This is a genomic window from Seonamhaeicola aphaedonensis (genome assembly GCF_003386195.1).
Taxonomy (GTDB): Bacteria; Bacteroidota; Bacteroidia; order Flavobacteriales; family Flavobacteriaceae; genus Seonamhaeicola; species Seonamhaeicola aphaedonensis.
Genome location: NZ_QRDX01000006.1, coordinates 173,015 through 230,685 on the forward strand (window position 1 = coordinate 173,015; position 57,671 = coordinate 230,685).

General features: G+C 35.9%; 34 protein-coding genes and 1 tRNA gene (2 of these 35 running past the window's edge). 17 read left to right on the plus strand and 18 right to left on the minus strand.

Going from position 1 to position 57,671, the window contains the following annotated elements; translation table 11 throughout:
- From DFQ02_RS10960 to DFQ02_RS11010, 11 genes are all read left to right on the plus strand, one after another.
- Positions 1 to 860, plus strand: partial view of a glycoside hydrolase family 125 protein gene (locus DFQ02_RS10960; protein ID WP_116524481.1) — the 3' portion only. 568 nt of this gene lie to the left of the window's left edge; only the last 860 of its 1,428 coding nucleotides appear in the window; its start codon lies beyond the left edge, outside the window; it ends in the stop codon at positions 858 to 860.
- Between the two features lie 20 nt (positions 861 to 880).
- Positions 881 to 3,175: a hypothetical protein gene (locus DFQ02_RS10965; RefSeq protein WP_116524482.1), complete on the plus strand. Its 2,295-nt coding sequence runs from the start codon at positions 881 to 883 to the stop codon at positions 3,173 to 3,175.
- 128 nt (positions 3,176 to 3,303) lie between these two features.
- On the plus strand, positions 3,304 to 4,320 hold the full coding sequence (locus DFQ02_RS10970; protein ID WP_116524483.1) for a LacI family DNA-binding transcriptional regulator: 1,017 nt from the start codon (positions 3,304 to 3,306) through the stop codon (positions 4,318 to 4,320).
- Between the two features lie 53 nt (positions 4,321 to 4,373).
- Entirely contained in the window at positions 4,374 to 7,781 is a 3,408-nt protein-coding gene (locus DFQ02_RS10975; protein WP_116524484.1) for a glycoside hydrolase family 38 N-terminal domain-containing protein, read from the plus strand.
- Between the two features lie 2 nt (positions 7,782 to 7,783).
- The gene (locus tag DFQ02_RS10980) at positions 7,784 to 10,501 is read left to right on the plus strand and encodes a GH92 family glycosyl hydrolase (protein WP_116524485.1); all 2,718 of its coding nucleotides are present in this window, start codon (positions 7,784 to 7,786) and stop codon (positions 10,499 to 10,501) included.
- Between the two features lie 12 nt (positions 10,502 to 10,513).
- Entirely contained in the window at positions 10,514 to 12,907 is a 2,394-nt protein-coding gene (locus DFQ02_RS10985; RefSeq protein WP_116524486.1) for a GH92 family glycosyl hydrolase, read from the plus strand.
- 20 nt (positions 12,908 to 12,927) lie between these two features.
- Positions 12,928 to 13,863, plus strand: a complete 936-nt coding sequence (locus DFQ02_RS10990) for an ROK family protein (protein WP_116524487.1) — start codon at positions 12,928 to 12,930, stop codon at positions 13,861 to 13,863.
- 46 nt (positions 13,864 to 13,909) lie between these two features.
- Entirely contained in the window at positions 13,910 to 15,202 is a 1,293-nt protein-coding gene (locus DFQ02_RS10995) for a glucosidase family protein (RefSeq protein WP_116524488.1), read from the plus strand.
- On the plus strand, positions 15,180 to 16,979 hold the full coding sequence (locus DFQ02_RS11000) for a class I mannose-6-phosphate isomerase (protein WP_245940253.1): 1,800 nt from the start codon (positions 15,180 to 15,182) through the stop codon (positions 16,977 to 16,979). The genes DFQ02_RS10995 and DFQ02_RS11000 overlap by 23 nt, the downstream gene beginning before the upstream one ends.
- 71 nt (positions 16,980 to 17,050) lie before the next feature.
- Positions 17,051 to 17,950, plus strand: coding sequence for a RidA family protein (locus DFQ02_RS11005; protein WP_116524489.1), 900 nt, complete (start codon positions 17,051 to 17,053; stop codon positions 17,948 to 17,950).
- 15 nt (positions 17,951 to 17,965) lie between these two features.
- Positions 17,966 to 18,448, plus strand: coding sequence for a RidA family protein (locus DFQ02_RS11010; RefSeq protein WP_116524490.1), 483 nt, complete (start codon positions 17,966 to 17,968; stop codon positions 18,446 to 18,448).
- 131 nt (positions 18,449 to 18,579) lie between these two features.
- Here the strand turns inward: DFQ02_RS11010 and DFQ02_RS11015 are convergent, their stop codons facing one another.
- From DFQ02_RS11015 to DFQ02_RS11090, 16 genes are all read right to left on the minus strand, one after another.
- Entirely contained in the window at positions 18,580 to 19,665 is a 1,086-nt protein-coding gene (locus DFQ02_RS11015; protein WP_116524491.1) for a peptide-N-glycosidase F-related protein, read from the minus strand.
- A gap of 16 nt (positions 19,666 to 19,681) precedes the next feature.
- Entirely contained in the window at positions 19,682 to 20,995 is a 1,314-nt protein-coding gene (fucP, locus tag DFQ02_RS11020; RefSeq protein ID WP_116524492.1) for an L-fucose:H+ symporter permease, read from the minus strand.
- An 84-nt stretch (positions 20,996 to 21,079) separates the two neighbouring features.
- Positions 21,080 to 22,930, minus strand: a complete 1,851-nt coding sequence (locus DFQ02_RS11025; protein WP_116524493.1) for a LamG domain-containing protein — start codon at positions 22,928 to 22,930, stop codon at positions 21,080 to 21,082.
- Between the two features lie 7 nt (positions 22,931 to 22,937).
- Positions 22,938 to 24,491 carry a SusD/RagB family nutrient-binding outer membrane lipoprotein gene (locus tag DFQ02_RS11030; RefSeq protein WP_116524494.1) on the minus strand — a complete coding sequence of 518 codons (1,554 nt, stop codon included), beginning with the start codon at positions 24,489 to 24,491 and terminating at the stop codon, positions 22,938 to 22,940.
- 11 nt (positions 24,492 to 24,502) lie between these two features.
- Positions 24,503 to 27,583, minus strand: a complete 3,081-nt coding sequence (locus DFQ02_RS11035; RefSeq protein ID WP_116524495.1) for a SusC/RagA family TonB-linked outer membrane protein — start codon at positions 27,581 to 27,583, stop codon at positions 24,503 to 24,505.
- Between the two features lie 291 nt (positions 27,584 to 27,874).
- On the minus strand, positions 27,875 to 32,692 hold the full coding sequence (locus DFQ02_RS11040; RefSeq protein ID WP_181896407.1) for a T9SS type B sorting domain-containing protein: 4,818 nt from the start codon (positions 32,690 to 32,692) through the stop codon (positions 27,875 to 27,877).
- A gap of 125 nt (positions 32,693 to 32,817) precedes the next feature.
- Positions 32,818 to 35,073 carry a GH92 family glycosyl hydrolase gene (locus tag DFQ02_RS11045; protein WP_116524497.1) on the minus strand — a complete coding sequence of 752 codons (2,256 nt, stop codon included), beginning with the start codon at positions 35,071 to 35,073 and terminating at the stop codon, positions 32,818 to 32,820.
- A gap of 6 nt (positions 35,074 to 35,079) precedes the next feature.
- On the minus strand, positions 35,080 to 37,413 hold the full coding sequence (locus tag DFQ02_RS11050) for a GH92 family glycosyl hydrolase (RefSeq protein ID WP_116524498.1): 2,334 nt from the start codon (positions 37,411 to 37,413) through the stop codon (positions 35,080 to 35,082).
- 16 nt (positions 37,414 to 37,429) lie between these two features.
- On the minus strand, positions 37,430 to 38,533 hold the full coding sequence (locus DFQ02_RS11055; protein ID WP_116524499.1) for a glycoside hydrolase family 99 protein: 1,104 nt from the start codon (positions 38,531 to 38,533) through the stop codon (positions 37,430 to 37,432).
- Between the two features lie 6 nt (positions 38,534 to 38,539).
- On the minus strand, positions 38,540 to 39,514 hold the full coding sequence (locus DFQ02_RS11060) for a type I phosphomannose isomerase catalytic subunit (RefSeq protein WP_116524500.1): 975 nt from the start codon (positions 39,512 to 39,514) through the stop codon (positions 38,540 to 38,542).
- Positions 39,515 to 39,597: 83 nt separating this feature from the next.
- Complete coding sequence (locus tag DFQ02_RS11065; protein ID WP_116524501.1) at positions 39,598 to 41,877, minus strand: GH92 family glycosyl hydrolase; 2,280 nt, start codon at positions 41,875 to 41,877, stop codon at positions 39,598 to 39,600.
- A gap of 9 nt (positions 41,878 to 41,886) precedes the next feature.
- Positions 41,887 to 42,972, minus strand: coding sequence for a family 10 glycosylhydrolase (locus DFQ02_RS11070; protein WP_116524502.1), 1,086 nt, complete (start codon positions 42,970 to 42,972; stop codon positions 41,887 to 41,889).
- A gap of 7 nt (positions 42,973 to 42,979) precedes the next feature.
- On the minus strand, positions 42,980 to 43,963 hold the full coding sequence (locus DFQ02_RS11075; RefSeq protein ID WP_245940254.1) for a carbohydrate-binding family 9-like protein: 984 nt from the start codon (positions 43,961 to 43,963) through the stop codon (positions 42,980 to 42,982).
- An 87-nt stretch (positions 43,964 to 44,050) separates the two neighbouring features.
- Positions 44,051 to 45,019, minus strand: a complete 969-nt coding sequence (locus DFQ02_RS11080; RefSeq protein ID WP_116524606.1) for a glycoside hydrolase family 130 protein — start codon at positions 45,017 to 45,019, stop codon at positions 44,051 to 44,053.
- Positions 45,020 to 45,028: 9 nt separating this feature from the next.
- A complete protein-coding gene (locus DFQ02_RS11085; protein ID WP_116524503.1) occupies positions 45,029 to 46,906 on the minus strand; it encodes a sodium:solute symporter family protein in 1,878 nt (625 codons plus the stop codon).
- Positions 46,907 to 46,909: 3 nt separating this feature from the next.
- Positions 46,910 to 49,159, minus strand: coding sequence for a GH92 family glycosyl hydrolase (locus DFQ02_RS11090; RefSeq protein WP_116524504.1), 2,250 nt, complete (start codon positions 49,157 to 49,159; stop codon positions 46,910 to 46,912).
- A 104-nt stretch (positions 49,160 to 49,263) separates the two neighbouring features.
- On the opposite strand from DFQ02_RS11090, the gene DFQ02_RS11095 reads away from it, so the two are divergent.
- Together DFQ02_RS11095 and DFQ02_RS11100 are read left to right on the plus strand one after the other, a co-directional pair.
- A complete protein-coding gene (locus DFQ02_RS11095) occupies positions 49,264 to 50,340 on the plus strand; it encodes a sensor histidine kinase (RefSeq protein WP_116524505.1) in 1,077 nt (358 codons plus the stop codon).
- On the plus strand, positions 50,337 to 51,047 hold the full coding sequence (locus tag DFQ02_RS11100; RefSeq protein WP_116524506.1) for a LytR/AlgR family response regulator transcription factor: 711 nt from the start codon (positions 50,337 to 50,339) through the stop codon (positions 51,045 to 51,047). Before DFQ02_RS11095 ends, DFQ02_RS11100 begins: the two co-directional genes overlap by 4 nt.
- 3 nt (positions 51,048 to 51,050) lie before the next feature.
- On the opposite strand, the gene nagB is transcribed toward DFQ02_RS11100, so the two are convergent.
- Together nagB and DFQ02_RS11110 are read right to left on the minus strand one after the other, a co-directional pair.
- The gene (gene nagB, locus DFQ02_RS11105; protein WP_116524507.1) at positions 51,051 to 52,964 is read right to left on the minus strand and encodes a glucosamine-6-phosphate deaminase; all 1,914 of its coding nucleotides are present in this window, start codon (positions 52,962 to 52,964) and stop codon (positions 51,051 to 51,053) included.
- Positions 52,965 to 53,524: 560 nt separating this feature from the next.
- Positions 53,525 to 53,599: transfer RNA gene (locus tag DFQ02_RS11110), tRNA-Pro, on the minus strand.
- Between the two features lie 122 nt (positions 53,600 to 53,721).
- Between DFQ02_RS11110 and DFQ02_RS11115 the strand changes: the two genes are divergently transcribed.
- The 4 genes from DFQ02_RS11115 to udk all read left to right on the plus strand — a co-directional run.
- Complete coding sequence (locus DFQ02_RS11115; RefSeq protein WP_245940255.1) at positions 53,722 to 56,025, plus strand: TonB-dependent receptor domain-containing protein; 2,304 nt, start codon at positions 53,722 to 53,724, stop codon at positions 56,023 to 56,025.
- Entirely contained in the window at positions 56,022 to 57,149 is a 1,128-nt protein-coding gene (locus DFQ02_RS11120) for a PQQ-dependent sugar dehydrogenase (RefSeq protein WP_116524508.1), read from the plus strand. Before DFQ02_RS11115 ends, DFQ02_RS11120 begins: the two co-directional genes overlap by 4 nt.
- Positions 57,150 to 57,157: 8 nt before the next feature.
- Positions 57,158 to 57,556, plus strand: a complete 399-nt coding sequence (locus DFQ02_RS11125) for a c-type cytochrome (protein ID WP_116524509.1) — start codon at positions 57,158 to 57,160, stop codon at positions 57,554 to 57,556.
- Between the two features lie 66 nt (positions 57,557 to 57,622).
- A protein-coding gene (gene udk, locus DFQ02_RS11130) for a uridine kinase (protein WP_116524510.1) crosses the window boundary here: on the plus strand, positions 57,623 to 57,671 show its 5' end (the start). 557 nt of this gene lie beyond the right edge of the window; the window shows 49 of its 606 coding nt (coding positions 1–49); its start codon is at positions 57,623 to 57,625; its stop codon lies beyond the right edge, outside the window.

Here is a 57,671-nt window from a genome sequence, read left to right on the forward strand (position 1 = left end):
ACTGGAAGGTAACTGGCGATACCCAAGTATTTGATGATAACTGGGAAAAAGCCATGGTACTTATTTACGATACGTTGAAAGAACAGCAACGATTTGAAAGTCCCGGACCCTATTCTTTTATGCGTATATCACAGTCGGCAAACGAAGTAGTTGCAAATAATGGATATGGCCGACCTACCCGTAAAATTGGAATGATCCACGCCACACATCGTCAGGATGATGCCTGTGTGTTTCCGCTTTATGTGCCTGATAATCTAATGGCCGTAGTAGAGCTCAAACATCTTGCGGAAATGTTTGAAAACATAAGAAATAATAAAAAGCATGCCCGTTTATGTCTTGAAATGGCCGATCAAGTAGATGAGGCCATAAAAGATTATGCCATCATCAATCATCGTGTCTTTGGAGATATGTATGCTTTTGAAGTAGATGGTTACGGGAGCCATATATTGCTCGAAGAATCAACAGTGCCGAATCTGATGTCTCTGCCTTATGTAGGGGCATGTTCGGTGGAAGACTTTGTATATCAAAATACAAGAAAGTGGTTGTTAAGCGACTGGAATCCAAAATTTGTAAGAGGTAAGCGCGATGAAGGGATTGGGAGTACACATTATGCTGAACCTCCTAAAATGATTTGGCCGTTAAGCACAATTTCAAGAGCATTAACCGCCAATAATGAAGATGAAATACTATTTTGTATAGAGCAACTAAAGCGCAGTAATGCTGGCACTGGGTTTATTCACGAATCGTATTTACCAGATAATCCTGATAAATTCACACGCCCTTGGTTTTCATGGGTAAACACTTATTTTGGGGAAATGATATTGATTTTACTTAAAAAGCATCCAGAATTACTAAGTTAGTAATAATAAAAGTACGCCTAATGAGACCACTTCATGTAGCCCTTATAATAACTTTTTTATTTGGTACTTTAGGCTGCAAAAATATATCATCTCGTAAAACGCAAGAGATAAAAAACCATGTACCTTCAATAGATGAAGTTTCAGGAATATGGATGGCCTCAGATACCATGGCCATAGAACCCTCCATTCGTAACTTTAGAGGTCAAGCATTGCTTAATCGCGACTTAACTTCGGTAAGTTGGTTTGTATCTGCACCCTATTCAGGAGGGCACCACACAGGAACTCTAAAGATTAATGGTAAAGTACCAGAAGCATCACACTTTCGTTGGCAACCTTATCAAGCACTACGAAAAGGAACACTAGACGGACTCGAAATACAAAGTTCTACAAGAATGCTCGTTGAAAACAATGCCATCATGTGGGAAATTGAAATAACAAATAATGATAACACAGAAAAGGGTGTAAAAATAGATTTAGATATGATTGGATACATAGACCAATACAAAGATGGTAATTGGAATTGGTGGTACCCCTACCCAGATTGGTCAGGCAAACGTTCTGAACATCGTAATGATGCTTTGGAAGCTATGCGAAAGCATATAACATCAAATGATAAAGATATTGATAAAAACTGGCCCAGCGACAACGAAATTCTAAACACGCCACACTTTAGTGCTCAAAAAGAAGCTCAAAATATTTATATTCAAGGTAAAAATACGCCAGCAATTTCTTCATATACTGTTGTAACAACTGCAGATAGTCTATCGATACATAATAGTGGTGGTGTAGCGCATTGGCAATTAAAATTGGCATCGGGAACCTCTAAAAAAATAAAATACTTTTTATCCTACGGAGACAACATTGACACCATTAAAACCCAAACGAAACATTGGTCTAAAAATTTTGATAAAGAATTTGCATCCGTAAAAACAAAATGGGAAGATAAATGGGAAAATTTATTTAAACCCAATAATGATCTGGTCTCAGGATGTTTTCCTGTATTAGAAACTAATGACGAAAAAGCTAAAAAGGTATACTACACAGGGCCTTTAACCCTACTCTATTTGATGAATACCAACTTACCAGAACACAAGCGTGTGTATTTAACAGGAGGCCCTAGATGGGGTGCCAGCACAACGTTTTACTGGGATATTGCCATATGGTCTGAACTCTGGGCGGTTGTAGACCCGGAAATGATGAAAGAACACATCATGGCATGGACAGACATCAACCCCAATTTACACTACGGTAAAGATAATTTAAGCGGGCATGGTGTAGGCAATGGCTACTCAGCAAACTACTGGTGCCTATTTAGAATAATACGAGCCTATATTACAACCACAGGCGATTACGAGTTTTTAGATAAAAAAATTGCCGGCAAAACTGTAATGGAGCATTTAGAATCTTATGCTTTAAATTGGCAAAACCTTTCGAGTTATGGCAAACAAGGGTATGAAAACGAGCTGTACCAGCTTGCCGATTTTGGTCCAAATCCTTGGAATTTGTTAGAATGTGTACCAACATATGTACACATAGTACCTTCATTCAATATTGGCTATGTATGGATGATGCGAGAAACCTCGGCACTATATAAACAAAAAGGCAATTTAGCTAAAGCGACAGATTTAGCAGAAAGAGCCAATGAAATGACAAAAAAAATCCTGAAACTCTATGCTGGCAAGGGTGTTTGGAATAGCTTATATCCCAACAATAAAACTGTGGAAGTACGCCATGTACTAGATTTTATTTACTTCGGAAAATATTTGGCTAACGATGTAAGTGTAGATATACGAAATGAAATGATGGACTTTCTTAATACCGAATTAAGAACAGATTTATGGATGCGAGCACAGTCTTTAAAAGATATTGCCTCCAAAGATTCCGATAGACCAGACCATGGACCATTAGGAAGTTTTGATGGCTGGGTTCCAGAAGTGATGGATGCCATGACCAATATGGAGTATGCCAATGATGCCCTATCTTTCTATCACGACATAGAACCAGTGACTTTCGAGGGCTGTTGGGCACAAGCAAGAGAACTGTGGGGCGATAATAAATTTACAAAATCTGCCAGGGTTCGCATAGCAGAACGTGGTTGGAATAATCGTGAAAGCTCTTCTGGTATAGGTATATCCCAGGTTATGTTGAAAAATTTCTTTGGGTTTAATCCGCAAATAGATGGTAAAGTGATTCAAAGTTATAATATCTGGCCTTTTAGTAAAAGTGGAACATTACACCACGTTTACTACAAAAACGATTATTATCGCATTGAGTTTAGCAATGATAAACCTGTTATGATTAAAGAAGACCCCTGATGTTAATGTGCTTTCGGTTTAAATTTTAGTAAATAAATTATTTTTAAAAGTTGAAGATTTCTTTTCGAAATTCAAATTTTATGGAAAACTTTTATATATTTGCTTAACCGGTTAAACTAATTGTTCTTTTGAAAAGTATTTCCCTTAAAGATATTGCTATTGCATTAAATCTGTCTAAGACAACGGTGTCTTATGTCATGAACGACAGAGGCGATGAAAAAAGAGTTAGTAAGGAAACACAAGATAGGATAAAACAGTATGCCCAAACGCACAGCTACAAACCCAATCAATTAGCCAGAAGCTTAAGTTTAGGAAAAAGTAACATGATAGGCTTAATCGTGCCTAACATCTCAGATAGCTTTTTTGCCCAAATAGCCAGACGCATTGAAAAAAAAGCAGAAAAACTGGGTTATAATGTGGTGTTTAGTAGTACAGGCGAGTCTCCAGAAAGAGAATCAAAAATCATACAGTCTATGCTAGATAGGCAGGTAGATGGTCTTATAATCGTGTCGAGTGAAAAAAACCACGACGATATTTTAAAATTAAAAGAAGGAAACTTTCCCTTTGTAATTGTGGGTAGAAAATACGCAGATATAGAGACTAATGTTGTAGCCTTAGAAGATAAGGATGGTGTGACTTCAGCCGTAGAACTACTTATAGATAACGGAAGAAAACACATTGGTTTTATAACCATTTCCTTAGAGCTAGATTCTATAAAAGACCGCCTAAAAGGTTATAAACAAGCACTTAAAAGTAAAGACATTACCTATAACACCAATGTTGTTAAACACGTAACTTACAATGATGTAGAAGCCAGTCTCAAAGAAGCGATGCTCGAATTGGTACATCAAGAAAAAGTTGATGGTATTGTATTTGCCACGCACTATTTAGCTGAAGAAGGGTTGCGCCTACTAAAACATAACAACATAAATGTCCCCGAAGAAGTAGCCATAGTAAGTTTTGGAAAAGATAGAGGTTTCGATTTGTTCGACCCTCCCCTAACATCGGTTGATTTCCCCATAATAGAAATGGGAGACACCGCTGTAGACTTATTATTAGATGCTATTGAAAACCAAGTGGTAACAACAAAAAATATAATAATGAAAACCAAACTGGACATTAAACAATCTTGTGGAAGCATTTAATTTTTATTTAAAAAATTGCTTAACCGGTTAACTAAACAATAAATAAAAACATCATGAAACTACTAAATTTTTTATGCGTTTTCACATTCCTGATAAGTGCGAGTTTAAATATTTCGGGGCAATCAAAATATTTAAATGGTTATGGTAAAGCAATTTCAGGGGTAAACTTTGCATACCCCTCCCCTCACTCCTATAACGACCCGTGCTATTTAACAAGAGCTACCAAAGATGTAGGTCCCATGGAATGGGAAAGCGTTGCCGTTCCACAATTATACAAAGGCAAAACAGTATCCTTTATTTGGGTCTATGGGATGGATGTTACACACAATCCTGAGGCATTTGATTTATCTATAAACGATAAAAAAGTTTTAACCTTTAAAAACCCCGTTACTACAGAGGAAAAGTCTAGAACCATTCATGGCGACAATGGTGTATCGCTCAACTTTATTCAATCCATGGTAGATTCCAATAGAGACGAAATGGGCTATGCAGTACTTACAATGCCTACATCAATGGTTACCCCAGGTGCTCCTGTAAAATTAAAAATTGGAGGTGTACCCAACAATAGTAACGCTTGGTATATGACGTTTAAAATATCTCCAAAAAATGACTTTAATGCGCACCAGTTAAAGGTTATTAAAAAGGAAGATGATAAGCTGTTTAGCGTCATTCGTTTTAGTTTGGTACATTTAGGAAAACCTATTAATGCTAAAGTATCGGTTGAAGGCAAATCAAAAAAAGTAAAACTAAACACGGGACTTAACGAAATAGATATTTTAGTACCAAAAATTGAAAGTCCTAAAACTGTAGAGGCTCAAATACAATATGGTAAGTTAACCGAACAAATTTCTGTAGCGTTACAAGCAATTAAAGAATGGACGGTTTACTTGGTACAGCATAGCCATACCGACATTGGCTACACCCGCCAACAATCCGAAATTTTAGCTGAACATCTGAGGTACATTGATGATGCTTTGGACTATTGCGATCAAACCGACCATTACCCAAAAGACGCACAATTTCGTTGGACCTGCGAAGTGGCATGGACGGTTAGAGAGTATATAAACAGCAGGCCCAAAGAACAAGTAGAACGTTTAATAAAACGTGTTAAAGAAGGCAGAATTGAGGTGACAGGCATGTTTTTAAACTACTCTGAAACCATTGATGAAACAGCCTTAGCCATTCAACTGCAGTCACTTAAAAAATTTAAGGCGCAAGGCATAGATGTTACAACAGCCATGCAAAACGACGTTAATGGTATTGGTTGGTGTATGCCCGATATGTATGAAAACACAGGAGTAAAATACCTTACAATGGGTGTTCACGCGCATCGTGCCAGATTACCATTTAGTAAGCCAACATCCTTTTGGTGGGAATCCCCATCTGGCAAAAGACTCTTAGCTTATAGAAGTGAGCATTACATGCACGGTAATGCTCTGGCCTTAGTATCTGGAGAAATGGATGTTTTTGGCAGTAATCTCTCCAAATATTTGGATGGACTCGAAAATAAAGACTACCCTTTTGATCGGGTAGCATTTCAATTTTCAGGGTATACTACCGATAATTCACCACCCTCTACCAAAGCCTGTGATATCATAAAAGAATGGAACGAAACCTACGAATGGCCAAAATTGAAATCGGCATTGGCCAGCGAATTCATGGTACACATTGAAGAAAATCATCCTGATGAAATAGAAACAAAGAAAGTAGCTTGGCCAGATTGGTGGACTGATGGGTTTGGCTCTGCTATGAAAGAAACCAAAGTGCTACGTAACAGCTATTCACAAATGTTGGCCACCATGGGCTTATTATCTATGGTACAAGCATCTGGAGGAGAAATTCCGGCACAACTGCACGACGAGATAAGAACCTGTTACGACAACCTGTTGCTTTATAGTGAACATACCTTTGGTGCTGCTGAAAGTATTGGAAATCCTTACGGTAAAAATACCATGGATCAATGGAGTCAGAAATCCTCTTATGTATGGTCGGCGAATCAACAAGCCAATCTATTAAGAGAGAAAGCTATAGGATTGGTACAACCTCACGTAAAAGTGCCTAAAGAACCATCAGTAACCGTGTTCAACACGCTGAATTGGTCAAGAACGGGTATTGCCGAAGTATTCATTGACTATGACATTTTGCCCCTAAACAAGAAAACGAGCATCGTTGATAGTAACGGGAATAAAATAGACGCTCAAATTCTTAGTCAGCGAGCCGAAGGAACCTATTGGGCGCTTTGGGTAAAAGATGTACCACCCATGGGATATGCTACCTATACGATCAAGGTTTCCGATGAAAATGCAAGTTACAGAGAAGAGAAATTACCTATTATCAATACCGTTGAAAACAAATTTTATAAAATCGAGATTGATGAGGCAGCGAAAGGTATCACCAGTATTTATGACAAATCTTTGAATAAAGAATTAATAGACACCAATAGTGCTCACAAATTGGGAAGTATGGTGTACGAAAGAATTCGTAACAGAAGAGATTTAGAGCGATTAACAGGTACGATAAGGGATACGGTTTTCAAACCTTTAAACGAAAAGCACTACACACTTTCAAGTTTCAAAATTGAAAAAATCACAGAGGGTGCTATCTGGAAATCTATTATATGTAAAGCCCAATTACCTGAATGTGCCGAAGAATCTGGGATAATCATTGAAATTCGATTACATCATCACAAAAAAGAAATTGAGTTTTTATACAACATGAAGAAACTGGATATCATAGAACCGGAGGGGCTATATGTGGCGTTTCCTTTTTCAAGTGAAAATGCACAATTGGTTTTTGAAGCACAAGGTGGTGCAGTACGCCCGGGTATAGACCAGTTGGCAGGCTCTGCCTCAGATTGGAATACCATTCAAAATTATGCTTCTGTAAAACTAGACGATTCACAAGTGGTTTTCTGTAGTGAAGACACGCCCTTGGTACAGTTTGGAGGCATCAATACGGGGCGTTATTATTATAAAAATCCTGTTATAAATAAAGGCCATATATACTCTTGGGTTCTTAATAATTATTGGGTAACCAATTTTAAAGCTAGTCAGTTTGGAGAATTGAACTGGAAATACCAAATAACCTCTTCTGCAGACACATCAAATACGTTTGCCACCAAATTTGGTTGGAATAATCGCGTGCCGTTCGTTACAAAAGCCAACAGCGGGAAAGAAAAATCGAAGAACAATCAGGCTTCAGAATCTCTGATTGACCTCAATTTGGTTGACAATTTACTATTAGTACATTCCCGCCCAACAGAAACTAACGATGGGGTTATTCTTCATTTAAGAGAAACAGAAGGTGATCATGCCATATTGGATATCAATAAAATCCTTCAAAATCCTGGTGTAAGTGAAGTGTATTTGGTAAACAGTTTAGGTGAAAAAATTGAAAAGTTAACCGCTCCGTTCTTAATCGAGCATTTTGAAACAAGATTTATTCTATTAAAAACAAAGTAAAAATGAGCCACAAGATTTTATTGATAGTCATTTTTTGCATAGTGCAATTCAGCTATGCTGGGCCATTAAACATCGCCAATAAAGCAAAAGTGTCTGCATCGGCTTCAATGAACAAATCATCCCATGATAATATAAATGACAATTTAATAGGGATTTATGGTATTGGTAACTGGTTGACCGATAAAAAAGACGCTTGGGTAAAACTTACTTGGGAAACTTCGCAATGGATAAACAAAGTTGTTATTTACAATTATCCTTCATTAGAAGAAAGCGTATTAAAAGGCACATTAAAGTTTAGCGATGGCACCACAATTACTGTCGAATTGCCCGAAGATGGCTCTGCAAAAGCAATTACATTTCCAGATAAAAACACCAAGTTTGTTCAATTTAAAATTGATGAGGCTTCTGGAGAAAAAGTTGGTCTTTCCGAAATCGAGGTATTCTCATCGCCAAAACAATACAAAGAACCCGTAGAGTGGGTTGACCCTTTTATTGAAACCAACAGAGGGCGCTTTTTCTTGTTCATAACCGGCCAACGCCCATACGGTATGGTTAGTGCTGCACCTATGACCAAAAATTGGAACAACGGCGGTGGTGGTTATGCCTACTTTTCAGATGAGATTTTAGGCTTTCCTCAAATTCATGCATGGACCCTTTCTGGTTTAAACCTCATGCCCACATTGGCTAGTGTTAATCCCACTCAAGGCGAAAAAGCTTGGAAATCGAAATTTAAACATGACGATGAAATAGCTCAACCAGGGTACCATAGAGTATACCTGCAAGACAGCAAAGTGTGGGTAGAACAAACGGCTACTGATAGGGTTAGTTTTTATAGATTTAAATGGACGGAAGATACCGAGGCTCAAATTTTGCTTTCACTAAGCGGATTATTAGGGAACAGCCGAATGACCAATGCTGATGTAAAGAAAATCAATACGCAAGAATATGAAGGCTCTATTAGTTCTGTAGACAGAGCATATAATGTTGGGCCCAAAGACGTAAAAATTTATTTTGTTGTTCAATTAGACAAACCTTGGAAAACATTAGAGGGTTGGGATGGCAAAGAGAGGTTTCAAGACATTAAAACCCTAAAAGGTAACCAGGCTGGTGTGTCTTCCATACATCATGTGAAAGCTGGAGAAGAAATACAAATGAAGATTGCTATCTCCTACACCAGCATAGAAAATGCAAGGAATAATTTGAATTCAGAATGTACCACTTGGGACTTCAACAAAGTAGCTGAAGACAGTAGAAATATATGGAACGAATGGCTACATAAAATTGATGTTGAAGGCGGTACAGTAGCACAGCGCATAAAATTCTACACCGATTTATGGCATGTATTATTAGGAAGGCATCGCATAAACGATGTTAATGGCGACTACCCTGATAGAACTACAGGCGAAAAAACCAATACAGGAAATTTAACAGATGGCTTTGTAACCGACGCTAATTTTCTTGTTAAAAATCCAGGGTTAGATTCAGAAGGTAAGGTTAAGCACAATATGTATAACTCAGATGCTTTTTGGTTAACACAATGGAATTTAAATGTGCTTTGGGGTTTAGCATGGCCAGAGATTCAAGATGATATGGCTTCATCAATGGTAGCCTACTCCAACAACGGTGGTTTGCTTCCTAGAGGGCCTTCAGGAGGAGGATATTCTTTTATTATGACGGGATGCCCAGCAACAAACCTTATAGTAAGTGCTTTTATGAAAGATATTTTAACAAAAACAGACCATGAAAATGCATTTCAACAAATAAAAAACAATCATTTCCCCGGGGGTATGATGGGAGGTGGAACATTCTTTGCAAACGACCTCGATTTTTATGACAAAAACGGCTGGTGGCCCAATAATGCGGGTATTACTATAGAAGCATCGTTTCAAGATTGGGGAGCATCCCAAATGGCCAAAAAGTTAGGAAAAACAGAAGACTACAATTACTTTTTTAAGCGTTCGCAATCCTGGAAAAAATGTTACAATCCAGAACAGAAATTATTATTCCCAATAGACTCTAAAGGAAAGTTTGTACATGAAGACCCGTTAAAAGGATGGGGCTACGTAGAAGCCAATGCGTGGCAAGCCACATGGGGCGTTTCGCATGATATACCCGCTTTATCAGCGCTTATGGGAGGCGATAACGAACTTACAAAAAAGCTAAACTACGCCTTTGAGCAGGAAGAAGAAAACAGTTTTGTACACAGCTATGGCTCAGGACATATAAGCTATGCCAACCAACCAGGATGTTCGAATGCACACGTGTTTAGCTATGCCAATGCACCTTGGTTAACCCAATACTGGGTGCGTAAGGTCAATGAAAAAGCCTACGGGGGTATCACACCCGATTTAGGTTGGGGCGGACACGATGAAGACCAAGGACAAATGGGTGGCGTTAGCGCTTTGATGTCTATTGGTCTATTCAATATCGTTGGTACGGAATCGCAGAAACCCTACTACGAAATTACAGCTCCAGTTTTCGATGAAGTTAAAATAACACTAGATAATAATTACTACAAGGGTAAAGAGTTCATTATAAAAACATATAATAATTCTAGCGAAAATTTCTATATCCAAAAGGCTAAATTAAATGGTAAAAAGCTAGATAACTACTGGTTTTATCACGAAGACTTTGCCAAAGGAGGCACTTTAGAAATATGGTTAAGTGATAAACCAAACAAAAAGTGGGGACTTAAAACACCACCTCCTGTAAATAATTAAAAACTAAACAATATGCTTAAAGGGAACTCATTAATCAAAAAATCAAAACTTTATACTGCTTTACTGTGTCTCATTTTCTTAGGATTAGAATCGTGTACCAAAAATAACAATGAACAAGTATTTAATGCCATTCAATATGTCAATCCAAATATAGGAACCGCCCACAGCCGATGGTTCTTTTACACACCAGCTTCCCTACCCTTTGGTATGGCAAAATTAGCACCTACAACCGATGGGCATTATGGTAACGTGCATGGTTTTGAAGCGGTGGGATATGATGAAAGACACACATCTATAGAAGGGTTTGCTAACCTACACGAATTTCAAATTGGAGGCATTAAGTTAATGCCAACAACAGGAAAACTAATTACTGTACCAGGAAAACTGGAAGAAGTTGAGAAGGGCTACCGCTCCAACTTTGACCGGGAAGATGAAGTAGCGAAGCCAGGATACTATAAGGTAAAACTTAAAGATTACGATGTTACTGCCGAATTAACCGCAACACAACGTGTGGGCTTTCATCGGTACATTTTTCCAGAATCTTCACAATCAAATATACTCTTCGACATAGGAAATGAATTGGGCGAGAGCGGTAATATAAAAGATGCCTTTGTAGAGTTTGACGGGTTTCAATATGTAAAAGGCTACGTTATTACGACACCTAAGTACGTAAATAAATATCAAAAAGGTGCCGAAGTACCATTGTATTTTATCGCTCAAATCAATAAAAGCCCTGAAACTTTCGGAGTTTTTAATGGGGATAAAATTCAAAATAACAAAACCAAAACCACAGGCCTTGGAGCAGGTTTATATTTAACGTTTAATACAGAACAAAACGAAGCTATTGATGTAAAAGTTGGTTTATCGTATACTTCTATCGAAAATGCAAAGTTAAATTTAGAAGCAGAAGCTAAGGATTTAGAATTTGAAGATGCTTTAGCTTCGGCTGAAACAATATGGAACAATGAGTTAAGTAAAATAAAGGTAGAAGGCGATAATGAAACCAATAAAATAAAATTTTACACAGCTTTATACCACGTACTACTCGGAAGAGGTATAGCCAATGATGTGAATGGTGCCTATCCTAAAAACGATGGTACCATTGGCCAGATACCCTTAGATAAAGATGGAAATCCGGAGTTTAGTTTCTACAATACCGATGCTATATGGGGAGGCTACTGGAACTTAACCCAATTATGGACCTTGGTTTGGCCTGAATACCTAAATGATTTTATACAAACACATTTGCAAGTATATAAAGATGCAGGATGGCTAGGAGATGGCCTTGCTAACAGCCGTTATGTATCAGGTGTTGGAACCAACTTTGTTGGTTTGGTCATTGCTGGTGCATATAATTCGGGGATTAAAGACTATGATATAGAATTAGCATATGAAGCTGTTTTAAAGGATAATCTTGAATATAATAACAGGGCACGAGGTGCAGGAAAAATTGATATAAAACCATTCATAACCAAAGGTTATATTCCTTTAGAGATGGGTAGAGAAGATTCCATTGCTTCAGAGTATTCGGTATCTCGATCTTTAGAGTACTGCCTTAGCTCATACGCTGCCGCGCAAATGGCAAAATCTTTGAGCAAAAATGAGGACTATGAAAAGCTTATGGCTTTGTCAGAAAATTGGAGAAATCTTTTTGATGAGGAGTTGGGCGTTGTTCGCCCAAAGGATTTAGAAGGAAAGTTTGTTGATAATTTTGATCCAACTCAGCCATGGAGAGGTTTTCAAGAGGGAAATGCCAATTCCTACACCTTTTATGTTCCGCATAATCCTGAAGGGTTAATTGAAAAGCTAGGAAGAGACGAGTTTAACGAACGTTTAAATCAGGTTTTTGAAGCGGCTCAAAAAAATGCCTTCTGTGGAGGATCCGAAAATATTGATGCCTTTTCAGGTTTGAGCTTTGCCTACAATCATGGTAATCAACCTTGTTTACATATGCCTTGGTTATTCAACTACTCAGAAAAACCCTGGTTAACACAAAAATGGACAAGAACCATTTGTGATGAATTTTATGGAACAGATGGTATTCATGGTTATGGCTATGGTCAGGATGAAGACCAAGGGCAGCTAAGTGGATGGTATGTAATGGCGGCATTAGGCTTATTCGATGTACAGGGACTTTCTGAACAGGATGCCGCTTTTCAGTTAGGTAGTCCAGTATTTAATCATATAGAAATCGAATTAGGTAATGGAAATAAACTATCAATTGAAGCACCCAATAATTCAGGTAAAAACATTTACGTTCAAAATGCAACGTTCAATAATGAGAATGTAACCAACAGTTGGATATATCGAGATACTATTATAAAAGGTGGACATTTAAAACTTGATATGGACTCTATTCCCAATAAAGATTGGGGAGTTAGTAAAAAAAATCCTTCAATAAATTAATCAATTAACAAAACCTTACAATGAAAAACATAGCCATTGGAGTAGATATTGGAGGAAGCCATATAAGCTGTATGGGATTCAATCTAGAAACTAAGAAGTTATTGCCAGAAAGTTTTGTTGAAAACTCCATAGACAACCATGCTATGCCAGATGCGATAATAAGTACATGGGGCCATGTTATTAAACAATCTATTAATAAAATTGGTATTAATCGTGTTAGCGGTATTGGTTTTGCCATGCCTGGCCCTTTTGATTATGCCAACGGAATTTCACTCTTCAGTGGGCAAAACGGCAAGTACGAGCATACTTATGGTATAGATGTAAAAAACATGTTAACTGATTTTTTAAATTTAAAAGAACCACTAAAAATAAGATTTATTAATGATGCTAGCGCTTTTGCGCTTGGCGAAGCCAAATTTGGAAGTGCTAAAACCAATAATTCTATTTTATCCATAACATTGGGCACTGGATTTGGTTCTGCTTTTATAAAAAATGGAGTGCCCGTTGTTAATGGCAATGAAGTACCAAAAGGTGGATGCCTATGGCATTTACCTTTTGAAAATGCCACAGCAGACGATTACTTTTCTACACGCGGTTTAATTGAGAGATTCGAACAAAAAACAGGACATAAATGTAAGGGCGTAAAAGACATCGTAGACCTATGTGGAACTAATAGTGATGCAAAACAGCTACTTGAGGACTTTGGCGAAAAAATGGCCAGCTTTCTTCATCCATGGGTAAGAAAATCGAAGGTAGAAACTGTCGTATTTGGAGGTAATATTTCCAGAGCTTATCAATTTTTTGGAAAATCACTTAAAAGCTATTTAAATAGTGTAGATCTCCCGGTAAACATTATCGTATCTCAGCTAAAAGAAAAATCGGCATTTATGGGAAGCGCTGTCTTAATTGATGATAAACTTTATGAAAGCATTTTTCCTGTTTTACAGAAAATGTAATTATTAAATATGGCATTAACCCCTAGTAATATAAATTCAATAACATATGAGATATTTAAAATTAATTGCATTATGCCTTTTGGTTGGATGTAAATCGGGTAAAGAAAACACCATTTTAAAGGAACACATAATATCTAACGAGTACTTTACTTTTACTAAACAAAAAGCTCTAGAAGTCGTGAAAACTGGTTTTAATGCTGGAGATGGTTATGGCGAGGTATGGATACGTGATTATAATACATTTATTGAACTTTCTGCTGAAGTATATCCAAAGGAAACTTTAAAGGAAAACCTACGCGTGTTTTTCCGATTGCAAGGAGATGATGGAAATATTTTAGATGGCTTTATACCAAAAGAAAAAGCAGTACATACCGAGGGTGGTTATACTTATTATGAAACCGATTTAGAGCCCACATATACAGGTCATAAAAATACAGTAGAAACAGACCATGAGTCGTCACTGGTACAGTCGGTTTATAAATATGTTACTAAAACAGGAGATAGCGGTTTTCTAAACGAAAAAGTAGGAGACAAAACCATTGCTGAACGTATGGAATGGTCTATGGAGTTTCTTTTAAATCATCGTTGGAGTAAAGAGCACGGATTAATTTGGGGAGCTACTACAGCAGATTGGGGTGATGTGCAACACTGCCACAATTGGGGAGTGTATCTTACGGAATGCACCAAATATTCTGTGGATATTTATGACAATGCGATGATGTTAATTGCCCTAGACAACATGATAGAACTTGTACCAGAAACCAAATTAAAATGGAAACCCATTCGTAACGATATCGCGAAAAACACCATGAAATACCTCTGGGATGAAGAAAATAAAAAGTTTATTCCACATGTTTATCTCAATGGATCACCATTTCCTGATGATTTTAACGAAAATGAAATTTTCTACCATGGAGGCACTGCCGTTGCCATAGAAGCTGGGTTATTATCCAAAAGACAGATTAAGGTTTCATTAGAGAAGATGATTGAAAACGTTAAAGCATCTGGAGCAGGATCTATTGGTTTAACCATGTATCCTCCATATCCTAAAGGTATGTTTGAAAGTCCAGGTATGGTACCTTACGGTTATCAAAATGGTGGCGACTGGACTTGGTTTGGTGGACGTATGATACAGCAGTTAATTAAACACGGATTTATTGAAGAAGCCTACGAACACATACAACCCATGGTAAAACGTGTTAAAGACAACAACGGTTTTTACGAGTGGTATACCGTAGAGAATAAGCCCACAGGTTCTGGAACTTTTCGTGGTTCGGCTGGTGTTCTATACAAAGCCATACAGCTATTAGAAAATTATGCAAACACTAAAAATGAATAAAAGCGCTATGAGCCATTCAACACTAAGAAAATCAGACCAATACTTACTACCTCAGAAAAAGGAAGAATCGCCTGTTGGGATGTACGACTTATATCCTTCAATAAGCTTAGAGTCGGGGAAAATTGCATCAGGTATAAACACTTTGGTAGATGAGCTGGACAACCAAAAAACAATTATCATTGATGGTTATATTGGTGTGTTTTACGATAAGATTAAAACGCAAATAACTGAAGCATTTAAAAGCAAAGGAAAAGATGTGGCTTGGTTTAATACCGATACTGCCCTAAAGTCCGAAACCGAAATTGATAGCTTAATAAAACCTTTTCTTGGAGGAGACGACCCAATTTTTGGTAAACGTACAACACTACAGCTAGAAGACTTTTTTATTAAGGAAAAACTAGCCCAATTTAAACCCAATACCAATGCCGATGTAAACATCATTATAGGTGTAGGAGCCCGTTTAGCGGGATGGGAAGGTACCTTGGTATATATAGATTTACCAAAAAACGAGCTTCAATTTAGAGCGCGGGCTAAAAGTATATTAAACCTTGGAGCTTCTAAACCAGATGCGATTAAACCCATGTATAAGCGCTACTATTTTGTAGATTGGATAGTACTAAACCAACACAAAAAAGAGCTATTACCCCAAATAGATTATTTTGTAGATGAACAACGTATAGACCACATTACTTGGATGAAAGGAAGCGATGTTAGGGATGGATTAAAAACGATGTCTCAAAACATGTTTAGAGTGCGTCCTTGGTTTGAACCAGGAGCATGGGGAGGGCAATGGATTATCGACAAAATTGATGGCTTAAACAAAGAGGTTATTAATTACGCTTGGTCTTTTGAATTAATAGTTCCTGAAAACGGGTTGTTGTTTGAAAGCGATGGCCATTTGCTCGAACTATCGTTCGACTGCTTGATGTTTCAAGAACGCGATGCCGTCATGGGGAAACACGCCGAGCAGTATGGTTATGAATTTCCTATTCGCTTCGATTTTCTCGATACCTTTGATGGTGGCAACTTGTCCATTCAATGTCATCCGCATTTAGATTATATGAAGACGCATTTTGGAGAACCCATTACCCAAGAAGAGACCTATTATATTCTAGATGCTGGGAAAGACGCAAAATGCTATCTTGGTTTTCAGGATGATATAAACCCTGAAGCTTTTGAAGCTGATTTAAAGTATAGCTTTGAAAACAAAAAGGAGATAGATATCACCAAACATGTTCAAGTTCATGATTCTAAAAAGCATGATTTATTTTTAATTCCACCGGGTACGATTCACGGTTCTGGCATTGATAACCTTGTGCTGGAAATTAGTGCAACCCCTTATATATTTACATTTAAAATGTACGATTGGTTGCGTGTAGATTTAGATGGAAAACCACGACCTATTAATATAGAACGCGGTATGGAAAACTTATCCTTTGAACGTAAAGGAGATTACGTAAAAGAGAAATTAATTTCGCATCCGTATGTATTAGAACAAGGAGACGATTGGATATTGTACCACTTACCAACCCACGAACAACATTCGTACGATGTGCATCGTTTTCATTTAAAAACAAATATAGAGGTTAAAACTAATAACCTTTGCCATGTATTATCTTTAGTAGAAGGCAAAAGCATTATAGTTGAAACTGAAAATGGTATGCGCCAACGTTTTAATTACGCTGAAACCTTTGTAATTCCGGCAAATGCAGGTTCGTACAAGATTATTAATGAATTAGATACTGAAATTATGGTTGTAAAAGCTTTTATGAAATAATAAACGAATTATCTTTAAAAAAAATTAACAATCATCCTTAACTAAGGATACGTTTAAAATTTTTCATTAGAATGACTAAAAAAGTATTAAGAACTAAATTAACTCTACTAGTTTTAGCACTACAAACTGCAACAAGCCTTGTGTACGGACAAGAAATTGAAAGACAACATATGGCTAAATTATCTTTCTTAATTGGAAATTGGACTGGAAACTCATATTCGTTTGCAAAAAATGACACCACAAAAGTTAAAGTAAGTGAAAGTGCAAATTATATTTTAGACGGCAATGCTATTACTTTGGATGTTAATTCTTCAAGTGTGCAACTTCATACGGTAATAACCTATAGCGTGAATGATAGTTGTTATTATTACCAGCCTACAAGTAAAACTGAAAGTTATAAAAAATCAAAAGGATATTTTATAGATGGTAAATTTCTAGTTTACTTTAATCCTAAAAATCGACTTAATTTTGAAAAGACTAAATCTGGTGAATTCCACGAATATGGAGAGACATTAAAAAATGGAATTTGGGAAAAATACTTTGAAGATATTTTAGAACCGGCACCCTCAAACTATTCATTTGCTCCAAAAAAAGAAAAAATTACTAAAGAGTACATAGATCCCATTAAAGCATTGACCAATGTTGTATCTGTAGAACATGAAAACTTCAAAAACATATATATAGCAGGTCAAGTAGGTACAGGAAAGACGAAAGAAGAACAACTTGAAACAGCCTATAAAGCTATTGAAAAAAGGTTATCACAGGCTGGAGCCTCCTTTTCAGACTTAGTGGAAATGAAAATTTATATAGTCGATTATGACCCAGAGAAAGACCTAGATATGTTTTTTAGGGTTAGAGAAAAACTCTATGGTGAAAGAAAGATGCCTCCAAATGTGTTTATTGGGATTTCATCACTTTATAGTAAAGAAAAATTAATTGAGTTATCAGGAACAGCGGTACTTATTAAATAATATTAACTTATTTCTATGACACTAAAACTGAAAAATAAAAAAATAGGGATTAAGGAGTTTATTCATTTAATTGTTAGCATTCTATCTCTGAACCTTGCTTTTGGTCAAAATCCCGAAGAAAGTAAATTTAAAAAACAGAACATAGGCGGTGGCGCAGAATGGAATTATTCGGAAGCGGTTAAGATATCAGACTTCTCTGAATTATTATTTATTAGCGGTCAAGTTCCTATAACCAATCAGGGAAAAGTTCCAAGTAATATTAAAGATCAATGCACCGTTGCATGGTCTAACGTTGAAGCCCAATTAAAAGAGGCTGACATGACCTTGGATAATCTCGTTAAAGTCACTTTTTTTGTTTCTGACAGGAAATATTTGCGCGAAGTTGGTCAACTTAGAGAACAGAACCTTTTAAATATAAAACCAGCGTTAACCATTGTGATTACAGGTATATACAATGAAAACTGGCTACTAGAAATTGAAGCTATAGCTGCTAAATAAATAGTAAAATCATTTACTATCCTAACATAAAAACCCATAATGCTAATTCATTATGGGTTTTTTGAATGATTTTAAAAATATTATGAAATGCTCTAGTCTTTAGTAAATTAAAAAGTACTAATTGTCAACTTTTAGTTTGTAATTATCGGGGGATCTATAGGTGTTTTACTTTTTACCACCACATAAGTAGAGATAGCATAAAAAGCACCTGTCTGACCTGAAAGTGTTCCTCCATCAGAAGTCCAGTCCTCAAAATCATATTCAAAATTGAATGTTACGTTAGAATTTGACCTATCAAACTTATCAATTCTAACGGGAACTGCCATTCCTGGGCACCACCCTGCCCTATCTGGGGCCCAATTACCACGTTGCGGATTTATTTTATTACTACCACAACCTATCGGCTTCAATTCGTGGGTAAATTTGGGGTCATTATCAATTTTAATTTGATGGGTTCTAAAGCACCATTCTGCACACCCCCTACCATCATTATCGGCCGGCGTTGCATGGCCCCAACCACTAATTAAAGTTCGTAAATGCGTACTAAAGGCATTACTGGGTATGGCTATGGTTTTCGTTAAATCAAAACCAGCGGTACTACTTCCATAAGGCACTCCAGCCAATGACAAACCATTGTAGGCTATAACCTCTGAGACCGCATAATATGGGTAATCTGGCACACCTTCTTCAAAATCGAAATCAACAGACAAATTCCAACCGTCATCACCCCATGTTTCGATGAAGGCACGTAATTCTATTTGACCTTGCAACATCGTCTTAAAATCGGTAACATCTATTTCAATTCCACGTGTTAGTTGAGATGTATCAACACCATAGGGTGTAATGTATCTACCCAACTCAAACCATTTTTTTGTTTTTTTGTCCTTAACGCTAATATTAGCATACACATCCCAAATATTACATCCAACACTGGGGCAATCCAACTGTATAAACATTTTTACAGACTTAACGTTGGTATTATCCTCATTTAACGTAAAGGTTGCAATTTTACTTTGGCTAAGGCCTGCACCAAATGCTATTCTAGTTTGACTAAAGGTTTTGTAGTTTAATGTTTTAAAATTCTGAGGTGGATTATTCTCTTCGGAATCATTACTCTCATTTCCTGAATCAGTACCACTACTGCAATAACTAAAGCCCAAAAAAAACATAAGGCAAAATGATAACCTTATTACTGTTATTGAAAATATCTTCTTCATAATTTATTTTTATAATCTATTTATACTCATTGTCATAACTCGAAAACACCTTTCTACCGTACCAAGCAATATAAGTAAAGCACAACAACGGTAATATAAAGGAGATATTTACTTCTGGCACCGATAGAATGCTTACATCAGCAACACCATTTCCTCCTATATCAATAATTTCACCCTGTAACTTTGGCATTAAAGCACCGCCTACAATAGCCATGACCAAACCTGCAGACCCCACTTTGGATTGTTCTTCGGTTAAATCACGTAAGGCTATACCATAAATTGTTGGAAACATTAAAGACATACAAAATGATACTCCTACCAAACTATATAAACCAAACACACCTTTAATAAAAATAGTTCCAATTACAAATAACATAGCCAATAGTGCGAAGTACATTAACAATTTACCTGAACTCACAAACTTTAAAAGGTAAGTACCAACAGCTCTACCTATTGTAAAAATTATAAATGCCCCCATTTGGTAATAGCCAGCCGTTACGCTATCCATATGGATAGCTTCGGCATATTGATAAATGTAAGTCCAGCACATAATTTGCGCACCAACATATAGCACTTGAGCCAAAACACCGAGTGTATATTTTCTATTTTTAAAAAGTACCGCAAAGGTTTCGGAGATATTTGGCATCCCGCCTTCTTCTTTTGATTGTGGCATTTTGTTTACCAAAAACAAGACAAAAACACCCAGAATTACCAAACCAAGAATAACATAAGGGTCTCTTATAACTAATAAATCAGAGGTTTTTATTAAGGTTTTAGAAACTTCATCTAAGGCGCTAAAATCTGAGACATCATCAGATTGTAAATTTTTTAAAACAAACTGTTGAGCCACAAATAAACCAGCAATAAGTCCAACAGGGTTAAACGCCTGCGCTAAATTTAAACGTTGTGTCGCTGTTTCTTTTGAACCCATCGCCAAGGCATAGGGGTTTGCTGCTGTTTCTAAAAAGGCCAAACCAAAGGTTAAAATGTAAAGTCCCAAGCAGAAAAACCAAAACTGCTCTGTTACTGCTGCAGGGTAGAATAAAAGTGCCCCCGCTGCATAAAGCCCTAGTCCAATCAAAATACCTATTTTATAGGAGTACTTTCTCATAAACATAGCAGCAGGTAAAGCCATACAAAAATAACCTCCATAGAATGCCATCTGTACCCAAGCTGCTTGTGAGTTTGATAATTCCAACACCTTTTTAAAGGCCTGAACCATGGGATCTGTTACGGCATTGGCGAACCCCCATAGAGCAAACAAGGAGGTTACCAAAATAAAAGGAATCAACATTTCCTTTGAAACTATTACATTTTGTTTCTTTTGCATATCTATAATTAATTACTAATTTAAAAAAAGAAGAACCCTTAAGGGTTCTTCTCTCTCTAAAACTAAACTAACTCAAAATAATTATTAATTATTCCAAACTATACCGCGCATTTCACCACTGTAGTCTCCGGTTTCATCACTGAATTGAAGTCCTTTAACTCTATCTAATGGGAAATATATTTGTAGATTTGGTTCCGAACCAGTAATATCAGCATTCAATTGCCCAACAGATCGTGCCTCGTCCCAAATTCTAAAATCTTTAATGGAGCCATTCATTTTTGCTCCCCAAGAATTACCTAGCCAGGTTTCACCCCATCCAGAAACATCTGGAACACCTATATCTGTTGATTGACCAACCATTTCTCCATCTACATATATTGAAGTTGTTCTGGCAGTATCATCATGAACAATAGCTACGTGTTGCCATACTTGTGATCTTACTGATAATGCAGGAGCCTCTGGACCGATCCAACCACTTATGTGCGTAAAATTCCACAATCCACCTGATGCGAGTATTTCTTCCTCTGTAGGGTTTGTGTAACCAAATACTCTCAATCCGTAACTTCCGTTACCAAAAATCTCACCAGAACCACCCATTTGTAATGTTTTTAGTTTCAAATCAAACTCTACAGTATAATCACCTTGAGGTGTGTAATTTGGAGTTATTCTAAATCCTATAGAGCTAGGATTATCTCTATCAACATATACTCCATCTGCAGGCCCTACTAAGTTTGCATTTATTAAATCTATAGCATCTCCTATCGCATCGGCAGTATCATCTAAGGCAGTTTGTCTTGTTTCATTTTGTAAAACATCATTCGCATTGGCAAGCAAACTATCAATATAATCTAGGGTACCAACAGGATAATCACCATCCATATCGCCTTCAGTTACTGTAGCTCTAAAATCTGTTAATTCTTGAACAGCTACATTTAAATTTGTATAGTCTAAAACGATAATTGGAGGTTCTGCAACCCATTCAAACGTGCCTTTTAAAGTTGCTGTAGAATTCCCAACCACATCAGAAAAACTATTCCCTAAATTTGAACTTAATGGGAAATAAACTACTAATCCAGACTCAGTTCCATCTATTGTTGCTCCAATATTAGATTGAATGGTACTCTGATCGAACACCGAATTCCAAACCTTAAACTCTCTAAACAATACGTTACAAGAACGGTCTGTGAAGGTTGGGCTATTACCTAACAACCAAGGTACGTCGGTCATTTCTGGAACACCTGCTAAAGTAGCCACTAACTGGCCATTAATATATAACTTTTGTTCAGAACCAGAATTGGTAAAAGCGACGTTCATCCACTCGCCTGACTTTAGAGTTCCTGCAGGAGATCTTGGAGACGTTGGCCAACCATCAGTGGTACCAGCTACTAACTCAATTTCTCCTGTACCAAAATAACGCGCCGCCATACCTCTTGAAGGCTCATCTTCTGTACTTAACAAGTTATTTGAAAAACCTGCCTGATTTAAATCAACGATGTAAATCTCCATTTCTAAAGTTGAAGGTTGATATATGGCCTGTTTGACATTTTCTGAAAGTTCTATTGAAGAACCATTACCATGTTGAATCCAAGGGAATGCCTCTGATACCACACTAACTAAAAACTTATCAATGGCCGCATTTAATTTAATAACGGCATCATCGATGTCTGCTTGAGATTTTGAACTTTCAATACGTTTATAAATCCAGTTTACAACATCTTGAAGTGCATCTTTGGATCCAGGTTGATAATCACCTGCATTTATACCTTCAACACCCGTAGCTATTAAGTTCTCAGCCTCCGTTATCCTAGACTGCAACTGGGCTATATCAAAAGACTGTGTAGGCGCATCGTCATCGCCACATGATATGGTAAAAAACACCATAACCAAGGGAATTAAAACCCCTATTTTCTTTAAATTATTAATTATCTTCATCATACTTTTTTTAGAAATTACTATTCATTAAACCATTAGACTTTGTCTTAGTATCGGCTGTATCCCACCATACTCTTATATCCATTCTATCTGAATCTATAGTATTTTGACCTGCTGGCATGAATTCCTGCTCTAGTTCATGGGCATTGTTAGAATATCTAATGCGTTTTACCCAAGTTCCTGGAGCCACAGAAGCTGCACTACTTACACCATCTATTGGTAACGTGATATCAGGATAATCTGTTCTTCTAAAATCTGCCCAAGCCTCTTTTCCATTAGGGAAATTAGCAATGTATTTCTGTGTTATCAGGTGCTTTAGCTTTTCTTCATTGGAGCCTGACAATGCCGGAAGTTCATTAATGTAAGCAGTAGCATCTGCTGGGTCTACACCCACAAACTCCATAGAGGCTCTTACACCTTCTAACATGAGTGCATCGGCATCACCAGAAGCCCACCCTCTCAAAGCAGCTTCTGCCTGTAAGAATAGCACCTCAGTATACATCATTACAGGTTGAAAGTGATTAAAAGTTACTCCATCTCCCGCAAAGCCAATATAATTTGTATCGGCATTCATAGTAGCAAAATCATTAGAACCTACGGGTAAAATATTATAACCATTGGCAACACCTTCTAAACGCTCATTATCAACTAATGGAGAACTGCTCTTATAAGCAAACCAAATTCTGGCTCGGGGATCTTCCATAGACGTTTCTGAGTACATAAAATCTAAAAATGTTTTAGAACATCTAATGTTATCCCAAGAAATAGCCATATTCCTTAAATAATCATAAAATGCTCTATCATCATCCCATGCGGGAATATGTGCTACATCGTCATTACTTTGCATAACCCCTGCATTGATAGCTGCTGCTGCTTCTGCTTGCGCTTTTCCAGGATCTACATTAGAAATACGCATCGCCATACGTAACTTGAGGGAATTCCCAAAACGCTTCCATTTTTCTAAGTCCCAACCATAAATTATATCTGGGCTTATTATTTGACCAGGTTCTTGCTCTAGGGTGAATTGACTAGTGTCATTCACATCTATAGTATTCACCGCCGCTGTGATCCTATCAAACAAATCATAATAAATTTCTTGTTGAGAGTTATAAGGTACGCTTTCACCTAAACCTGCTCCAAAATAAGGAATATCACCGTAGTAATCTGTCATTCTCAGCCACTCAGAAGCTTCCCATATCTCTAAAACCTGCATCAAATTACTATAAACAGGATCTTCACCATATAGTCTTTGTAAGGTTCTAATATCTGCTAACCCTACCGTATACCATTCACGCCATTTATTACCAACCCAACCATCAACATACTCGTAACGTCCTGATTCAAAACCAGAAATGGTATTGGCCCAGTACTGAGAATACAGATCGGCGTACAGATTCACGTTCCTTTGATAATTGTAAATAGGGCCTTGTGCGATAACCATAAATAACTCTCCTGGTTTTGGAGTTGTGATAGCATCTTTGCGTGTATTTAGTTCCTCAAAATCCTCGGTACAACTAACTATAGCTAGGAGTACACCTAATATTAATAAAATTGATTTTTTCATATTATTCTTTTTTACAATTTAACGTTTAGGGCAAAACCATAAGTTCTTTCAACGGGTACTGGTGAAAAGTCAATACCTTGTGAACCAATGTCAGAATTATAAACCGTATCTGGAACGGTTCCAGGTGTATTTCTATAAAGATAGAATAAATTTCTACCCACCGCAGAGATTTTAACCTCACTCAAAAATCCATTTCCTATGGAATTTAGTAAAGACTTAGGTAATGAATATCCAAGTGAAATCTCTCCTAGTTTCATAAAAGACGCATCGTAAATAAATTCTTCAGTAATATTTGTAACAGATTGCCAATACGCTTGAGGCGTTACAATGGTGGTATTGGTACTACCATCTGCTAACACACCATTAGGCACAAAGAAAGGCTCTCTTCCTAAACTTAACGTTTTAGGTGTGTTACCACTGCCTGTAGCTGATGATTCTGTTAACGAATAAATATCACCGCCTTGCTGCATAATTAAAAGTGCATTAAAGGAAAGTCCTTTGTAATTAGCATTTATACCTATAGAACCAGTAAAATCAGCTTGAATATTTCCAAGTTTTACATCTTGTTGGCTTGTAACTGGTAAACCATCGGCTCCTACGATGATGTTACCATTATCATCTTTCTGGTAAGCCGTTCCAAAAATATCTCCATATTTCTCACCTGGTCTACCAAGTACGGTATTGCCAAAGAAACGATGAAAGGCCTCTGGCTGATCTGCTATATATTCTTCTATAGTACCTGTATTGGTAGCAAAATTTAGAGTTAATCCTAGATTAAAATCTTCTGTTCTCACAGGAACCACATTAGCAAACACTTCTAATCCTTTATTTCTAATTAAACCTAAATTGTCTATTCTAGAAGTGAATCCACCAGATTGACCAACTACCACAGGAATAATTTGGTTTCTAGTATCTTCTTGATAGTAGGTTATATCAAATCCTAATCTGTTGTCGAACAATTTAAATTCAAGTCCTACTTCTGTGGTGGTAGAAATTTCTGGCTGTAAACCTAAACTAACCGTTGAATCTGGTGTAGACGTTGCTAAAAGCAAAAAGTTATTTGGCGCTAAGGTAAATACTGGATTGGTTTGGTAAGGCTCCGTATCTTTACCAACCTCAGCCCAAGACCCTCTCACTTTTAGGTAATTTAACCAATCTGGCATTTCCCAGATTTCAGATAATAATGCACTTAAACCAACTGACGAATAAAAATACGAGTTACTGTCTATGGGTAAAGCTGAAGACCAGTCATTTCTGGCTGTAGCGTTTAAGAATAAAAAATCTTTATAGGACGCATCTGCAAAAGCATATAAGGAGTGTATCTCTCTATCATTGAAGGTTTCTCTAACACTAAAATTAGTAGCCGCGTTTAAAAACAAGTTATTTTCGGATGATAATTTACCTGAGGATGCATTTAAGCCTTCAATACCTCTACGCATAAGATTACCTCCCGCACTTAAACCCAATGAAAAATCTTCATTGATTTCTTTATTATAGGACAACAAAAACTCTGAGTTTTCCTCTTTAAAGAAAGATTCTGATGTATTAAGCGAAGGTGTATTACCAAAGACATTATCTTCATAACGCGCACCACTTAATGACTCGTATCTATAAAGGTCAAGTCCATATTTTAGTTTTAGACTCAATTCATCAGTAAACTTGAAGGTAGTTGCCAAATACCCAAACATTCTATTACGCTCATCGCTATTGAAGCCTGATGCTCTCAAGAAATATGGATTTCTATTGTCGGCATTTGGGTTTTCTGTTAAAATGGTACTAGGCCCAAACAAATACTCCCTGGTTTGATTGTCTTCAAAAACAAAACCGGGGGCTAAATCGCGAGTTCTGATGTTTGCAGGCATACCATTCCAATAAGACACACTACTGTAAACACCAATAGTTGGCCTACCTTCTCCCTTAGTATTAATATAAGATACTTTGGCATCAACATTCATCCATGGATTAATATCGTAACTGGCTCTTAAATCAAAGTTTAATCTATCTACATTAAAGCCATCATAAATGCCTTCGGTTTTGTCTTTACCTATAGAAACCTTAAAACTTCCATCTTCTCCTCCTTTTGTAAATATTAAATTATTTCTAGTACTAACACCTGTTCTTGTGAAATCTTCTAATAAATTGTCTTCTGCTTGATATGGCAGAGATTCACCAGTCCATGCAATACGCTCGACACCATCAAAACGTGGCCCCCAAGATACTCTAGATTGAGGATCATAAACACCGTTAGTTCCTTGACCATATTCTCTTTGCAAATCAAGAAAGTAAGCTGCTCTAGAAAATGTTGTTGAACCTGTATAGGAAATCCCTAAACCTTTAGATTTAGCACCACTCTTAGTTGTGATTAAAACCACACCATTGGCACCACGAGATCCATATAATGCTGCAGCAGGACCTCCTTTAAGTACAGACATAGACTCTATATCATCAGGGTTGATATCCAGATACCCACCTCCATTAGAGGTACCTCCAAATAAGCCTTGTGCATCTGTGGCGGTATCTTCTGTTGAAAAAGGAACCCCATCAATCACCCAAAGTAATTTATCATTACCCGTTAATGAACTAGCCCCTCGAATGTCAATTCTAGGCTTACCACCAATACCTCCTGAATTAGTTACAACAACACCTGCAGATTTACCTTGTAAGGCTGATGTAACGTTGGGGTTAGCTGCAGCAGTTAAACTTTCAGAATCCACCTCTTGAACTGCATAAGACAGTGCTTTCTTTTCCTTTTTAATCCCTAAAGCTGTAACCACAACTTCATCCAATTGAGAGACGTCTTCAATAAGGCTTACGTCTAACACAGTTTGCCCGTTTACTGGCACCTCTTTGGTTGTATAACCAATATAGGAAAACACCAATACTGCATCTGCACCTGAAATTTCAATAGAATACTTTCCATCAAAATCTGAAGTAACACCTTGATTTGTGCCTTTCACTATGATGTTTACTCCCGGCAAACTTAAGTTACTATTTGCGTCTACAACTGTTCCGCTTACTGTAGTCTGTGCATGCATACTGTAGCTAAGCAGTACACAAAAAACAAACAGTAATTTTAGTAAATTTTTTGTCATAATTTGATTAGTTTAAATTTTTGTTAAAAATTATTTAATTTTTTGTCAAAGCTAAAGGAATAAAAAAAACACATAAGCACAATAGTTTTTCGACAAACAACAATTTTGAAAAGGAGTTCGGCTCTAATACAATTCTTATTCATTTTCTTAATAAGAAAATATTCTTTTGTATGAATAATGAAGTTTAGTTTATTAGCATCATTGACTTTAAAGAGATAGCCGTTAAAGAGTATATAAATACTCTATTTATAAACTATATTTATATTAACTTGCATTGCATATTAAGTATACTCAACGCTTTAAAGTGAAATGACCGGAATAAACTCTACCATCTTCTAAGAATACCTTAAACCAGTAATCATCGGTGGGCATCATATTGCCATTAAATGTGCCATCCCAACCATCTTGTAACGATGAAATCTGTTTTAGTAGTTTCCCATAGCGATCAAACACTAAAATTCTACTATTGGCTTGAAACGAAGCACTAACACCAATAATTTGCCAAAAGTCATTAAATCCGTCATTGTTTGGTGTAAAAAACTTCATATAGCCTAGTACTGAAATATTTAAAGTAACAACACCACATCCATCTTTGTCATTTACATAAATAGTGTAAAATCCAGGTCTTACATTAGTAAATTCTGGTTCATCTTGGTAAACTATAAAGTTAGAGTTTTCTTCAACTAAAGCATACTCATAGTTGCCCTGACCAAGGTTTGTTGTGTTTATGGTAACTGTATTGTCATTTTCTGTAAAATCAACCACCGTAATATCATCTTGATTAATTGTGGCTATTTCTGAGGCGTTTACAAAAATATCACGTGTTCTAGAGCAACTCGTACCATCTGTTTTAGTGAGAGTAACATGATAAGTACCCGGTATCGAAACTGAGATGGTTGGTGTTGTATCGGGTAATAACTGATTTACAGCACTTCCATCTAAACTAGTCCATCGCCATTCGTACGTAAAAGTTTCAATAACACTTGCCTCTACAGGGTCTAGTTCAACGGTAAAAGTTGGGTCTGAAGTACATACGATATGTTCTGAATCAATTTCAAATTCTGGTAATGGATTTACAATTAAATCTATGGTAGTATTAGCAAAACAACTTGTGTTTATTGGGTTAACAACCACTACATTTATCGTTTGATTAGCGGAATTAAGTGGGTTTGGTAAGGTAGGACTATCAGTAATAAGGTTGCCATTTTCATCTACGTAGTCAAAATAAATTTCCATGTTGGTTTGTGAACCAAGTATAGTTGCTAAAAAGCCAGAGGTATCAAATAAGAAATAACCATCATCATCTATATCTCCGCTGTCTCCATCACAAACTTCTTGGGGTGGCACCACATTGGCAATAATAGGTTGCTCATCTATAATGAACTCCACGTTAGTCTCGTCATAACATGCGCCATCTGGGTCATTTGTTGAATTATTAGTAACCCTAACCGTGATGGTTTGATTTTCTGTTAGAAATGTTGGTTGAATGGGACTTATTACTGGGGTTCCATCTGCATATAACAATAGATTCCCAGTATCATCAAAATAAGTTATGGTAACACTCATAGGATCTTGACCATTCAAAATATCGGCTTCCAGATTTGAAGCATCAAAAGGATAGCTCAAAACAGTATCGTTCGTGTCATAATCGCATTGGCTGCTAAATGTAACTGGATTAGCAATAGGTAAAGCTTCAACAATTAAAAGGTCTGTTAATTCTTGAAGTCCTAAGCAATTATTTCCTAAATCACTTTTTACACGTACCCAAATACTTTGACTATTGGGTGAATTAAAATTTTGATGGTTAGAAATATCAGGTATTTCATTGGTTTCTAACTCGGCATCCACTTGACTTTCGTAAAAATGCACCGATACATTTATTGTTGAAAATACGTTTAAAGAAATATCATCTCTAATTGAAGACAAATTAAAAGTTGCTACACCATCCCTTTCATCCAATCCGTTATCGCAGTGGTACAATGGGGTTGGATTGTAAACACTCAGAGCAGCACTAGATGGGTTTACCACTAACATTAATGGTACTATCATAAAACAACCATTAACGTTTTCAGTTCTTACCCAAACGGTTTCGGGGGTAAATCCTGGGGCGCCTTGATAGTTATTGGGTGTGGTAATGGCATTGGTTGCATTTTGAGCATCGGCCTGGGTGAGATAATATGAAAACGTTAAACCTTCAGCTAAATAGTTAGGATTTATTTCTTCTTTAATTTGATCCAGTGTTAGATTAAAAAATGCTTGTCCATCATTAGAAGCATCATCGCATTGCATGTATGTAGTAGGATTGTTAGCAATAGGAAGTATATTTACAGTTAAGTTGATCTCGTTTGAATACAAACCACAAGCATTTCCGTTTCTATCTAATTTAACCCTGTACCTGATATTGTTTAACAATTGAGTTACATTACTTAATACCAAATTCGGACTTGATGTGCCAGAGTATGTAAGATCATCTGAAAGTACAGACCAATTAACACCATCTATACTTAATTCCCATTGATAGTTTTCAGTATCTGACGAAACTATGCTTATGGTGGTGTTTGAAAACTCACAAACACTGGTATCACTAGGCTGATTTATAATAGTTATGGGAGCAAATATAAGGTAATCACTATTAGGAACTGTGTAACCATCAGCAGCATTTGTTACCAATCCGTTTGCATTTGTTGTTACAGGGTTATCACCTATTAAATCATCAGCATTACCATCAGAGAACCCAGCTTCTATAACATCGCTACAGCCATCACCATCACTATCTAAATCTAAGTAAGAGAAAATAGTATCAGTGTCTAAATCGTTTGGTGTATAGCCAATTAAATTGCTGTCTGGAAAGGTTTCTGCATTGTTTGTCCATCCATTGGTTCCGTAAGGCCCATCTTCTCTACCATCCAAATTAGCATCAAAAAATAAGATTCCTAATTGACCTGTTTCTTCAATATCGAAAATACCATCATTGTCACTATCTAAATCTAAATAGTCTGGAATTGAATCACCATCCGTATCAATAGGCATAGTGTTGTTTTCGTATGCATCATCTAAACCATTTTGATTAATATCGCTATTGGATGGCAAAACTAATGTTCCTGTATTCTCTACAACGTCTGGAATCCCATCATTATCGCTGTCTAAATCAACACTATCAAGGATACCGTCATTATCAGAATCTGTAGTACAAGAGAAAAACTCAACATCATCTAATAAAACATCATTGCCATTGGCTCCAGAAGACCTAGTTCTAATCTCAAGTATGGCTGAGGTGTTTGTTCCCGAAAACCATTCTCCCGCAATTTGTGTCCAATTTGCTGTTTCAGGTATTGTTATTGGTCCGCCCACTAAAAGTCCGTTTATATATAATTCTATTATCGGGTCTGTTGCATCAAATTCCTCTCTTACAGGATTGAGTACCCAAACTGAAAATTCATACAACCTATTTTGTACAATACCCTGTGTGATAGTCTGACTGTAAAAAAACGGTAAACTAGCTGCAGAACTACCATTTATAACCATCATATTTCCAGTACCAGAGGTATGGTCACCAATATTCTTAAAATTTTGATGGCAATTAAATGGATTTCTTTGAATTAAATATTCTCCGGCATCTGGCGTAAAACCTCCAAAATTGCAGATTCCTAAAGTATAAGAGGTATTAAAACCTATATTCCCCATTTCAAAATCTCCATTTTCAATCAAATTTCCTGTTTCGCTGGCACACTCAATACTGTCTAAAATGCCATCATTGTCATCATCAATATCACAAATATCACTAATCCCATCTCCGTCTGAGTCTAAATTGCCAGAAAGCATAGGGTCACAAGGATGTTGTGAATTTACATTTAGTGCTGTAGTATAGGTCTCAGAAAAACATAAGTAATCTGTGTGATTGACAACCAGATAGTAAATATTACCATCAAAAGTCTGAGGAACATTGATTAGGTTTAGCGTATTTGAAGTAACACCACTATAGTTTGGCGAAAGTTCGGATAACGGCATACCTCCTAAATTGGGGTCTCCCAAAAACCACTGATATACAAATCCTGAGGTAGAAGGTGTACTTGAACTATAATCGGGCACGCCTGTATTGAATATGCCCGTATCTATTTTATTAAATAAAGTGCTAATAGATGTATTATCTCCTTCTATAATAGAAATGGCATTAGGCGGTGTATTTATAACTGAGATAGTTGTTGCTGTGGTTTCATCGCCACTGTAGCTATTATAGCCTCCAGTACCCGCAACAACTTGTCCGTTTAAATCAATTCCGGATCCATCTAGTATGCCATCAATATTAGTATCTATACCTCCAGATTCAATTACATCATTGCAACCATCATTATCACTATCTAGATCAAATTGATTTGGTATACCATCTTTATCTGTATCACAAAATTGAGCAAGTGGACTAAAACGTAAATCATCAATCATATAATCATTACCCCCAATAGTAGCTCCCCGTCTTACCCTTAACTCTATATTAAATGTTGTATTAGCTGCTGAATTAATTATAACATTAGCTTCTTCCCAAACACCAAATAGTAACCCAGGAGTACCTTCCCATGTTGTATTCAAGACACCATTTACATAAAGTTGAATAGCACCTCGAAAGTCTGGATTTGGGTCATCACTTCTAGCCCATATCATGTGGGCAAACTCAAGAAGATAATCACTATTGGGCTCTACAGTTCTATTAATATTAATAACAGGTAAAAAATCTGACCCTATCCCCGCTTGTATACCAATAATGGTTCCTCCTGTGGTTAAACCTGTGGTATGGTCTGTAACAACTCCCATAGCACCCATTGGGTCAAAACAGGGATGGTTGGGAGGTGCTATAGTGTAAACGGGATTAGACTGAAACCAAATACTTTGTCCACTACAATTTGTAACATTTGTAAACGGAGAAGGGATAGAAAAAGATGTTAAATCAAACTCAAATGTCCCACACTCATTTACGTCTAAAATACCATCATTATCATCATCTAAGTCGCAGCCATCTGGATACCCATCACCATCATTATCGGCCATATCATCAAAGCCAGGGCATACATCTAAAACATCTAAAACACCATCGCCATCTGAATCCTGACTATACATATCTAGCATGCCCGTGCCAAAAAAGACAATTGTGAATAATATTAGTATGTGTAAATTTTTCTTATTCAAATTGGTTCTTACTTATAATCGCTTTTCCAACTAAAGCGAAAGCCAATGAGCAAAATTTATTTTGAACTTGTAATAGCGTGATGAGTTATAAAATGGTTTTTATAAATCTCCTTATTAACTTTAATTTTTTTACCCTCTGATGTCGATTCTTTAGATAATATTAATCTATTGTTCTTGTAGTAGATATTGTTTAAATGAATGGTAACCTTATCAAATTTTGATGGAAAAATAGCATAGCTAGGTTCAGCAGGGGAAATTGGGTAAATACCCATCATAGAAAATACCGCCCATGCGCTCATGGTGCCAGTATCGTCGTTTCCTGGCAAGCCATCTGGGGTGTTTTTAAAATAGGTGTTTAAAAGTTGTTGTACCAATGCATCTGTTTTGTGTTCTTTGCCTTTTATGTATTTAAACAAAAACGGATACCCTATATCGGGTTCGTTAGCCATATCAAATTGATTTTTTTTAAACACATTTTCCAATTGATTGGTAAACGTATCATCTCCTCCCATAAGCTCAATCAAACCCTCAGTATCATGAGAAACCATAAAGGTGTATTGCCACGCATTACCTTCTATAAAGCCAACGTTTTCAACAAAATTTGCTCCGTATTCTGGATTGTATGGTGTTAACCAACTGCCATCTTCATTCTTGGGTCTTAATAATTTGAATTCATCACTGTAAAGATTCCTGTAGGATATGGCTCTTTTAGAAAACAGTTCATAATCTTCTTGTTTACCTAAAGCTTTAGCCAATTGGGCTATAGCAAAATCTGAAATATTATATTCTTGGGTTGTAGAAACAGAACCACTATGTACGGTGCTTGTTGTAAGATACCCTTTTTCAATGTAGTCTTTCAATCCTGGCCTTAAAGGATTATTCTCAATTTGTGTGGCGCTCTTTTTCATAGCCTCATAGGCCTTTTCTACATCAAAGTCCCTAATCCCCTTTAAGTATGTATCTGCAATAATAATTCCTGCAGGGTCGCCTACCATGGTAGTGGTTTCTGTAGCGTTAAGTTCCCATTTGGGTAACCATCCAGATTCATCGTAAATCTGCAACATACTTTTCACCATATTGGATTGTTGCTCTGGATATACCAAACTCATTAACTGGTGTAAATTTCTGTAAGTATCCCAAAAAGAAAAGGTGGTGTAACGTGTGCCATCGGTTTTTAAGGTTTCACGAGTTTTCATTTTTGGGTATTCGCCATTGCTATCGTTTAAGGTATTTGGGTGGATTAACGTGTGGTATAAAGCCGTATAAAAAATAGTTTTGTCATCCTCTGTACCACCTTCAACTTCTATTCTAGATAAATGTTGGTTCCAATCTGCTTTTGTATCAACTAAAATGTCGTTAAATGTTTTGTTTGATGTTTCCTTTTCTAAGTTTTCTCTGGCATTTTCGATACTTACATAAGATACGCCAATTTTCATTTCAACCACTGTAGGTGTTTTGAAGTCATAACGCATATAGGCTCCAATACTATCGCCAACGACTTCTTTAGTATAATTTTCTTTGATGCGATACTTTCCGTTATAGCCCATCCATTTACCTTCTACACCATCATAAGTTCTTGGGGTTTTCCAAACACCAAATGTATCTGCAGGTCTAGAAAAACGTGCTACAAAATACACAGGATAAGCCTCTTCGGGTTTGTAATAGCAAAATGAACCCACAGAGCGCATGCCTTCAATTTCATTGGGTGATACCACATTTACCATAGCACCTTCTTCGTTCGTTAAACCCAAACCTAAATTTAAAAGTATATTAGCTTTTCCTTCTGGGAAATGGTATTTGCTCACGCCAACTCGTGTAGTGGCTGTGGCTTCAACTTTAATATTGTATTTATCGAGTGTGTTGGTGTAATACCCAACAGTGGCTGATTCTTTTGTATAGGTTGAACCATAATTTAAGTGATTGGTCTCCACATCTCCTGTGGTTGGCATTGCTAAAATAACTCCTAAATCAGGACATCCAACACCACTAAGATTGACATGGCTAAAACCTGTTAAAAACGTGTTTTCGTGAATATATGGCGTGGATAACCATCGGCTGTCTTTTTCTAAAGGCAAATTTTTGGGGCCAGCGACATTAAAGGGCGATACGTTTGCCATTCCTCTTACTGCAATGGGACCAGGATTGGTGGTTCCAAAATTTGAAGTACCAATAAATGGATTGACAAATTGCGTAAAATCTTTTGATATTGTTGTAGTCTCCTGCTCTATATCTTCTTTTGGCACATCTTTACAACCTACTAGTAAAACCAATAGAAATATTAACAGATTATAAGGTAATTTAGTATGTGCCATAGTGTTCTACTTTTTTGTTAGACTCAGAGAATAAGGTACCGCCTCATTAGTACTAGCCCAAGTTTTATTTGGGGTTGCACTCATATCAAAGGTTAATGTCCCTCCTTCTTTTAGTGTTTCAAAATTCAAAAACGTTTTATTGTGAGCTTCTCCGTTTAGGGATGCTCCGTTTATGTAAACATTATCTTTTGAATTTTCTGGCGCAGAAATTACCAAGGTGTTTCCGTTTTCAAAATTAATCGTTGCCTTTTTAAAGAGCGGACTTCCAATAACATACTGGTTTACAGCTGGTGTTACGGGGTAAAACCCTAAAGCGCTAAACACGTACCATGCTGATGTTTGTCCGTTATCCTCATCCCCGCAATAACCATCTGGTGTAGCAGAATACAATTTGGTTAATACTTCACGCACTTTTTCTTGTGCCTTGTATGATGTATTCGCATAATTATACAAATAAATCATATGTTGAATGGGTTGATTGCCATGGGCATAGTTACCCATATTCATGATTTGCATTTCCCTGATTTCGTGAATGGTAAACCCGTAGTAAGAGTCGTCAAAATCTGGAGGCATATTAAATACCTCATCCAATTTATTCTCAAAGGCTTTTTTCCCTCCCATAAGTTCCATGAGCCCGTTGATATCATGAAAAACAGACCATGTGTAGTGCAAACTATTGCCTTCTGTAAAAGCATCGCCCCATTTTAGCGGATTAAACGGACTTTGAAATGTACCGTCTTCATTTTTACCTCGCATCCATTTGGTTTCTGGGTCGAATAAATTTTTGTAATTCAGCGAGCGCTTGTAAAACGTTTCTGCTATATCTTTTTTGCCTAATTTATCTGCCATTTGGGCTATGGTAAAATCGGCATAGGCATATTCTAAAGTTCGGGCCGCATTTTCTTTAATACCAACATCATAAGGCACATAGCCCAATTTATTGTAATATTCAATGCCCTCACGTCCCACAGATTTAAGGGTATTACCTCCATTTGAAGCTGGCCTACCTTCTGAAGTCGTAGCGTTTTTCAGCATCGCTTCTAGCAATACACCGGCATCCGTCATATCAACACCTTTTAAGAAGGCATCTGCAATATTTGGTGCCGAATTAGAGCCCACCATACAATCCCTGTGTCCTGGACTTGCCCATTCTGGTAACCAGCCAGATTCTTTATAGGTATTGGCCAATCCTTCCATAATTTGCGCATTCAGTTCTGGATACATCAAATTGAAAAAGGGAAACACTGCCCTAAACGTATCCCAAAAGCCATTATCTGTAAACATATAACCAGGCAACACTTCACCATTATATGGGCTGTAATGAACAGTTTGATTTTGTGCATCAAATTCATGTAATTTTCTTGGAAACAGTAACACTCTATAGAGACAAGAATAAAAAGTGCGGATGTTATCAATATTATCATCTTCAATTTTAATTCTACCCAGTTGCTTTTCCCAAGCGTTTTTGGCCTTTGCTTTTGTAGTTTCAAAACTATCAGCACCAATTTCCCTATCTAGGTTGAGTTTGGCCTGCTCTAAACTTATAAATGACGACGCTACCTTTACATGCACAGTTTCCCCACGTTTTGTTTTAAAACCGACTATGGCGCCAACATGGTCGCCCTCACTTTCTTTACTATTTTCTGAAAGTGTCCAGTTGTCGCCCCAGGTGTGGGTAAGTTGAAAATCCTTATCGAATTCCGCTACAAAATAATTATGAAAATTATCTGGCACACCACCGCTATTATTTCGGCAGTAACCAATAATTTTACGTTCTTCAGGTATGATTTTTACCATGGATCCTTTAAAGAATCCATCTAATAAAATATAAGATTGGTTTTCTGGAAAGGTAAACTGAAAATGTGCAGCACGGTCTGTTGGTGTTACTTCGGCAGTAACATCATAATCTGCTAAATACACACTATAATGATGCGGTTTTACAGTCTCTGCTTTATGAGAAAACCATGATTGACGCTCGTCTTCTTGAAATTTCAAGTCGCCAGTTACAGCCATTAATGAAAATGCGGCGTAGTCGTTTATCCACGGACTAGGTTGGTGGGTTTGTTTAATCCCTCGAATCTTGTTTTCATCGTACTTGTATGTCCAACCATCTCCCATTTTAGAAGTCATGGGTGTCCAAAAATTCATGCCCCAAGGGGTGGCAATGGCTGGATAAGTATTTCCATTAGACAATTCAAAAGAAGAATCTGTACCCATTAACGGATTTACAAAATCAACAAGATTATTATCTGATAATACCAAACTGTATACCTCCTCTTTTTTCTCTTTAGTACTACAGGATATTAAAATAAAGATTGCTATATATAATACTTTTCTCATTCTTATTTAATTGTTTCTATTTGGTTTTATTTTGATATTCTGAAATTAAATTCTTGGTAAGGTTGATGTAATAATCTGGGGTTTCATCATAATCCTCATAGGTAAAATCTAAAATACGCTTGGGTATCGCAGGCTCAATTTGAGTACCTTCATGCCATTCGTTAAAAGAAGTTATAGATATAAACTCAGTATTTTGGGCTATGGCCTTCCTAAACATGTCTTTGTAGTAGCTTCCATTATTGCGATGCTTTGTGTTTTCATCGTTCCACGGACGAATTCTTGTATCTAGATAACCAGGTCCTACAGATGGAATAAACAACAATCTATTTGTCTTGGCAAATTTTGAAAGATAAGACCAATTTGCGGTGGTACTTCCATATACAAAACCATCACTAGCAAAGTAGGTGTAAAACCCATCAAAACCAGAATCTGTAAAGAAATCTTCTTCGTTTTCATGAACCCATAACCCTATAAAAACACCATCATTTTTTGTATTTCTTATACTTATCTTACCATTTGTTTCGAGTAGACTACTCCATGCACTCTTATCTAATTTATAGCTATCATAAACATAAAATAAAGGCTTTCCTTGAATTCTAAAAATAGAGCTATGTTTTCCATAACTCATATTCAAATAATTTATTGCGTCTTTAAATGCTTCTATGGTTTTGTAAAATGGTTCTATATGAAATGCTATTTTAATGTTGTACTTTTCTGCTAGTTCAAGATATATTAACATTGATTTATCCTCAAAACTATCTTTACCCCACCAGGACATCACGCAAACCCCCACACCTGCTTCTTTAATAAGCTTAAAATGTTCTGAAATAACATCTTTATCATTAGAGCTATAGCATCCCAGTTGTGGATAGAAATTGGCTCCAATATCATCTCCACCCAAAAACCCTTTTATATTATTCCATGTAGAGTCTGACCAATGTGGCATTACCTCGTGTGCCCAATGCCTATATTCACCATCTTTTTTTTGGGAACCATACCAGTTGTAATAAAAGATATGTGCATTATTAAAAACCTCACTTTCCTGAACGTCCTCTTTATTTTGCTTACATGAAGTTGCAAGAAAAATAAAGAAGACGAATAAGGGTAATGGCAATTTCATATCTAATTATTGGTAATATACTTCTAGTATTTTAGAGCCTTCAGATTGTAGTTTAAGAGTCTTTAAATTTGCTGGCACTAAAATGGTTTCTCCTGTTTTTAGGCTGTATTCAGTGCCATCACGATGAATACTCAAACTACCTTCCACGCAGATGTAAATTACAAACGAATCTATATTGCTGTAATCCATAGTCATTTCGCCATCTGTAGCTATTATGTTGGTTTTAAAATATGGTGAATGCAGCAAGGTGTTTGAGGCATTCTTTTTTAATTTATAGTCTGATTTATAAGAATCATACACCGCATAATCAATTACATCAATTGCTAAATCATTATGAAGCTCTCGTTTAGCTCCTGTTTTGGCATCCACTCGGTCATAATCGTAAATTCTATAAGTAATATCAGACGTTTGTTGAATTTCTGCCAACATCACGCCTGCACCTATGGCATGAACTCTTCCTGTTGGGATATAAAACGTATCGCCGGGTTTTACGTTTTCATGATGCATGACTTCTAAAATAGTGCTACTGTCTAAATGCGCTTTATATTCTTCTTGTGTGATTTCTTTATCAAAACCAACAATTAATTCTGCGTCATCATCAGCTTCCATAACATACCACATTTCGTTTTTTCCAAAGGAATTGTGCCGTTCTTTGGCTATGTCGTTACTTGGATGTACTTGAATGGATAGTGGCGTTTTGGCATCAATAAATTTGATAAGTAATGGAAAGGTATCTCCAAATTTTTGGTATACAGTATTCCCAACAATATCACCTTTAAACGCGCTAATAAGTTGCTGAAGAGTTTTGCCTTTTAAGCCACCATCAGCCACCAAGGTTTCATCGTTTTCAACGCCTGAAATCTCCCAGGACTCCCCAATATTGGTTTCATTATAATCTTTGTTTAGTACTGTTTTAAGTTTTTCGCCACCCCATATTCTATACTTAAAAAGTGGCGTGAATTTTAGTGGATATAAATCCATAAATATAAATGTATTAGTTAAACGTTTTGCTTAGTAAAAATAATTATAATGTACTAGACTACACATGGATCTTTAATGCATTATTATGGAAAACTACCATAAACCTTAGTCGAATTTAACTTTTCAACTACTTTGTTTAAGTTAGGAGTATTACTCATTTCAAATTTAAGAGTACCGCCTACCATAATCTCTTTGTGGGTGATGTAATTCCTATTAAGGATTTCTCCATCAAGCCAAACCGATTTCACATAAATATTATCTTTTGAATTATTTTCTGCTACAATCTTGAACTGGTTATTATCGGGTAGCTCAATGGTTGCCGAATCAAAAAGTGGCGACCCCAAGGCATAAGCATTTTGACCTGGATTAACAGGATAAAATCCTAAAGCGTTGAAGATATACCAAGCCGACATTTGTCCGCAATCTTCATTACCACAATGTCCATTTGGTTCATTTTTGTATTGCGTTTCTAAAATTTGACGAATATATTTTTGCGCTTTGGATGGTTTATCTATAAAACTATACAAATGGGCCACATGATGACTGGGTTCATTACCATGTGCATATTGACCTATCATTCCAGTACTAAATAAAGGTAATTTATCGGTAGGTTCGGGATGGTAAGTGAACATAGAATCTAGCTTTAGCTCAAAGCGTTCTGTACCGCCTGTTTTTTTGATTAAAGATTCAACATCATGAGGCACAAACCAATAATAATGCCATGCGTTGCTTTCGCAGAAATAGGGGCTATATGCCTTGGGAATAAACGGCGTTATAAAATTGCCTTTACCGTCTTTGGGTTGCATCCAAGAATTGGCTTCGTTATGTAAGTTTTGCCAGCTTTTAGAACGCTTAATAAAGTAGTTAAAATCTTCGATTTTACCCAATGACTTTGCAAACATGGCAATACACCAATCATCGTAAGCGTATTCCATGGTTTTTGAAACGGACCAATTTTCGTGATGCTCATCAACTGGAATATAGCCTTTTTCGCTGTAAATATCAATCTGTCTATCCCTAACCATGGCGCTTTCTTTACAGGCTTGGTAAGCCAGTTGTGCATCAAAATCAAACTCTTTAAAATACGCATCCACAATTACAGGAACCGCATGGTAACCAATCATCATATCGGTTTCACTACCTTGCATAGACCACACGGGTAATTCCCCTGTTTCATTATAATGTGCCAGTAACGATTTAATGAAATAAGGAACGAGGTTAGGTTGTAATATAGTATGTAAGGGATGGGCTGCCCTAAATGTATCCCACAAAGAAAAAGTATCGTATCTATTAAAACCTTCAGCTCTAGAAATTGGATTTTTTCCCTGTTTCAATTGGCCGTTTTCATCATTAGCTGTTTTATAAGTGCCTCCATAATCGCTAAACAAATTAGGCGTAAGCATGTTTTGGTACATCATGGTATAAAAGATGCTTTTTTTATTCTCATCGGGGGTTTCAATTTTTATCTTTTGAAGTTGATTTTCCCATACCAATGTGGTTTTCTCCTGTTGATAGTCAAAATCAAAACCAACCGTTTCCATTTTTATGGCATGGGCTGCGGCCTCACAACTTGTGGATGACAATCCTGTTTTAATAATGATTTGCTCGTCATCAAGGGTTTGGTATTTTATCACTATTTTGGTATTACCCTTCATTGGATAGATTTTCAGGGTATCATTTTTATAGTAATTATGCGTGTCAAAAGGTTTTGAAAACTGCATTTGAAAATACACCTTTTGATTTCGTGCCCAACCTGTAGACATACGATACCCTTGAATAATGGTATCGTTCACTTTTTCAATGTATGTTTCGGTTGGTTTATCCCAATTAATAGCATACCCCAAATCGATGTGTATTTGGCTATCGCCATCTTTTGGAAAGGTGTATCGATGTATACCTACTCGTTTTGTGGCTGTTAGTTCTGCTTTTATGCCATAATCCAACAAATCGACCGAGTAATAGCCCGGAAATGCCTTTTCCTTTTGATGGCTGAAGGTTGAATAGGGCTTGAAATTATTAGCCTCTATGCGCTTGTTAAATCTGCTATTAGTTGGCATGACCAAGATATCATACAAATCACCTGCACCAGTGCCCGATAAATGTGTGTGCGAAAACCCAGTAATAATGGAATCTTGGTAAAAGTAGCCCGCAATTCTATCCCAACCCGGAATACCAATATCCGGACTTAACTGCACCATGCCAAAGGGTTCGCTCGCACCTGGGTACGTATTTCCGGGACCATCGGTTCCTATAAACGGATTCACATAGTCCACCAGAGGTTTGGTGTTTTCTTTTTCGTCGGCTTTAGATTGACAAGAAAACGTGATAATCAATAGTAATATGTAAATACAAATCTTATTCATAAATAAGTATTATTGAGATGCTTTGATAACTTCAAAATGGGAGTCTTGAATAGCAAAAAAAGCCACTCCTGAGGCTCCTGATTGTTTGACAATATTAATGGCCCTTACCAATTCATCATCCGTCATTTCAGGTAAATACAAGCCCGTGTGCAATTGTGTTTGTTTTGCTTTTAAATCAGAAAGTCCCTGCTTAGAGGCGAATTCAATCCAATCTAAACCTTCATTATAAAAATTATTGTAAATCATAGGCAGCACTGCATCAATATTCCATTTGTCCCAACGCTGGCGTACCATGTGGTCTGCCATTTCAGGATAGGGAAATACCGCGGCGGTTAGGTCTTTACCGTATTTGTGGGCTATATCGTAGGCGCCATCTACAACCGCTTTAATTTCGTTGAGTCTGAATTGTTTCCACTCGATATCTATGGCAGGCACTTCGGCCTTCGTGATATCTTTACCGAATAATTTCTGAAACTTTTCAACAGAAGCTTTGGAATAGTCAAAATCAAAATCTGGTAATTCTTCATTCTGTACTAAATTATATTTTGGCAATAAGCCCACGGGAAGGAACACATCAGGATACCTAATATAATCTAGATGAACACTTTTAATCCCTTCAACCTTCGCCAAACCTTCGACCAAACTCCAAATGTGTGCTCGCGCTTCGGGATGACTTGGAGACAGCCATTGATAGTAATCTACATAAGGCCGATCGTCAAAACACGATTTTCCGCTTCGGCTAACCATATACCAATCGGGATGTTTTAAAGCGGTTGTATCTCCGGGTCTGTTCATAGTAAACATCCAAGCATGTACTTCCAAACCTTCCTTAATGGCTAGTGGTGCAATTTTAGATAAATAATCGGCATCTGCCCTAGTATCAATAAGTACGGCATCAATACCGGAACTAGCATATTTTTTAAATTGATTGCTGTGAATACTATCTGCAACATTGGAACCCGCACCATACCAAGCCCAATATTTAAAAAGCGAGCTAGGATTTTCCTCTATGGCAGTTTTGATTTCTTTTTTTTCTTGTGAACAAGATATGGTTACTAGAAAAACAATAATAAGTAATTGATTGAACTGTTTCATATTTAAACTATTTTACCATGATTTTACCATGCTGGTTGATAATGATTGTTTTTTTTGTAAAAGGACTTTCAACCCAAATGTTATAACCTGTCTTATGGCTATCAAATTGCGGAGTTATTGTTTTATTCAAAATTTCCTTTTGCCTACCAACCTTTTCGATATCGATAATTTTGTTTTTTAAAGCATTGTGCAATTCAAATAGATACCACTTTATATGCTCATCTTCGGGAATGGAAAAACTTTGGTCTTCCATTTCCTCTGTAAAATACACATAGCCCCAAGTTTCTGGTTGGTGCATGGCTACAACACCCTGTGGTGACCAAACCCAATTATATTCTGGCAAATGTTCTCCTTTTTCATTCGTTCTTCTTTGGTAAGTTCCATTGTCCAGTTGAAAATCCCAATTAACCCTAGAAAAATTGATTCTCCAAAAGGTATCTGATAAATTGATGTTTTCAAAATAGGAGGTTTTAAAAGCACTTAGAGGCATTGCTATTTCAATACTCCAACCTTTGTCGACATCGCTAGGATCATTTAAAGTGCCGCTAACATGAACCGCCGATTTTATATTAGTGGCATTATAATCATTAATGGTGATGGCACCGTCTCGGTAAGGTCTGGTTATGAATAAATCCCATAATGTATTTAATGTATTGAACTCAAATTCGTAATAATTATGGGCATCGCCATCGGGGTCGATAAAAATTTCAAAATCGTTATTATGAAAAATGATGGTATCCCTTTTTTTTAATGTTCCCCATACATGAGGTTCTTCCAATTGAGCAAAAATGTAGATATAATCTTTGTCCCAAAGCATTTTCATTTGCGTTTTAAACTTTGGTTGTTTTAAACCTTCAATGTCTATGAAGTAATCTGAAAAAGCTACACTTTCCCACGATGCCTCATTGGCTATACCATCTATGGTTGGAACTACATCGGTATATTTAGCTATGTAAGTTCTAGGTGCTTTATATGAAAATTGAGCTGACATATTATAAGGGTGTGTGAGAAGAAAAAGGCTCATATAACATAAGCCTTTCATCTTAAACGTATCCAATAACACATAAAATAACTTCATTTAAATGATACTATTATTTTTAGTAAAGTTGAGTATTTCGCTAATGTACCCAAAGGCTATTGCTACAACAGTATCGGCAGCGCCATAAAAAATAGTAACCTTATCGTTTTCTAAATCTTGCAACGAAGCACAGGGAAATATTACATTAGACACATCTCCAACTTGCTCATAAATTTCAGAAGGAGTTAGTAAATAAGGTTGTGTTCTGTACTTTACGATATGTGGTTGGTCTGTATCTAAAATTGTGGAGCCCATGGCGTACCTAAAGCCATTACAGGTATTTATCACCCCATGATAAAACATCAGCCAGCCTTCATCTGTTAAAAAAGGAACGGAGCCTGCGCCTATTTTTGTACACTGCCACGCACTATCTTTAAAAGATGTAGGCGACATCATGTGCCTGTGTTCTCCCCAGTATTTCATGTCGGGGCTGTAACTCATGTAGATATCTCCAAAAGGCGTGTGGCCATTATCGCTTGGGCGACTCATCATGGCATATTTCCCATCTATTTTTTGAGGTAACAATACCCCATTTCTATTGAAAGGTAAAAAGGCACTTTCGCATTGAAAGAATTCCTTAAAATCGAAGGTGTAGCCAATACCGATAGTGGGACCATTATGACCTTCGCACCAAGTAATCCAGTAGCGGTCTTCTAAAAAAACTACTCTTGGGTCGTATTTATAATCTCCAAGTACTTGACCTTTATCGTGTGCTTTAAAATTTATGGGATTATCATTAATTTTCCAGTTGATACCATCATCACTAAAACCTGCAAAAATATTCATTTGCACAGCCTTATTGTCGCACCTAAAAACTCCTGCGAAACCATCTTTAAATGGTACTACAGCACTATTAAAAACGCTGTTAGATGTTGGAATGGCGTCACGATTAATAATAGGGTTTTGGCTATAACGCCATACTACATCTTTTGACCCTTTAGGTCTTTCTTCCCAAGGAATTCGATCCATCTTTTTCAATTAATTTTTATACTTCCTTACTTTATCTAACCAAGTAAACTTCAAAATCACAGAAGTTACTACAAACAGTGCCAAAACGCAAAACATATTTGTATAATCTCTAACCATAAAATAAATAGGCAACAATATCATACTGGATTGCCAAGCAATACCAATGATACAGTTAAACATATCTATTGGAAAATCTTTATTTTTCTTAAAAACTGGATTGGTTTTCTCAATTGTTTTAAAAACTGGGTTCCACCAACCCCAAGGTCTAACATTTGTATAGAAACTTTTTAGGGTGTTCATATCTGTTGGTGCTGTTAAAAAAGTACCTAAAAACGCTCCTAATAGTGATATCAAAAGTATAATAGGAAAAGCATAAATAGCTGGTAATGTTGCTGCATCATGCATAACAGACCCAACTTGGAAGTTATTCTGATTTTGCTCTAAAACAAATTGAAGGGTTGCAACCAAAAGTCCGGCAGCCATTCCCCAAAAATAGCCCCATCCATTGAAACGCCACCAAATCCACTTTAATAGATTAGCCGCCACGTATCCACCATATAACGCACTGGTTATCCATAGTGTAATGGAATTTATTGAATCTGCAAAAAAGCCCATAATGACACCTAAAATAACAATACCAAAAGACGCTAGGTGGCTTGCTCTAATATAATGTTTTGGTGAGGCCTCTGGCTTGAAATATTTTTTATAAATATCATTTACAATATAAGCAGGCCCTGAATTTACAAAAGCGGAAAATGTTGACATAAAAGCTGCCAAAAGACCAGCTAAGAGTACACCTTTAATACCAACTGGCACATGATAGTTGATAACCTTAGGAAGAATTATTTCTAAATCATTTGTAGATAAAGAATTTGATATAGACATTTCTGGCGCAATAAAAACCAGACCTAAAATAACAATCCCTGCAATAAGTAAATATCTAGGAATGAACAATACTAAATTAGTAAATCCACTCATATAGGCCGCTTCTTTTACAGACCTTGTGGAAAGTATACGTTGCATATCATAACTTGGGGTTGGACCTGCGATACTTGCAAAAAAACCTTTAAACAAAGACATACCAATAAAAGCACCAAACATTTTATAGCCCTGAGTATCTATAAGGTTATTGAATGCCTCATACTTTCCATCCCAAAAACCATCAAGTTCCCAACCAAAAAACACATTACCCCATTCTTTCGAAATTATAGTTTCAAGTTGGACATCTGATATTGAAACAAAGGTGTAAGTAGCTATTAAAATACCAGCTAAAACCATAATACCATATTGTAATACCTCTGTAGCTACAACAGAGAACATTCCACCTTTTACAGTGTAAATTGTTGTTAATAAAATGATTATTAGTGCATAGCTTTGGTCTGATGATAAGAGGATTGAATTATTAAGTTCTACCGCCAAGTCCCATGGTAAAATAATGGTTAAGAATTTACCAACACCTTCAAAAAAATAGGCAATAAAACCTACCGATGCTACAATAGCAAATATGGCAACAATAAGGTGAGATGCTCTACCTGCTTTATCATCTCCAAAACGTGTTAGAATCCATTCAGAGCCTGTCATAATATTAGAGCGTCTTATCCATGCGGCCAGAAACACCATGACAAAAATCTGATTAAAAATAGGCCACATCCACATAAACATAAAGCTTTTTACCCCATATAGAAATAGTATTCCAACCATCCATGCGGTACCAGAAACATCAAACATTCCAGAGCCGTTGCTTAGCCCCAAATAATACCATTTTATACTATTTCCCCCCAAGAAGTAAGAATCTAAACCTTTAGATGCTCTTTTAGATATCCAAATCCCTACACCAAGAGTTAGCGCTATGTATATTCCAATTATTGTTACATCAACTGCATTCATAAATCATTTTTTTAAACCCCAACTTTTATTCGGCTTTGGCCCCATAATAAATTTTAGTGTTCCTCCATTCATAATTTGTTCATGAGAGATGATTGTTCTATTAAAATTTTTGTTATTTAAGGTAGCTGATTGTATATAGATATTTTCTTTTGAAACATTTATAGCCTCAATAACAAATGTTTTATTATTTTCTAATCGAATTGTTGTTTTTTCAAAAATAGGGCTACCAATTTCATAGGTAGCAGATGCGGGATTCATGGGGTATAACCCCATAGCGCTAAAAACATACCAAGCACTCATTTGTCCGCAGTCTTCATTACCACTTAAACCATTTGGGGTAGTGTTATACTGAGTGTTCAAAATATGGTTCACCCAAAACTGTGTGCGCCATGGTTTATTGGCCTTATTAAACATATAAGCAATATGGTGACTAGGCTCATTACCGTGTGCATACTGGCCGATAAGCCCCGAGATATCAACAGAAACATTATCTCCCGTAATATTGGAGCTTTCTGTAAAAAGTTGTTCTAATCTGGAAGTAAAAATTTCATTGCCGCCATGCATAGCAATAAAATCTTCAACGGCATGTGGCACAAACCAACTGTGCTGCCATGCATTACCTTCTGTATAATCGGTATGTTCTCTATGATTTGAATATTTAGGATCGAAAGGTTCATTCCATGATTTACCATCTTGTGACTTCCCCCGCATAAACCCTGAGTCATTGTCAAATAAATATTGATATGCTTTTGAACGTTTTATAAAGAAATTATAGTCGTTATCTTTTCCTAGTACCTTAGCCATTTGCGCTACACACCAATCATTGTAAGCATATTCTAAAGTAATTGTGACCGATTCATCCAACAATTCATAAGGAATGTAACCAAACCTCTTATAATGCTCTAAGCCTCTTTCATCTTGCATCATGGTTGTTTTCATTGCCTCGAAAGCGCTTTCAGCATCAAAACCACGAATGCCTTTCAAATAGGCTTCTACAATAACAGGTATGGAATGATATCCAGTCATAGTGTTGGTTTCATTACCATACAATGTCCATACAGGCAAAATGTTACGAGTTTCATAATAAGCCAACATGGAATTGATAAAATCAGCTACCTTATCTCTACCTATTAAAGTAAGGAGTGGGTGCTCTGCTCTAAACGTATCCCAAAGTGATAATGTAGAATAAGCAGTATAATTTTGGGCAATGGCTACACTATCATTCTCTATTCTAAATGCTCCATTGGCATCACTAAAAGTAACTGGTGCTAACTGACTATGATACAATGCTGTGTAGAATATGGTTTTTAATGAATCTATAGGTGTTTCAACTTGTATTTTTTGTAGTGACGTTTCCCAAGTATGTTCTGCACTTTGCTTGGTTGCTTTGAAATCAAAATCACCTGATTCTAAATTATTTTTAGCATTTTCTATGCTTACTGAAGATAGTGCTACTTTAACAAAAAGCTCATTAGTGTTTTGATTATTAAAAACCAACTGCGTTGCTGTTTTTTGTCCTTCAGCTAAATTATTTTCTATTAAACTTCCATCAACATATAAGTTATAATTTTTGATAGGTTTTGAAAATTTAGCCACAAAAAACACTTTTTGGTTTTTGGCCCATCCCGTACTGAATCTATAACCTGTTACAGTGTTGTTATCTTCAATATTAATTGCTGTTTCTGTTGGCTTATCCCAATTAATGGAAAATCCCAAATCTACTACAACCGATTGTAAATCTCCTTCTTTAAAGGTATATTTATGATAGGCTGTTCTCTGAGAGGTTGTTAATTCTACATCAATGTTATGGTCTTCGAGATAGACTTGGTAATACCCTGGAGAAGCATTCTCATTTTTATGGCTGTATTTTGATTTATAGTTTAGACTATCTCTATCTTTTGGTGTAGGCAACAGATCAACCTCTTTATTTACAGGCATTAGCAATAAATCGGCCAAATCCCCAATACCTGTTCCGCTTAGTGCTAAGTGACTAAACCCAATAGCTAAGGAATCTGTGTAGTGATAGCCCGAACACCAATCCCAAGCAGTAATACCGTTTACGGGGGTTACTTGTAACATACCAAATGGTATTGTAGCTCCTGGGTATGTATGCCCATGACCTCCAGTACCAATAAAAGGGTCTACTATGCTAATTAACTCTGGTGTGTGATTGTTTTTAGAATAATCTTTACTTTTATTCTCGCAAGAAAAAATTAAAAATACTAAAAACAAACATGGTATTTTATATTTCATAAATAAATGGATTAATGTAAAAATTCATAATTTTATCATTCTCCCAAATAAATTTAGACGGATAACATATAATCTAAGCTAAACACCAAAAAAAATCAATCCACATGAAATCATTAAAAAAAATAACTTTTAATTCAAACCACAGATATAAAATATCTCTTTTACATCATGTTCTTTTTTGGACAGCTTATTTCTCATTAAATACTTGGAGATGGGGAACATACTTTAATGACTTTACCTATTCTCTAAAAACTAACATAATTGGGTTCCCGCTACATATGATAACCTGCTATCTAACTATTTATGTGTTGATTCCAAATTTAATTTTCAAAAAAAAATATTTTTTTTTCATAATAGCACTACTTACAACTATATTTTTAACGGTAATAGTAAAGTTTAATCTTACTTATTATTTGGTAAGTTCAAATGTATGGCCAGAAGGACCAGCTGCAACAAGTAATTTTACTTTAAGTTACGCTATAGATATGATGATTGGTGAATTATACGTTGTCACTTTTGTTGCTGCTATAAAAATAACATTTGACTTCCTGGAAGAACACAAAAGAGTTACCGACCTTGAAAAAGCCAACCTAGAAACAGAATTGCTTTTTCTAAAAACTCAAATATCTCCTCATTTCTTTTTTAACACGCTTAATAATATTCATTCTTTAGCATTAGAAAAATCTAATAAAACCTCAAAAATCATACTGAAATTATCTGAGCTCATGCGCTATCTTTTGTATGAAACCAAACAAAAAAGGCAAACTTTAGAAAACGAAATTTTATGTATCCAGAATTATTTAGATTTAGAAAAAGTACGTCATGATGATTCTCTTGAAGTTAACATGTCTATTTCAGGTGACATCCAAGATAAAAAAATTGCTCCCATTTTACTATTATCATTCATTGAAAACGCCTTTAAACATGGAGTTAACAAAAATATAGGCAATACTAAAGTAGACATAACTTTCGAAATTAAAGAAAACTTTCTTTACTTTACGGTTTCGAATCCAATGCCTTCAATAATTAATCAGGAAAATCATGTTAGTTACTCTGGAGGTATTGGTTTAAAAAATGTTAGAAAAAGACTTGCCCTAGGTTATAAGAAAAATGATTATAGCCTAAAGCTAGAAGAGTTAAACAATACATTTTACGCAAAACTTAAAATTAGAGTATCATGAACATTAAGTGTTTAATCATAGATGACGAGCCGTTAGCAATAAATGTTATAAAAAACTATTTAGAACAAATTGAAGGAATTGAATTATGTAACACTTTTAATAATGCGGTAGATGGATTAAACTTCTTGAAAAGCAACACTGTTGATCTTATTTTCTTGGATATAAACATGCCTGTTTTAGACGGTCTTAGCTTTATTAAAAGCTTAGAAAAACCACCTTTACTCATTGTCACTACAGCTTATGACGAATTTGCTATTCAATCTTATGAACTTGATGTCCTTGACTACCTTGTAAAACCTATTGAGTTCCCTAGATTTATGAAGGCATTAAATAAGGTTAACAGAAGACTAGATGTTAGAACGCAGCAAACTGCTCAAAACTCTCGTTCTCATCTTTTTATAAAAATTGATAAAAAGAAAATGAAGAAAGTTTATTTGGATGAAATTCTTGTTATAGAGTGTTTAAAAGATTACTTAAAAATAAACACTTCAACCGGCAAACATATCATTCACAGTACTTTAGCTGATTTCACAAATTTACTGCCCGATAGTGATTTTATTAGAATTCATAGATCATATACCGTTGCAATAGACAAGATTGATGTTATTGAAGGTAATAGTATTGAAATTGAAGGCGTTCGTTACACCATAGGTAGGTCATACCTCGAAAAGGTAAAAGAAAAAATACTCACTCACAAGGCTAATTAACTTTTAAAAATAATATCTTTTAAAAGCTTCAATAGCTGCATAATCAGCCAATCCTAAATCGTTATATTTTTTTGCTGTTAGCCGGTTTCTATCTTCGGCTCTAACCCAGAATTCTCTTGAATCATCTCCTTGAAACATAACACCATCTTTTTGTGATTGATGGTAAAAAATGGCATGTCGCTTTTTAAGCACCTGATCTGGACTCATTGGAACTGCCATTTCTATTTGATAGGATTCCCATTCATGCCACGCTCCTCGGTAAAGCCATACCCAACAATCATTCATGTAATTGTTGTGTTTTAATGCTTCTATAGACAAAAATAAAGCATCTAGACATACTTTATGAGTACCATGAGGGTCTGCTAAATCACCAGCAGCATAAATTTGATGTGGTTTTATTTTATCTATTAAATCTTTCATAATAGCTACATCCTCAGAGCCAATATTATTCTTTTTTATAGTACCTGTTTCATAAAAAGGTAAATCTAAAAAATGTACATTTTTATCATTTAAACCTAAATACCTCGTCGCTGCTAACGATTCATTTCTTCTAATCAAGCCTTTAAGTTTTCTTACTTTTTCAGAATCAATATCGTTATCGGTTTTTATTCTAAAGAAATTGATGATGCTTTGAGTTTCATCACAGTTTGGGCAAAGTGACTGAGTGATTTCAGCAAATTTTAAAGCTTCCTCATCAGAAACAGCAATATTTCCTGAAGTTTGATACGCTACATGCACATCATGTCCTTGTTCTACTAATCTATCAAAAGTCCCTCCCATAGAAATGACATCATCATCTGGATGAGGGCTAAATATAATGATACGCTTACGTTCGGGTACTGCTCGTTCGGGTCTGTTTGAATCATCAGCATTAGGTTTTCCACCAGGCCAACCTGTAATTGTATGTTGTAATCTATTAAACATTTTTATATTCAAATCATAAGCTGTTCCCTCTTCTGTAAGTAAACCAGACATCCCATTGTTGTTATAATCTGAATCTGTGAGTTTTAAAATTGATTTATTTAGCAATTCAGAAAGCCAAACAACAGCTTTTAGTTTAAGCGACTCATCCCAATTACAGGAGGTTACCAACCAAGGTGTTTTTACCCGAGTTAACTCTGTTGCAGCCCCTTCGTCTAATATAAAAGTGGTATTCTTATGATTTTGCAAATAAGTTGCTGGCACTTCAGAAGTGATATCACCCTCGATTGTCTTTTGTACAATTTCTGCTTTATTATTACCCCAAGAAAGTAATACTATGCGTTTAGCACCCATGACTGTTCCAATACCCATAGTAATGGCTTTTCTGGGAACATTGTCAATACCAAGAAAAGCTGGGGCTGCATCAACTCTGGTAATATGATCTAGAGTAATACTTCTAGTGCCCGAATTAAAATGTGACCCCGGTTCATTAAATCCAATATGCCCCGTTCTGCCAATTCCTAAAAGTTGGAAGTCTAGTCCGCCAACTGATTTTATCTTCATCTCATAATCTATGCAATATTGGTATAAATCATCAGCACTTACTTTACCATCTGGTATATTAATATTTTGGGGTAATATGTCCACATGGTTAAATAAATGCTCATGCATGAAATAGAAATAACTTTGAATATTACTTTTATCCATGGGATAGTATTCGTCAAGATTAAAAGTAATTACATTTGCAAAACTAAGCCCTTCTTCTTTGTGCAAACGCACTAATTCTTCGTAGACTTTTATTGGAGAGGATCCAGTAGCTAAACCCAGAACACATGGTTTACGCTTAGCTTCTTTTTCTTTGATTAAATTTGCAATTTCATGAGCAATTAGAACAGAAGGTTCTGTGGAATCTTTGAAAATAACATTATGAATTTTTTCAAAACGTGTTTCTTCAAAAGTTCCTGGTTTTTTATAACGGATATTTTCTAAATTCATCTAGATATAAGTTAAAGTAAATCTCATGGTAAAATTAACCCATATAGGTTATGGAGTAGTTATTATTTCGACAAACAACTTCTACAAATAGTTAAAAAATGCTTTAACAGTATTCATCAGGAAATAATAATATAAATACCAATTAAGTAGATTTCATTTTTAATGAGTATTTTTTTTGTAAACCAGCATTTGAATTTAATGCATCTCTAGAGATACACTAACAATAACTTATCAAATAAAGTATAAAATTATAAACTTTTAGAAGTAAATAATCCATCTTGTTAGTTTAGTCATAGATGGATTATAATTATTAAGAGTTTTTACCCGACCATAAGTTACTTATTACAAACACATGGTAAGAGGTATTTCCTAAAACATCAAATCTTACTATAGATTCCTTTTATAATGGACAATACAATCTTCACTCACTATCATAATCAACTAACAAAACACGGTGAAGTGACATAAATTCTTATTAAGAAAATGAATAATTTAAAAAACATAAAACCTCGTAAATCTTATGATTTACGAGGTTATTAATTTCTAATTGACATATTCTGTCGGGGTGGCAGGATTCGAACCTGCGACCTCCTGCTCCCAAAGCAGGCGCGATGACCGGGCTACGCTACACCCCGAAATTGTAATGGGATGCAAATATACTTTTTTTAAACAATACTCCGTATTATTATCAAATAATTTCTTCTGAATTTATCAGTAAAATATCTATTTTAGAACTTTACTTTTATTAGAACTGTTTGTGCACATTATTAAAAAGGGATTTCTTGTTTTTTTCTTAGTTAGCTTTTCAAATCTTTTTGGACAGTCCAAATTTTTAGTAAAAATTGTCGATGCGGATAATAACATTCCTTTAAATAATGTTTCTATAACAAACTACAGCACTCAAAAAACTTCAATATCTAATTCAGACGGAACTTTTCAACTTAACAAAACTGGTACTTATCTTTTTAAAAAAGAGGGGTATCATGAACAGTTAGTTACTTTAGAAGATAAGCAATACTACCTAATCCAATTAAGAATAAATCCTTCTCAACTAAACGAGGTTTTCATCAATAGTAATCATATCCCAAAAAAACTAAAATACGCAACCACCTCTATTGATATAATTTCATCTAAAGATATTCAATTAGCCAATAATACAGATATAGCTTTTGTTTTAAATAGAACCCCTGGTGTTTTCATGCAAAATGGCGCTTTAAACACAAATCGCATTACCATAAGAGGCATAGGCTCTAGAAACCTATTTGGCACCTCAAAGATTAGAGCATACTTTAAGGATATACCACTTACCAATGGTAGCGGAGAAACTAATATTGATGATTTTGAGTTAGGAGCCATATCCCGATTAGAAATCATCAAGGGAGCCATTTCAAGTATTTATGGTGCTGGTTTGGGAGGTACCATTCATTTAATTCCCAAACAAGGAACTTTCAGTAAACAAGCCATAAATAATGAATTCACTATGGGTTCATTTGGCTTAATTAAGAATTTAACAGACTTAAACTTGAGTTCTAAAAAAAGTAGTTTTAAGGCAATTTATAGCAATACACATAGTGATGGTTATAGAGATAATAATGATTATAACAGAGAGACATTCACTCTAAGCTCTAATCATTATATAAAAGACAAGAATGAACTTTCCTTTCTTGCCAGTTTTGTTGACTTAAAAGCATTTATACCCAGTTCTTTGAACGAAAATGATTTTTTAAACAATCCTACCACCGCGGCTTTTACATGGGATAGAGCTAAAGGTTTTGAAGATACCCAAAGAGGAATTTTTGGGTTATCATGGAAACACCAACATACTTCTAGCTTGGAACAAGCAACAAGTGTGTTTCTTTCATTTAAAAATGGTTATGAACCCAGACCTTTTAATATTCTCTCTGAAAAAGAAGTTGCCCTAGGTTTAAGGAGTCGGATTATTGGCAACTCAAAATTTCTTGAAAGACCATTAGAATGGACCATTGGGGGTGAAATATTTAGAGATAACAGAACTCATAAAACTTTTGAAAATTTATATCAAAACTTTCCTCCAGATGTAGGTAGCGTAAAGGGAAATAAGCTATCCGATTTTAAGGAAAATAGAAGGTATTACAATCTGTTTTTTGAAAGCAACTACAACGTTTCAAAAAAAACTACCCTTTCCTTTGGAATGAATCTGAACAAGACATGGTATGATTTAAAGGATAGGTTTGAGGTATCAGAAAATAACCCGGACCAATCTGGAAGTTTCAAGTACAAAAGTATTTTATCTCCTAAGTTTGGGGTTTTGCAAGAGTTAACAAAAAACAATAGCGCTTTTATTAGTTTAAGTCATGGCTTCTCCCCTATTTCTTTGGAAGAAACCCTATTACCAAACGGACAGATTAATACCAATTTAAAGCCTGAAACAGGATGGAACTTTGAGATAGGCACAAGAGGTTCTTTACTTAATAATCGTTTACAATACAACGTTTCAATATATCGATTAAACATCAAAAACCTCCTCGTGGCCAGAAGAACTTCTGAAGATCAGTTTATAGGCATCAATGCTGGTGAGACACAACATGATGGCTTAGAAGCTAGTTTAAACTTCAGCTTAGTTTCAAAAGCCTCTTTTCAAATTAATGCCTCAACAAATTTCACCGTGAACAATTACAAGTTCAAAACATTTATAGATGACAATAACAATTACTCCGGCAATGATTTAACGGGGGTACCTTCGGAGGTTTTTAATGCGATCCTAGATTTTGATTCAAAATTAGGTATTTATGGTAACCTTAATTTTCAACACGTAGGTCAAATCCCTATTACAGATAGTAATAGCTTGTATTCAGAAAGTTATAATTTGACTAATTGTAAAATTGGCTTCAAAAAAAATCTTAATAAAAACCTAAAAGGAAACTTTTTTATAGGTTTAAATAATATCTTTGATAGCCATTATGCCTCTCAAATTCTGATTAACGCATCAAGTTTTGGCAATACTCCCCCTAGATATTATTATCCAGGTAATCCGGTTAATTACTATGCGGGAATTAATTTAAATTACACTTTTAAACTATGAAAAAGTTTTACATTCTGTTCGCTATCGTTTTTACCACTTGTTTTGCCTGTGCACAACAAAATGAATCTGAAGTAAAAGCCGAAGATCCATTAAATATCAATTATACAACTCAATTGGTAGTTCCTGATTTAAACATTCCTTGGGGTATGACTTTCTTACCTGACGGAAGTATGTTGATTACTGAAAAAGCAGGAAAGCTCATTCATTTTAAAGATGGTGAAAAAATAAATATTGAAGGTCCTCCTGAAGTTTATGTAAGGGGTCAGGGTGGTTTTATGGATATAAAATTACACCCAGATTACAACAATAATGGTTGGGTTTATATGACTTTTGCATCATCTGAAGGTGAAAATGATGGAGGTAATACTTGCCTAATGAGAGCTAAGCTAAGTGACAACAAGCTAATTAACAAAGAAATACTTTACAAAGCAGAACCCAATACCAAAAAAGGACAGCACTGGGGCTCAAGAATTGAGTTTGATAATGAAGGCTATCTATATTTTTCTGTTGGTGATAGAGGAAACCGAGACCTAAACCCACAAGATATTACTAGAGATTGTGGAAAAATTTACAGGTTAAATGACGACGGAAGTATTCCTCAAGACAATCCTTTTGTAGATATAGATAATGCAAAAACAGCTATTTTTAGTTATGGACACAGAAACCCTCAAGGCATGATTAAAAATCCGTTTACCGGAGCAATTTGGGTTAATGAACATGGTCCGCAAGGCGGTGACGAGATTAACATCATTGAAAAGGGTAAAAATTACGGTTGGCCTGTTATTTCTTATGGTATAAACTATAATGGCACCACCTTTACAGATATAACGGAAAAAGAGGGTATGGAACAACCTTTATTTTACTGGGTACCATCTATAGCTCCTTGCGGAATGACCTTTGTGAATTCTAAAAATTATCCCGAATGGCAAGGTAACTTATTGGTTTGTTCGTTAAAGTTTAAATATCTTGAGCGATTGGTAATAGAAAATAACAACGTTGTAAAACGAGAAAAACTTTTTGAGGGTATAGCCCCAGGTAAATACAGAAATGTCATTCAAAGTCCAGATGGGTATATCTATTTTTCTATTGAAGGTAAAGGCATCTATAAAATTGTAAAAGAATAACAAGTAAAATGAATAAAATTTATCTACCTGTAATAATAACTTTCCTTTTAGCAAATACCATTAAGGCTCAGAACAATTTAAAAGAGAGTATTGAAAGAGGACAAGAAATTTATACAGATTTTTGTGTAAATTGTCATATGCCCAATGGCAAAGGGGTAGAAAATGTGTATCCTCCTCTAGCAAATTCAGACTATTTAAAACAAAATAGAACGGCTAGTATTAGAGGTATTAAATTTGGTCAGGAAGGAGAAATTACAGTAAACGGATTTAAATATAATGGTGCAATGACACCTTTGGGTTTAAGCGATGACGAAGTGGCTGATGTGATGAATTATATCACCAATTCCTGGGGCAATAAAAATGATGACATCGTTACCGAGGAAGAAGTTTCAAAGGTTAAAAAATAGTGTTTTTCTTATTAAATACTTACGGTTTTAAGTAACTTTGTAAGAAGCCTTTTAAACTTCAACTTTATGCTCATCATAGGAATTGCAGGCGGTACTGGTTGTGGCAAGACCACTG

What these genes read in the sequence shown, in the direction of transcription:
- DFQ02_RS10965 (WP_116524482.1), top strand. Translation starts at nt 881, where the DNA reads ATGAGACCACTTCATGTAGCCCTTATAATAACTTTTTTATTTGGTACT.
- DFQ02_RS10975 (WP_116524484.1), top strand. Translation starts at nt 4,374, where the DNA reads ATGAAACTACTAAATTTTTTATGCGTTTTCACATTCCTGATAAGTGCG.
- DFQ02_RS10980 (WP_116524485.1), top strand. Translation starts at nt 7,784, where the DNA reads ATGAGCCACAAGATTTTATTGATAGTCATTTTTTGCATAGTGCAATTC.
- DFQ02_RS10985 (WP_116524486.1), top strand. Translation starts at nt 10,514, where the DNA reads ATGCTTAAAGGGAACTCATTAATCAAAAAATCAAAACTTTATACTGCT.
- DFQ02_RS10990 (WP_116524487.1), top strand. Translation starts at nt 12,928, where the DNA reads ATGAAAAACATAGCCATTGGAGTAGATATTGGAGGAAGCCATATAAGC.
- DFQ02_RS10995 (WP_116524488.1), top strand. Translation starts at nt 13,910, where the DNA reads ATGAGATATTTAAAATTAATTGCATTATGCCTTTTGGTTGGATGTAAA.
- DFQ02_RS11000 (WP_245940253.1), top strand. Translation starts at nt 15,180, where the DNA reads ATGCAAACACTAAAAATGAATAAAAGCGCTATGAGCCATTCAACACTA.
- DFQ02_RS11005 (WP_116524489.1), top strand. Translation starts at nt 17,051, where the DNA reads ATGACTAAAAAAGTATTAAGAACTAAATTAACTCTACTAGTTTTAGCA.
- DFQ02_RS11010 (WP_116524490.1), top strand. Translation starts at nt 17,966, where the DNA reads ATGACACTAAAACTGAAAAATAAAAAAATAGGGATTAAGGAGTTTATT.
- DFQ02_RS11015 (WP_116524491.1), bottom strand. Translation starts at nt 19,665, where the DNA reads ATGAAGAAGATATTTTCAATAACAGTAATAAGGTTATCATTTTGCCTT.
- fucP (WP_116524492.1), bottom strand. Translation starts at nt 20,995, where the DNA reads ATGCAAAAGAAACAAAATGTAATAGTTTCAAAGGAAATGTTGATTCCT.
- DFQ02_RS11025 (WP_116524493.1), bottom strand. Translation starts at nt 22,930, where the DNA reads ATGATGAAGATAATTAATAATTTAAAGAAAATAGGGGTTTTAATTCCC.
- DFQ02_RS11030 (WP_116524494.1), bottom strand. Translation starts at nt 24,491, where the DNA reads ATGAAAAAATCAATTTTATTAATATTAGGTGTACTCCTAGCTATAGTT.
- DFQ02_RS11035 (WP_116524495.1), bottom strand. Translation starts at nt 27,583, where the DNA reads ATGACAAAAAATTTACTAAAATTACTGTTTGTTTTTTGTGTACTGCTT.
- DFQ02_RS11040 (WP_181896407.1), bottom strand. Translation starts at nt 32,692, where the DNA reads ATGTATAGTCAGGATTCAGATGGCGATGGTGTTTTAGATGTTTTAGAT.
- DFQ02_RS11045 (WP_116524497.1), bottom strand. Translation starts at nt 35,073, where the DNA reads ATGGCACATACTAAATTACCTTATAATCTGTTAATATTTCTATTGGTT.
- DFQ02_RS11050 (WP_116524498.1), bottom strand. Translation starts at nt 37,413, where the DNA reads ATGAGAAAAGTATTATATATAGCAATCTTTATTTTAATATCCTGTAGT.
- DFQ02_RS11055 (WP_116524499.1), bottom strand. Translation starts at nt 38,533, where the DNA reads ATGAAATTGCCATTACCCTTATTCGTCTTCTTTATTTTTCTTGCAACT.
- DFQ02_RS11060 (WP_116524500.1), bottom strand. Translation starts at nt 39,514, where the DNA reads ATGGATTTATATCCACTAAAATTCACGCCACTTTTTAAGTATAGAATA.
- DFQ02_RS11065 (WP_116524501.1), bottom strand. Translation starts at nt 41,877, where the DNA reads ATGAATAAGATTTGTATTTACATATTACTATTGATTATCACGTTTTCT.
- DFQ02_RS11070 (WP_116524502.1), bottom strand. Translation starts at nt 42,972, where the DNA reads ATGAAACAGTTCAATCAATTACTTATTATTGTTTTTCTAGTAACCATA.
- DFQ02_RS11075 (WP_245940254.1), bottom strand. Translation starts at nt 43,963, where the DNA reads ATGTCAGCTCAATTTTCATATAAAGCACCTAGAACTTACATAGCTAAA.
- DFQ02_RS11080 (WP_116524606.1), bottom strand. Translation starts at nt 45,019, where the DNA reads ATGGATCGAATTCCTTGGGAAGAAAGACCTAAAGGGTCAAAAGATGTA.
- DFQ02_RS11085 (WP_116524503.1), bottom strand. Translation starts at nt 46,906, where the DNA reads ATGAATGCAGTTGATGTAACAATAATTGGAATATACATAGCGCTAACT.
- DFQ02_RS11090 (WP_116524504.1), bottom strand. Translation starts at nt 49,159, where the DNA reads ATGAAATATAAAATACCATGTTTGTTTTTAGTATTTTTAATTTTTTCT.
- DFQ02_RS11095 (WP_116524505.1), top strand. Translation starts at nt 49,264, where the DNA reads ATGAAATCATTAAAAAAAATAACTTTTAATTCAAACCACAGATATAAA.
- DFQ02_RS11100 (WP_116524506.1), top strand. Translation starts at nt 50,337, where the DNA reads ATGAACATTAAGTGTTTAATCATAGATGACGAGCCGTTAGCAATAAAT.
- nagB (WP_116524507.1), bottom strand. Translation starts at nt 52,964, where the DNA reads ATGAATTTAGAAAATATCCGTTATAAAAAACCAGGAACTTTTGAAGAA.
- DFQ02_RS11120 (WP_116524508.1), top strand. Translation starts at nt 56,022, where the DNA reads ATGAAAAAGTTTTACATTCTGTTCGCTATCGTTTTTACCACTTGTTTT.
- DFQ02_RS11125 (WP_116524509.1), top strand. Translation starts at nt 57,158, where the DNA reads ATGAATAAAATTTATCTACCTGTAATAATAACTTTCCTTTTAGCAAAT.